The sequence below is a fragment of the [Empedobacter] haloabium genome (assembly GCA_008011715.2).
Classification (GTDB): Bacteria; Pseudomonadota; Gammaproteobacteria; order Burkholderiales; family Burkholderiaceae_D; genus Rugamonas; species Rugamonas haloabia.
Map to the genome: position 1 here is coordinate 4,536,623 of CP136508.1, position 56,387 is coordinate 4,593,009.

Below are 56,387 nucleotides of genomic sequence, written 5' to 3' on the forward strand. Positions count from 1 at the left end.
TCTTCACCCGCATCGGCGCGACCGACGACCTGGCTGGCGGCCGTTCCACCTTCATGGTGGAGATGACGGAGGCGGCCACCATCCTGAACGGCGCCACCGAGCACTCGCTGGTGCTGATGGACGAGATCGGGCGCGGCACCTCCACCTTCGACGGCCTGGCGCTGGCCTGGGCCATCGCGCGCCACCTGATCGACACCAGCCGCAGCTTCACCTTGTTCGCGACCCACTATTTCGAACTGACGCAGCTGCCGGAAAGCCATCCGACGGCGGCCAACGTGCACCTCTCGGCCGTGGAGCACAAGGACAGCATCGTGTTCCTGCACGCCGTGCAGGACGGCCCGGCCTCGCAAAGCTACGGCCTGCAAGTGGCCCAGCTGGCCGGGGTGCCGCAGCCCGTCATCAAGGCCGCGCGCAAGCACCTGGCGCGCCTGGAAGCACAGGCGCTGGATGCGACGCCTCAGCTGGACCTGTTTGCCGCCCCGGTACCGGACTGCGACGACGAGCCGGCCGCGCCAGCGGCGGCGCCGGCCACCAGCCCGGCCATGCAGGAGCTGATGGCCGCCCTGGGCGAACTCGATCCGGACGCGCTGTCGCCACGCGAGGCGCTGGACCGGCTGTACCAGTTGAAGCGCCTGGCCGCGCCCGCGCTGGCCGCCACGCCGGCATGAAGCCACTGGCCGCACGCATGCTGATGGCCGTGGCGCTGGGCGCCACGTGCGCCGGCGCGCTGGCGGCTCCGGCGGAACCGGCCAGCGATGCGGCGTTCGAGTTCATCGTGATCGGCCATACCTTTCCCGGCGAGACCGGCGACGACGACCTGAAACGCACCATCGCCCGCGCCGACAAGGCCAGGCCCGCGTTCGTCGTCGCGGCCGGCATCAAGTCAGCCAGCGAGGCCTGCAGCGACAAGCTGTACCAGCAGCGCAAGGCCCTGCTGAACAAGTCGGACCGGCCGCTGATGGTGGTGCTGGCGGCGGGCGACTGGACCGATTGCCGCAACTCGGCCGGCCGCTCCAATGCGCTGGAGCGCCTGAACCGTATTCGCGAGCTGTATTTCGACAACCGCGAGTCGCTGGGCGAGCGCAAGCTGGAGCTGAACCGGCAGTCCACCATCACGAAGTTCCGCAGCTACGCGGAAAACGCCTACTGGGAACGGGGCGGCGTGCTGTTCGCCACGATCAACCTGCCCGCCAACAACAACCACTACCTCAGCGAGGCCGGGCGCAACAGCGAGTACGAGGACCGCTTCGTTGCCAACCGGGCCTGGCTGCAGCGCCTGTTCGGCATGGCGAAGCGGCGCAAGCTCGAAGGCCTGGTGCTGTTCTCGGACGGCGACCTGCAGGCCCATGTCGAGCAGGGCTTTTCGCTGCTGGCCGGGTTCTCGGCCAGGCAGGACGGCTTTGCCGAGACACGCAAACTGGTGCGCACGCTGGCGCAAAAGTATCCGGGCAAGGTGTTGCTGGTCGATACGGCGCGGCCGGTGCCCGAGGCGGCCGGCGCGAAGGGTGCGGAGCCGGCGGGAACGTTGTCGTGGCGTGGGAACCTGGGCCACGTGACGCTGACCGGCGAGTGGAACGCAGTGCGCGTGGAGCCCGGCAATGCCGGCCTGTTCACGTTGGTGCCGGACAGCCATCCGCCGCAGGCCGGCAAGGGCGAGGCTAGGAAGGCGGAGAAAGCGGAGAAGGCGGAGAAAAGCGACAAGCCCGGCAAGGCCGAGCGCGCGCCCTGAAATGACATCGGGCCGCCAAGGCGGCCCGACCGGGAAGACGCTTAGTGGATCGGCTGCGAGCGGAACTGGTCGCCCGCTTCGCCTTCGTCCTCGTCGTCGTCGTGATGGTGGTGACCGTGGGCGCCGTGCACGTGCTCGTGGGCGATTTCCTCTTCGGTTGCTTCGCGCACGTCCGTCACCTTCAGCTCGAAGCGCAGCGCCATGCCGGCCAGCGGATGGTTACCGTCCAGCACGACCTTGTCTTCGGCGATGTCGGTCACGGTGAAGATCATCGCTTCCTCGTCGCTGTCGCCGTCCGGCATGCCTTCGAACTGCATGCCCACTTCCAGCGGTTCCGGCAGGCGCGAGCGCGGCTCGACCTTGACCAGGTTCGGGTCGTAGTCGCCAAAGGCGTCCTCAGGCTCGATCTGGATCGTGTTCTCGTAGCCCACGTCCTTGCCTTCCAGCTCTTCCTCGATCTTCGGCAGCGTGTTCTCGTACCCGCCGTGCAGGTACACCATGGGCTGGCGACCGTCTTCGATCAGATTGTTCTGAGCGTCGGACAGCTTGTACTGCACGGTCACGACGGTATTCTTGGCGATCTTCATCTTTACATCCTTTCAGGTCTGGTAGCGCGCATTATAACCGCACAGGGGTGGACACTGCCGCCGCCATGGCCGCGCCGGCGCCGCTGCCGGCACGGTGGATCAACTATAATCCCGTCCATGAAAAAAGACGCTCCCCTCCGCCTCCTGGGCGACATCACGCCGGCGCAGTTCATGCGCGACTACTGGCACAAGAAACCCCTGCTGATCCGCCAGGCCATCCCCGGCTTCAAGCCGCTGCTGCCGTTCGCGCAATTGGCCGAGCTGGCGACCAAGGACTACGTCGAGTCGCGCCTGGTCACGCTGACGGACGGCCAGTGGGACATGCAGCACGGCCCATTGCAGGAATTGCCGCCGCGCACGCAGCGCGAGTGGACGATGCTGGTGCAGGGCGTCAACCTGCAGGACGACGCGGCCGACGCGCTGCTGCGCCAGTTCCGCTTCGTGCCGGACGCGCGGCTGGACGACCTGATGGTCAGCTTCGCCACCGACGGCGGCGGCGTCGGCCCGCACTTCGATTCCTATGACGTGTTCCTGCTGCAGGCGGAAGGCCAGCGGCGCTGGCGCATCGGTCCGCAGAAGGACCTGTCGCTGGTCGAAGGCCTGCCGCTGAAGATCCTAAGCAAGTTCAAGCCGACCGAGGAATTCGTGCTGGAGCCGGGCGACATGCTGTACCTGCCGCCCCACTACGCCCACGACGGCTTGGCTATCGGCGACTGCCAGACTTACTCGATCGGCTTCCGCTCCCCTTCCTACCAGGAGCTGGGCGAGGCGTTCCTGCAGTTCATGGCCGACTCGATCGACCTGCCCGGCCGCTATGCGGACCCGGACCTGGCGCCGTCCGGCAAGCCGGCCGAGATCCCGAAGCACATGCTGGGCACGATCGCGGACGAACTGAACAAGATGCAGTTCACGGAAGACGACTTCACGATCTTCCTGGGCGAATACCTGTCCGAACCGAAGCACAATGTGTTCTTTACCGGTCCTGACAAGCCACTGCCAGCCGGCCGTTTCGCGCAGACCGCCGCGAAAAAGGGTGTCACGCTGTCGCGCAAGACGCAGATGCTGTACCGTGGCAAGCACGTCTTCATCAACGGCGAGTCGTTCGCCGTCGGCCGGGCCGACAAGGCCACGCTGGAAGCGCTGGCCAACGAGCGCAAGCTGGACGGCGCGGCCGTCGCGGCGGCTTCGGAGGACGTGATGGAAGCGCTGTTCGCGTGGTACACGGACGGCTGGCTGGAACTCAACTGATGTAATCGGGAGGCGCGATGGCGCGGCAAGCATTCGATACCCGGGCCGATTTCCAGGCCCAGCTCGCAACCGTGCTCGGCCGCGCCCGCGTCTCACTGCGCATGTTCGACCCGGACTATGCCGACTGGCAGCTGGGCAGCTCCGCCAGCGACGCACTGCTGCGCGCCTTCCTGCGCGGCGGCGGCCGCCTGCAACTGGTGGCGCACGGCAATGCCCGCCTGGAGCGCGACGCGCCGCGCTTCCTGCGTTTGCTGCAGGATTACGGCCACCTGATCGAATGCCGGGTGACCAACCGCTCGCTGCGCCACCTGACGGACTCGTTCTGCGTGGCGGACGAGCGTGACATCGTACGCCGCTTCCACTGCGATTTTTTTCGCGGCGAAGCAGATTTCGATGCGCCTTCGTCAACCCAAACGAGTCTGGAGCGTTTTGAGGGTATCTGGGCTGAGACGACGGCTGGTTTGCATGCAAATGTCACTGGATTGTGAGCTGGAAATCAGTACAATCTTGCCCGTTCGACAGCGTAGTCTGCGTTCTGTTTGGTGGCGCCGGTAAAGCTGCGTAAAAGTAGTGCAGAGTTGCGTGCCTGCTATTGCCTTTGTGCAAAATAGTTATGGATTCGTCTCGTGCTGCTATTGCGACGCTACAAGAATCGCTATAATATTCGGTTAGGAAGTTTCCGTTGTCAGGGGCACCATATGGTCCGAACGACCACGAAACGCCCTAATGAGCGATAATTACCGGTAATTATTCATCGCAACACTGTAATTTTGTGAATTAATTAAGGAAAACAAATGAAAAAATCCCTGCTGATCGCCTCCCTGCTGGCTGTTGCTCTGGCTGCTTGCTCCAAGAAAGAAGAAGCTCCTGCCGCTCCAGTCGCTACCCCAGAAGCAACCGCTCCTGCTGCTGACGCTGCTGCAACCCCAGCACCTGCTGCTGACGCTGCTGCAACCCCAGCTGCTCCTGCCGCTGCTGACGCTGCTGCTTCGGCTGCTGCTGACTCCGCTGCTGCTGCTTCGCAAGCTGCTTCGGCTGCTTCGGAAGCCGCTTCGGCTGCTGCTGCCGCTGCCAAGTAATTGGCCGCCCAAGCCATCCTTTGGGATGGCTTGAAGCAATAAAAAACCGCCTTCGGGCGGTTTTTTTATGGGTCTGTCCCTGCAGGGGACTGACCCTGAAGTTTGCGTGCATCTCGTTATCGCAAGCTGCGAATGTACCTGCTGCGGGCTTGGGGACTGTCCCCATCGGGGACTGTCCCCGGCTTTTTGTCCGGGACGGATGACCACTTCTATCCGGGAAGCCGGCGCGACCGCTGCGGAAGAAAACCGGGGTCAGTCCCCTGAGGGGACAGACCCCAAGCCGTGACGCGTCAGTAGGCTACAGCAAACCGCGCCCGCCGATGCGCCGGCCGCTCCAGCTCGTCGATCATCGCCACCGCATAGTCCTCCACCGAAATCCGGCTCTCCCCTGCCGCGTCGACCAGCAACTGGTCCGTGCCCAGGCGGAACTGCCCCGTGCGCGTGCCGGGTTCAAGGTGCGCCGCCGGGCTCAGCATCGTCCAGTCCAGCTCAGGCTCCGCGCGCAGCAGGTTCAATGCCTGGCGTGCGCCTTCCGCCGTGCCCTTCCACTGCGCCGGAAACTGCGGCGTGTCGACGAGTTGCACGCCAGGTGCCACTTCCAGGCTGCCGGCCCCGCCGACGACCAGCAGGCGCGGCACGCCAGCCGCCTTGGTGGCCGCGATCACCGACGTGATACCGCGCACGTAATAGTCATACACGTCGCTCTGCGCGTGGCCGCTGAAGGCGCTGACGACAGCGTCGTGCCCGCGCAGCCGCTCCGCCAGCCCAGCCTGGTCCAGTACGTCGGCCTGCACGGCCGTCACGCCGGTGCGACCGGCCAGCTTCTCGGGCTTCGTGACGATGGCCGTGACTTGATGGCCGCGCGCCAGTGCCTCGTCCAGCAGCCTGCTGCCCACGTAGCCGGTAGCGCCGATCAATACGATGTTCATGATGTGTCCTCTCAGGTGTGGTGTTGATGAGCACCATGATGCCCTGGACCGTTGATACGATAAACGGATGAGTCCATAATTCATTCATCCGAATTTCTTAATAATCTCATGGCCCTGCCCGGACAGATCGACTTGAACGACCTGATCGTCTTCACTGCCGTCGTCGAAACGGGTGGCTTTGCGGCCGCCGCGCAGCGCCTGGGCGTGGCGCCGGCCAAGGTCAGCGTGGAGGTGGCGCGGCTGGAGAGCCAGCTGGGCGTGGCGCTGTTTGCCCGCACCACCCGCCGGGTCGTCCCCACCGAAGCGGGCCAGGCGCTGCATGCGCGCTGCGCGCCGCTGCTGGGAGAACTGCGCGGCGCCCTCGACAGCGTGCACGCGCCCAGTGCGGCGCTGACGGGCAGCCTGCGCGTAACGGCGCCCATCGACCTCAGCAGCGGCTCGGTGGCGCCAGCGCTGAGCCGCTTCGCGCAATTGCACCCCGCCCTGGCGATCGACCTGCGCAGTGCGGACAGCATTGCCGACCTCGTCGCCGAAGGCATCGACGTGGCCATCCGCATGGGCTGGCTGCGCGACTCGTCGCTGCGCGCGGTGAAACTGGGGGAATTCGAGCAGTACATCGTGGCCGCGCCCGACTACCTGCGCCGCGCCGGCGTGCCGGCGGAGCCGGAGGAACTGGCCGCGCTGGACTGGATCGCCATGACGCGCCTGCCGACGCCGCTGACGTGGCAGCTGACCGGACCCGACGGCGCCCCCCGCACGGTGCAGATGCGCGCCCGACTTAAGGCCGACTCATCCGGCGCGCTGCGGGCGCTGCTGCTGGGCGGCGCGGGGATCAGCATCGCGCACCAATACGCGGTGCAGGACGACCTGCGCACGGGGCGGCTGGTGCGGGTACTGCCGCAGTGGTCGGCGCCCCGCGGCGGCACCTGGGCCGTGCTGCCGCCGGGCCGGCACCTGGCGCGCAATGCGCAGGCTTTTATCGAGTTCTATCGGGAACATCTGCGCCAGTGGACTTCGGCGCAGCAGGCGTAAAAAAACCGGCCGAAGCCGGTTTTTTATCGAAGCTTACTTCAACTGCTCCTGCAGCAGAGAGAGGATCTTCTCGGCCGTCGGCGAAGCATCCGCCACGCCCTTGTTGTCCTGCACGGTGACCTGGCTGGTGTTGCCGTCCGCCGCCGCCTTGACGACGATGCGGTAGCGTTGTGCTTCCTTGTCCGCTTCCGACGCGCCCCAGCTGAACAGGCGCTTGAAGAAGCCCTTCTTCTCGACCTGGTCGGCAACGTAGCGCACGAAGTAGATGCCGGACACGCGGTCGCGGTCTTCCACCGTGAAGCCGGCGCGGTCCAGCGCCAGGCCCACGCGGCGCCAGGAGCGGTCGAAGCCTTCGTCCGTCTCGACGTAGCGGTTGGCGCCCTCGCCCTTCAGGAACGCGTGCAGCGGCTGCACGATGGCATTGTCGACGGCCGTCTTCGAGGCTGCCTCATCCGTGCCACCCAGCTTCGTCATCAGGCGTGCCAGGAACAGCGCTTCCAGGTTCGGATCGGACGGACGCGTGGTCCATTGCGCGATTTCCTTCTGCGGGCCCGTCAGGACTTCCTCGGCGCCGCGATGGCTGATATAGATTTCCGTCGTGCCGTCGGCGTTACGCTCGACGCGGGTGCGGAACTTGTCGCGCTCGCCGCTGGAGTAGGCCGAATCGAATACCTTGCCGATCGTGCTGCGGATGAAGTCCTGCGGGATCTTGGCACGGTTTTCGTTCCACTCGGTTTCCATCACGCCGGCCGTGGCGTTGTCGACGGCCAGGGTGAAACCGTTGTCTTCCCAGAAGGTCTTCAGCTGCGGCCACAGTGCATCGGCCGGTTGCTTGACGACCAGCCAGCGCTGGTTGCCGGCACGCACGACACGCACGGCGTCGTTGCCCGAGCTGGCCACGGCATTGCCGGCCGGAACCTGGGCCGCCGCCGCTGGCGTGCCAGGCGTACCGCCATGCTGGGCGGCATAGCCGGAAGCGGTGGCGACGCCGCTGCTGCTGTCCGGCAGGGCGTAGCGATTGTCCTTCTGCAGTTGGGTCAGGTCCGGCGGGACGTCCAGCGTGCTGGCTTTCTTGGCCGATTTGTAGTCCACCGTGCTTTTGCCGACGACCGATTCGACCATGCCGCAGCCGGTCAGGCTGAGCATGAGCGCACCGAGCACGAGCCCGCGTTGCGGGGTAAGAGAAGCTTTCTTTGTCATGTGGTAACTAAGGTAGAAGCTGTAGTCCAGCTGGAATCTTCCTGACGGCTGCAGGCCTCGCGGCCCGCCGTCCGGGCTTTACTGCAGTACGCCCGCGCCTTGCAGGGCGGCGCGCACGGATGCGTGGAATTCCTCCGCCAGCGGCACCAGCGGCAGGCGGATGCCGGCTGGCATCTTGCCCATTTCCGCCAGCGCCCACTTGACGGGCACGGGATTCGGTTCCACGAACAGCTTCTGGTGCAGCGGGAACACGCGGTTGTTGATCTCGATGGCCTTGGCGATATCGCCTTCCATCGCGGCGGCGCACATGTCGGCCATGTCGCGCGGCGCCACGTTGGCGGTGACGGAGATATTGCCCTTGCCGCCGGCCAGCATCAGTGCCATCGCGGTGGGATCGTCGCCGGAGTAGACGGCGAAGTCGCTTGGCGCCAGGCGCAGCAGGTCGATGCCGCGGCCGATATTGCCGGTCGCATCCTTGACGCCGACGATGTTGTCGATCGCGGCCAGGCGCAGGATCGTCTCGTTCGACATGTCGGCCACGGTCCGGCCCGGCACGTTGTACAGGATCACGGGCAGGTCGACGGCCTCGGCGATCGCCTTGAAGTGGCGGTACATGCCTTCCTGGGTCGGGCGGTTGTAGTAAGGCACCACTTGCAGGGTGGCATCCGCGCCCGCTTCCTTGGCGTAGCGGGTCAGGTTGATGGCCTCCGCCGTCGAGTTGCCGCCACTGCCGGCAATGACGGGGATGCGGCCGGCTACGCGGTCCACGCACGCCTTGATCAGCGCGCAGTGCTCTTCCACGCTGACGGTCGCCGACTCGCCTGTCGTGCCGACGATGACGATGCCGTTGGTGCCCTCGGCGATGTGCCAGTCGATCAGCCCGTTCAGTGCCGCGTAGTCGAGACTGCCATCCGCCTGCATCGGGGTAACGATTGCTACAATGCTGCCCTTAATCATAGGAAAACCAATTGCTAAAAGTATAGAAACGTCGATTGTAGACGATAGCCTGTGCCAATGGTGATTTTCGGGTTGGAATCAGGTCTCCAATCGCCCGTCAACCGGCCAGCAGCGCGGCCTCCCTGGGAAACTCGGCCTTGACGGCGCAGATGCGCTGGACCATGGCTTGTTTCGGCTGGTTAACGATGCCATCCTCGAAAGCGATGACACGCAGGCCATATTGTTTCGCCATCTCCAGCAGTTCACCCGCTTTCAGCAGGAAGTCGGGATTGGATGGCTTGCCGAACGCGGCATTGCCATCAGCAAACGTCTCATAGACCAGCACGCCGTTCGGCGCGAGGCTCCCCACCATGCCCGCGAACAGCGGGCGGTGCAGGTAGTTCGTCACGACGATGCCGGCAAAGCGCTGCGTCCCGAACGGCCAGGATGCGCCTTCCTCTTCCAGGTCGATCTCGCTGGTGACGATGCCGGGACCGGCGGCCGCGGCCAGCGCGGCCGCATCGCGGTCCACCGCCACCACCGCATGGCCCAGCGCCTGCAGGTGCCGTGCGTGGCGGCCGCTGCCGCAGGCCAGGTCCAGCACTTCGCCGCCCGGGATCAGGGGCGCGAAGCGTTGCACCCAGGGAGAAATCACGTCGGTGGCCATGTGGCCAGGTGTGTTTGCTGCGTCGTTCATGTTGTACTCATCTCGTTTTGCTTCAGGTATAGCTCAGGCCCATCGCCTCGCGCACGTCGCGCATCGTTTCCTGTGCCAGCTTGCGCGCCGTCTCGTTGCCGTCGGCCACGATGGCACGCAGCAGCGACGGATCGTCCAAGTAAGGCTGGGCCCGCTCGTGCATCGGCTCCTGTTCGGCCAGCACGGCATCGATGACAGGCTGCTTGCACTCCAGGCAGCCGATGCCGGCCGAACGGCAGCCCTTCTGCGCCCATTCCTGCGTGGCGGTGTCGGAGTAGACCTGGTGCAACTGCCAGACGGGGCAGCGCGTCGGTTCGCCCGGATCGGTGCGGCGCACGCGCGCCGGGTCCGTCGGCATCGTGCGGATCTTGTGCGTGACACTCTTGGCGTCCTCGCGCAGGCCGATCGCGTTGCCGTAGCTCTTGCTCATCTTGCGCCCGTCCAGGCCGGGCAGGCGCGACGCCTCGGTCAGCCGCACCTGCGGCTCCACCAGGATCAGCTTGCGGCTGCCCTCCAGGTAGCCGAACAGGCGTTCGCGGTCGATCATCGACAGGCTGCCGGCCTCGTCCAGCATGGCCTTGGCCTGCTCCAGCGCGTCGTCGTCGCCGTTCTGCTGGTACAGGGTGCGCAGCTCCGCATACAGCCTGGCACGCTTGCTGCCCAGCTTCCTGACCGCATCCTGCGCCTTCTGCTCGAAGCCCGGTTCCTTGCCGTACAAGTGATTGAAGCGGCGCGCGATCTCGCGCATCATTTCCACGTGCGGCACCTGGTCCTCGCCCACCGGCACTTCGCTGGCGCGATAGATCAGCACATCCGCCGCCTGCAGCAGCGGATAGCCGAGGAAACCGTAGGTCGCCAGGTCGCGATTGGCCAGGTTGTCGATCTGGTCCTTGTAGGTGGGCACCCGCTCCAGCCAGCCCAGCGGCGTGGCCATCGACAGCAGCAGGTGCAGTTCCGCATGCTCCGGCACGCGCGACTGGATGAACAGCGTGGCCTGGGTGGGATCGATGCCGGCGGCCAGCCAGTCCACCAGCATGTCCCAGGTGGCCTTCTCGATGATGGCCGGGTCGTCGTAATGCGTGGTCAGCGCGTGCCAGTCGGCGACAAAAAACAGGCAGGGCTGCTCGGCCTGCAGCCTGATCCAGTTTTTCAGAGCACCGTGGTAGTGCCCCAGGTGCATGCTCCCCGTGGGACGCATGCCGGAAACGACGCGGTCGGGATACATGGTTCGGTTCAGTGGTCAAGCATGGCGGTGTCAGGTCAACAACATGGCCAGTGGCGTCACCAGCGTCATGATCAGCTCGATCATCGCCGCCACCAGTGTGGTCAGCACGGGACTGAGGGCGCCCAGGTACATCAGCACGATCAGGCCGAGGAAGATGTACGGGGTGTACAGCTCCAGCCGCGCGTAGCTGCGCGCCAGGTCCAGCGGCAACATCGCCGTGACGATGCGGCCGCCGTCCAGCGGCGGTACCGGAATCAGGTTGAATACGCACATGACGGCGTTGACGATGACCCCGCCCTGCGCCATGCCGACCAGGAACGGTTCGGTCACGTGCATGCCGGCCAGCAGGATGCCCCAGATCGCCCAGCCCAGCGCCATCAGGAAGTTGGCGCCGGGCCCGGCGGCGGCCACGAAGCCCATCTGCTTCTTCGGGTTGCGCAGGCGGCTGTAGTCCACCGGCACCGGCTTGGCATAGCCGAACGGCATTTTCAGGAAGTAGTACGTCAGCAGCGGCAGCACGATCGTCCCGAACGGGTCGATGTGCCGCATCGGGTTGGCGGTCAGCCGGCCCTGCTCGCTGGCGGTGTGGTCGCCGAAGTAGCGCGCCACGTAGCCATGCGCCGCCTCGTGCAGGGAGATCGCGAACAGCACGGGAATCGCATACAGCGCGACGTTGCGGATGACCAGGTCAAGTTCATTCATGGGGAAAATTTTACCAGACCGTCAACAATTCGCTGCCGCCGGCCGGTTTCAAGGTGGGTAAAGTCAGGAAAAGAGCTTACAGGCCCAGGGTGGCGGGATCGCCCCGGCCAACGCGCACCAGCTCGGGCTCGTCGCCGGTCAGGTCGACCACGGTCGTCATCTCCATGCTGCAGGCGCCGCCGTCGATGACGAGGTCCAGCTGCTTGCCGATGCGCTCGTTGATCAGCTCAGGGTCGTTCAGCGGCTCGTCCTCGCCCGGCAGGATCAAGGTCGAGGACAGCAGCGGCTGCTCCAGCTCGCGCATGAGCGCCTCCACGATGGGCGTCTCCGGCACGCGCAGGCCGATCGTCTTGCGCGACGGGTGCGACAGCCGGCGCGGCACCACGCGGGTCGCTTCCAGGATGAAGGTGAACGGTCCCGGCGTACCCAGCTTGAGCAGGCGGAACTGGCGGTTGTCGACGCGGGCGTACACGCCGATCTCGGACAGGTCGCGGCACAGCAGCGCCAGGTGATGCTTCTCGTCGATGCCGCGGATGCGGCGCAGCCGCTCGACGGCGCCCTTGTCGTCCAGGTGGCAGACCAGCGCGTAGCAGGAGTCGGTGGGTACGGCGACGACGCCGCCGCCGTGAATGATCTGGGCCGCCTGCTTGATCAGGCGGCCTTGGGGATTCTGGGGATGGACCTGGAAATATTGACTCATGGGTTGGCGGGTTCAGCGCAGCGCCTGCAGCGCCGCGATCCGTTGTTCGAATGGAGGATGGGTGGAAAACAGCGCGGACCAGCCGGCGCCGTTCGAAATGCCGGAAGCGGCAATGTTCTGCGGCAGCGCGCCCGGCTCCATGCCGCCCAGGCGCGCCAACGCGCGCTGCATCGGTGCCGTGCTGCCCAGCAGGCGGGCCGAGCCGGCGTCGGCGCGGAACTCGCGCTGGCGCGAGAACCAGGCCACGATGATCGAGGCCAGCAGGCCGAACACGATCTCGCAGACGAACACGGTGACCATGTAGCCGATGCCAGGGCCGCGGTCTTCATTACCGCGCAGCAGCACCTTGTCGACAAAAAAGCCGACCACGCGCGCCAGGAACACGACAAAGGTGTTGACGACGCCCTGGATCAGGGTCAGCGTGACCATGTCGCCGTTGGCGATGTGCGCCACTTCGTGCCCCAGCACGGCCTCGACTTCCTCACGGTTCATCGATTGCAGCAAACCGGTCGACACGGCTACCAGCGCCGAGTTCTTGAAGGCGCCGGTGGCAAACGCGTTCGGCTCGCCGTCATACACGGCCACTTCCGGCATGCCAATGCCGGCACGCTGGGCCAGGCCCTGCACGGTGGACAGCAACCACTGCTCGGTGGAGTTCTGTGGCGCATCGATGACGCGCGCGCCGGTCGACCATTTGGCCATCGGCTTGGACATCAAGAGCGAGATGATGGACCCGGTAAAACCCACCACCAGGGAAAACGCCAGCAGGCTGCCCAGCTGCAGCTGGCCGCCGGCGCCAGGCCGGCCGATGCCGAGCAAGGACAGCACGATGGACAGCACCAGCATTACGGCGAGGTTGGTGGCGATAAACAGGATGATGCGTTTCATTTTGCAGCTCCGGCAGTACGAACAGTAACTATATGACAAGAATGTGATGGGCCGATGACGCCAGGGCATGCGCTACCCCGCGCCCGAGCGCCAAGGTTGTGGTGACCGGACCGGATTACAAGAGCCGGTCGCCGGCGTCAGAACCAGTCGTGCCAGACCGGCGTCACATTGCCCGGCAGCGGCGGCAGCGCCGCGAAGTCCACCCGCGCCTCGCCCGGCGCATGGAAATCGGTGCCGCGCGAGGCCAGGAAACCGTAGGCGTTGGCCAGCTGCGCATAGACCGGGTATTGGTCCGGCGTGTGGCTGCCCGTGACCACCTCGATGGCGGCCCCGCCCAGTTGCTTGAACTCGTCGAACAGCACGCCCTGCTGCAGCTGCGTGAAACGGTAGCGGCCCGGATGGGCGATGACGGCGATGCCGCCGGCGCCACGGATCCAGCCGACGGCGTCCTGCAGGCTGGCCCAGCGGTGCGGCACATAGCCGGGCTTGCCTTCTGACAGATATTTGCGGAACACCTCGGCCACGTTGGCGCAATAGCCTTCCTGCACCAGGTAGCGGGCGAAGTGGGTGCGCGACATCAGCGCTGGATTGTCGACGTAGCTCATGGCGCCCTCGTAGGCCCCGGGGATGCCGGCCTTTTCCAGCTGTACGCCGATCTCGCGGCCACGCGCGTCGCGGCCCGAGCGGGTGGCGGCCAGGCCCTGCACCAGGGCGGGATCGTTCTCGTCGATCTGCAGGCCCACGATGTGCACCGTCTCGCCGCCCCAGGTGATGGAAATCTCGACGCCGGCGACGAAGCGCATGCCCTGCTCGCGCGCGGCGGCGCGGGCGGCGGCCGTGCCGCCCACCTCGTCGTGGTCCGTCAGCGCCCACACGTCGACACCGCCCTGGCGCGCGTGCGCGGCGACCAGCGCGGGCGGCAGGACGCCGTCGGAAACGTTGGAATGGCAGTGCAGGTCTACTTTCATCGGAACTCTATTGGCACGAACGCAAGATTGGCAACGGGGTTCCATTGTACGCTGCCTGCCGCCGGCGCGTCGGCGGCTAGGCCAGGAAGTCCTCGATCATTTCCGCCAGCAGCGCCGGCTGGTCGTGGTGCAGCATGTGGCCGGCGTCCGGCATCAGCTTCGGCGTGACGTTGGCGATGTGGGCGATGCGGCGGTCCACCTCGCGCCGGCCCTCGTCAGGGCCGCCCATCCACAGCCACATATTGGTGTGTTCGGCTTCCACCCAGAGCACCGGTGCCGTGATCTGGCGCCAGCAGGCCAGGATGTCCTCGACATGGTACGGCAGCGGGCTGCCCTGCTTGTGCACCGGGTCGCCCAGGATTTCCCACTCGCCCGCCGCGTTCGGCGCCGACCAGTGCTGCGCCAGGAAGGCCGCCCGTTCGTCGGTCAGCCGCGGATTGGTCTTCTGCAGCCGCGCCGCCACGGCCCGCACGTCCGGATAGGCCCGCATCGTGGGCGGTTCCAGCAGTTCATCCAGCCATTTCGCGTACTTGCGCGGCGCGTCTTCCGGCACCGAGGCCTTCAGGCCGAAACCCTCCAGGTTGATCAGGCGGCGGATGCGCTCCGGGCGCACGCCGGCATAGATGCCGACGATGTTGCCGCCCATGCTGTGCCCCAGCAGGTTGACGGCGCCCTCGGGCTGGTAGTGGCGCAGGATGGCATCGAGGTCGCCCAGGTAGTCGGGGAACCAGTAGGTGTCGGTGCCGGGCCGCTCGGACAGGCCGAAGCCGCGCCAGTCCGGCGCGATCACGTGCCAGTCGCCGCGCAGGTGGTCGACGACGAACTGGAACGATGCGCCCACGTCCATCCAGCCATGCAGCATGAAGATCTTCGGGGCGCCCTCGCGGCCCCAGTGGCGCACGTGGGTGCGCAGGCCGCGCACGGTCAGGAATTCGGAGCGGGATGGTGTCATGGCATGTCTTGAAAAAGCGCCAGGCAGCGCAATATGCGCCGCTTGGCTGAACAAAACAGCATATTAGCACGACCGTTCTAAATTCGTACGCCAGCCAGCATGCCCGTTCGAGGGCGTAAAATACGGGCACTATTTCCCGCCAAACAAGGACAGCCATGGCCATCTACCAGCTGGGCGAGCACGTGCCCGAGATCGACGACTCCGCGTTCGTGGCCGACAGCGCCACCCTGATCGGCAAGGTGACGTTGCAGCCGGACAGCTCGGTATGGTACGGCGCCACGATCCGGGGCGACAACGAACGGATCACGATCGGGGCCGGCAGCAACGTCCAGGAAGGCACCGTCATGCACACCGATATCGGCTACCCGCTCGACATCGGCGCCAACGTGACGATCGGCCACCAGGCCATGCTGCACGGCTGCACGGTGGGCGACGGCTCGCTGATCGGCATCCAGGCCGTGATCCTGAACGGCGCGAAGATCGGCCGCGGTTGCCTGGTGGGCGCGGGTGCCCTCGTCACGGAGGGGAAAGAATTCCCGGACAATATGCTGATCATCGGTTCGCCCGCGAAAGCCGTGCGCGAACTGTCGGCCGAGGATGTGGCGCGGCTGCAAGGCAGCGCCGACAGCTATGTGCAACGGGCACGGCTGTTCAAGACACAACTTAAAAAGATTGGATAAAGCATGACCCAGGATACGCTGCAAAAATTTATTTTCGACAACGCCGCCGTACGTGGCGAGCTGGTCGACATTTCCGCCACCTGGCGCGAAATCCAGGCCCGCCACACGTACCCCGTTGCCGTCAAGCGGCTGCTGGGGCAGATGGTGTCCGCCGCCGCCCTGCTGTCGGCCAACCTGAAGTTCAACGGCTCCATCATCATGCAGATCCATGGCGACGGTCCCGTGCGCCTGCTGGTCGTCGAGTGCGACTCGCAGCTGCGCATGCGCGCCACCGCCAAGCTGAACGAGGACGCGACGATTCCGGACCAGGCCAATGTCATCGACCTGTTGAACCAGCACGGCAAGGGCCGCTTCATCATCACGCTGGACCCGGCCGAGAAAGTGCCGGGCCAGCAGCCCTACCAGGGCATCGTGCCGCTGGACGGCGAGGACGTGGCCACCGTCATCGAACACTACATGCTGCGCTCCGAGCAGCTGGACACGAAGCTGTGGCTGGCGGCGGACGACGACACGGCACGCGGCCTCTTGCTGCAGAAGCTGCCGCTGCATGGCGGCAAGGCCGAAACCAATCCCGTCACGCAGGAAGAAGCGCTGGAAACGTGGAACCGTGCCAGCATGCTCGGTGCCACCTTGAAGGAAGAGGAAATGCTGACCACGACGATCGACGTGCTGCTGCAGCGCCTGTTCTGGGAAGAGACGATCCGCGTGTTCGACCCGCTGCACCCGTCGTTCCACTGCACCTGCAACCGCGAGAAGGTCGGCAACATGCTGAAGATGCTGGGCCGCGAGGAAGTCGAGGAAGCGCTGGCCGAACAGGGCAAGCTGGGCATCAACTGCGACTTCTGCGGCAAGCATTACGACTACGACGCCGTCGACTGCGCCCAGCTGTTCGCCAGCGACGCCCCGGCCGAGGCCCTGATCCACGCGACCGAGGCGAAGCACTGACACGTAAGTGCCTCGAGCGCGCCGCGCATCGCAAATCAAAACCCACGGCAAAGAGCCGGGGTCAGACCCGGCGGGTCTGACCCCAGTCCTTGGTCCCAGGTTCAGCGCAGGCCGGTGGCACGCCTGCCGATAAGTCTTCCTTTGGCGGCGTCGGGCTCGAAGCCCCGCTCTAAGTCAGAGTTTTCTCAAAACCCGGGTCTGTCCCGGGTTTTTTATGTGTAGCTCAGCGCGTTGTAGATCGTCCGGCGCGTGTCCTCGATGCGGCGCCGGCCGTGCATGACGCGGGCGTTGTCGATCACGACGATGTCGTTGTCGTGCCAGCCCACATCGACCGTGTGGCGCCGGCAGACGTCGTCCAGCGCGGCACGCATCGCTTCCGGCAGCGGCGTGCCGTCGGCGAACGTGATGCGCGGACGCTCGTAGTTGAACGACGGCCCGAAGATGCTGTTGGCGAAGGCCGGCAGGCCCGGGCTGAACGGCGAACGGTGCAGGATAGCCGGGGTGCGGAAGCTGTAGGTCACCGAATCGTCCCCGTTCAACTCGATCTGCGTGTTGACGTTGCCGTTGACGAGGGCCAGCAGGCGCTCGAAGCAGGTGCGCGTGTCGCTCGCGTCCGCGCCGGCATCGGCCGTGTGGCGCACATAGTTCTTCCACAGTTCCGCGCCGACGCTGCGGGTATAGACGATGTCCTGCGCCAGCAGCGCCGCGCGCATCTGCGGCGCCAGGTCGCGGTACACGGCGGCGCCGTCGCACACGGTGGTCTGCGACCCCACCTTTGGTGCCTGGGTGCAGAAGAACCAGCACAGGTCGGGCCAGAACGGGCTGTTGCCGTTCTCGCAGTGCAGGCCGATCGCGTCGCTGCCCGCGTCGACCTTCTGCGCCAGCACCTTGCCTTCCTTGTCGTGGAACTGGCGCGCCGGGTCCAGGCTGATGCGACTGCTGTGGGCCCGCACCAGGTCCGAGAAGCCCTGCACGTCGCAGGCAAAGCCGCGCAGTACGATATAGCCGTGGCGCCCCAGCCACTCGGCCAGTTGCGCCTTGCCGATCGAGGCCAGCGTGTCGCCGGTTTCGCCTTGTACTACCAGACCCGCCTGGCGGGTATGCGCTGCAGTTTTCAATTCGTTCTCCAATTCGATAGATGTTGATGAGACGTGGTCTTCAAGCGGCCCGGGCGCGTACGTAGCGTTCCACTTCCGGCCGGCGTGGCCGGCCCGTGACGGTGAACAGGCTGGCGCGCAGCGCCGGCGCGTCCGCTTCGAAGACGAAATCGCTGGCCCGTTCGACGCCGGACAGCCAGCGTTCGCCGTGCCGTTCCAGCGCGCCGCGCAGCACGCCGTGGTCGACGCCGGGCGCCGTCAGCACGAACGCCGACAGCGTCTCCTGCCCTTCGCCCAGCAGCACGATGTCCGCCACGCCCGGCACGCTGCGATAGGACGCCTCGGCCGGTTCCGGCGACACGTTGCGGCCGTGCGCCGTGATGATCAGGTTCTTCTTGCGGCCGATGATCGTGATGTAGCCGTCGGCGTCGATCGCGGCCAGGTCGCCGGTCCACAGCCAGCCGTCGGCATCGGTATGGCAGGCGCTGGGATCGCTGCCGCTGTAGCCGGCGAACAGCGACGCGCTGCGCACGCCCAGCTCGCCGTCCGGCCCCAGCTTGCAGGCCACGTGGGCCAGCGGCTTGCCGACGGTGCCGATGCGATTGGCGGCGCGGGTGTTCCACGACACCACCGAGCTGTTCTCGCTCAGGCCATACCCCTGCAGCACGACGATACCGCGCCGCGCCAGCCGTTCGATCGTGGCGGCGGCCACCGGTGCGCCACCGGCGGCGATCAGCGGTGCCGTCGCGCGACCGAACAGCGCCTCGCACAACGCCTCGGTGTCCAGCGCCGGCAGGCCATCGGCCGCATTGGCCAGCGCCTCCACCAGCGACGGCGGCAAGGTCACCGCGGTGGGCTGGGCACGCCGCAGCAGCGCCAGCTTGTCCGCCGCCACCGCGCCCGGATCGCCCAACGGTTTCTCGCCGGTAGGCGGCAGCACCACGGTGCCGCCGGCCATGAACGGCATGTACAGCGCCGTCACCTGCTCGATCAGGAGGCTGAACGGCACCAGGTTCAGGTAGCGCGCATAGTCCGCCACCGTGGCGTGCTGCCACAGCGATGCCAGCAGCGCATCGAGCCCATGGGCGCGGATCCGCACGCCCTTCGGCGCGCTGGTGGTGCCGGAGGTGTGGATCACCTTGCAGACACGGTCTTGCGGCCCGGGTGCCGCGCTGGCGGCCGCGTCGCCCGCGGCCAGAGCGCCGATGGACAAGCACGGCATGTCCTGGAACGCCTGCGGTGCGGCCGCACGCCATTGTTCGAAGCGGCGTTGGCCTTCGTCGTCGGTCAGCACCGCGCTGCACGCGGACAGCAGGTGGGCGGCCTGCTCGGCGCTGAACGCCAGCGGCACCGGCACCTCGACAAAGCCGCCCGCCAGCAGGGCCAGGTCGGCCTCGATCCACGCGACCGAGTTGGCCGCCACCAGCCCGACCGTGGCACCTGGCGCACAACGCTGCGTCAGTGCCGCCGCGAGTGCATCGCAGGCGCGTTCCAGCATGCCGTAGCTGACGACCCGCTCCGATGCCACGCCACCGGCCAGCTGGACGATCGCCGTGGCCCCGGCGTGCTCGCGCATCGTGGCGCGGATGGTGTCGATGAAGCGCGTCATGCCGCGACCTCCTCGATCTGCTCGAACGCGGGTGCTTCATCGGCCAGCAGGTGCTGGTTGTAGCGGCAGCTGACGGTGTCGAAGAACTCGCCCAGCGCGTCGACACGGATCACGCCCGTCATCGGCCGGGTGTCGTAATAGGTGCCCCAGTGCACGCCCGGCACTGCCGGCAGGCGCGCCGGATCGGCCGCCGCGATCGGATGGAACGACAGCTTCATCGTCTCGAAGCTGCGCTGCAGCTTGGTGGTGACGGTGCACAGCACGGCGCGCAGGCCCAGGTACCAGCAGATCAGCGGCAACGCGCGCATCAGCTCCGTGCCGATGGTGGGTTCGAGCGTGGCCAGCGCCGTCACCTCGGCGACGTCGCGGCGCGCCACCTCGCGCTGGAACACGCCGGCCAGTGCGCGTTCCAGCGGCTGGTCCAGGTAGTGTTCGGAGAACAGCGGCGCGCGGCCGCCGAAGGACAGGCCGGCACACGCGATGGGCGCACCGGTGGCCAGGTCGACGCAGACGATGAAGCGGTGCGGACGCGGCGCGATCGTCGCGCCATAGGCGCGCCGGTAGACGGTGCGCGCCAGCTCGACGGCGGCGGCGTAGAGCGGGTCGGCCGGGCCGACCGGTTTGAAGACCAGGGAGCGGTTGCCGAGTTCGAGCTGGAAGGAAAGGCCGCCGGCCGTGGCCGGGCGTTGCGATGCGGTGGCGCAATGAAGCGTGCGTACGTTGTCGTGCTTGTCATGTACTGCTGGTGTATTCATGTCGTTCCCTGGTTTCGGTTGATACTGGAAAGAGGTGGACGAATACGCCTTCGTCCTGGCCTGGTTGTCGTGCAAAGCACAACCAACGACGTGCATGGTATAGATCGATTGTTGGCCAAACTGAGGGGATTTTTCGAAGATTTGTAGCGCTTCGTACCGCATCGGTGACGATATTTCCGGCAACTGCGCCGCTTGCCAGATATCATTTCGTCATCATGCCGTCATATCGGCCCGCTACCCTGCGCGTTTTTACCTTGCATGGACTGAGATGAAAACGAACTTGAAGGTGGCGGCGACGTGCGCGGCCCTGGCCCTGACCCCGCTGGCACTGGCGGACAACGTGGCGGCGGCCGTCGCCGACATGACGCCCGCAGCCGACGCCGCCGAAGCGGCGGCCGTCGGCCCGATCGCCACGGTGGAAATCGCCACGCGCCGCACCCGCTCCTCCGTCGCGCTGAAGCAGGACGAGATCCAGAAAATCCTGCCCGGCATTAACCCGCTGAAGGCACTGCAGACACTGCCCGGCGTGAACTTCCAGACCGCCGACCCTTGGGGCAACAACGAACAGAACCTGTCGCTGACGGTGCATGGTTTCTCCGGCCAGCAGCTGGGCTACACGATGGACGGCGTGCCGCTGGGCGACCAGCAATACGGCAACTACAACGGCCTGTCGCCGCAGCGCGCGGTCATTTCCGAAAACGTGCGCGGCGTCGTGCTGTCCTCCGGTGCCGGCGACCTGGCCACCGCCTCGACCAGCAACCTCGGTGGCACCATCGAGACGTTCTCCAGCGACCCGCTGGCCAGCCGCAACGTCGCCCTGCAGCAGACCGTGGGCAGCCACCAGACCTCGCGCACGTTCCTGCGCTACGATACCGGCAAGTTCGGCGACAGCCGCGCCTACATCTCGGCGCTGCACCACGAGGCGCATGCATGGGACTTCGAGGGCCGCCAGGGTGGCAACCAGGTGAACGCCAAGTTCGTCAACGACCATGCCGCCGGCAAGCTGACGCTCTTCCTGAACTACAGCGACAAGATCGAGCCGAACGAGGACAGCACCGTGCACGTGGCCGGCGAGACCAGTGCCCCGTACACCCGCCCGTTCACCTACCCGGACTTCGCCACGGCGCTGGCCTACCTGTCGCCGACCGGCGCGACGCCGGCAGCCGACGGCAACAACTACCGCAACTATTACAGCGACGCGCAGCGCGAGGACTGGCTCGGTTACGCGCGCTACGAGTGGAACCTGTCGGATACCGTGACGTGGATGAACCAGGTCTACTACCACTACGACAATGGCGTCGGCGTCGTGGCCGGCCCGATCGGGGTGGCCGGCCTGCCGGCGCTGTTCAGCGTGTATTACCCGAACCAGAACCTGAAGCAGGTGTTCGGCAATTCCGGCTACGCCACCCGCACCACGGAGTACCAGATCAACCGCGCCGGCGTGCAGTCGATCCTGCGCGCGGAACTGGGCGAGCACAAGGTGCAGGGTGGCGTCTGGTTCGAGCATAACGAGTCGCAGGCCTACCGGCGCTGGTATGCGCTGGACGTCAACAACCCCAGCTCGCCGTACGACCGCCCGTCCAATCCGCTGATCACGCAGTACGGCAGCGAGATCAGGAACAAGGTGGTGCAACTGCACCTGCAGGACGAATGGCAGGTGCGGCCCGACGTGGTGCTGCAGGCCGGCTTCAAATCGAGCCTGCAGTTCGCCCACGGCGACTTCCCCGTGCAGCCGAAGCTGGGCGCGATCGCGGGCGGCTCGAAAGCACTGCCGGTCGGCGACATCGACACGAAGAAGTGGTTCCTGCCGCAGCTGGGTGCGCGTTGGGACCTGTCGGCGCGCGACCAGGTATTCGTCAACCTGCAGAAGAACATGCGCCAGTTCGTCACCTACGGCGGCGGTGGCGCGTCGCCATGGAGCCTGGCCAGCCAGCAGGCGTTCGACCTGTTCGCCAAGGAAGCCAAGCCGGAAACCTCCGTCACGTTCGAGGCCGGCCTGCGCGGCAGCCGCAACTTCGAGGGTGTCGTCACGGGCCTCGATGGCCAGGTCAGCGTCTACCACGTCAACTTCAAGAACCGCTTGCTGACGATCAGCCCGACCCCGGTGATCTCCTCCATCATCGGCGGCAATCCGGTGCTGGCCAACGTGGGCAGCGTCAAGACCGATGGCGTCGACCTCTCCGGCACCCTGCACTTCGGCCGCCGCTTTTCGCTGTACAACGCCTTGTCGTACAACCGCTCGCGCTACGACGACAACTACCTGAACGGCGCGACGACGGTGCCGACCAGCGGCAAGAACGTGCCCGGCAGCCCGGAATGGATGGACAAGTTCGTCGCTACGCTGAACTTCGGGCCGACCGAGGTCTCGCTGCAGGGCGAGTACGTGGGCAAGCGCTACGCCACCTATACCAACGACCTGTCCGTGCCCAGCTACTTCCTGATGAACCTGGCCGTCGGCTGCAAGCTGCCGTTCCTGGACCGCTGGGTGAAGAACCCGCGCTACCGCGCCACGGTCACGAACCTGGCCGATCGCAAGGGCAGCCTGAACGTCGTGGTGGGCGCGGCCGACAAGACGTACAACACGTTCCCGATCCCGCCGCGCCAGGTGTTCCTGACCGTGATGGCGGACCTGTGATGGCGGCGCCGATCACCCGCCACCTGTCGCGGCGCGGCTTCATCGCCACCGCGGCCGGCACCGCGGCAAGCGCCGCCGCGCTGCTGCTGCCGGGCGCGCGCGCGGCCGAGGCCCGCACCAAACCACTGGTGTTCGCGCACCGCGGCGCCTCGGCGCTGCGGCCGGAGCATACGCTGGCGGCCTATTCGAAAGCCATCGCCGACGGTGCCGACTATATCGAGCCGGACCTGGTCTGCACCAGGGATGGCGTGCTGGTGGCCCGCCACGAAGCCGACCTGACGGAAACCACCGACGTGGCCAGGCGGCCCGAATTCACGTCGCGCCGCACGAGGAAGACCTTCGACGGCGAGACCCATACCGGCTGGTTCGTCGACGACTTCACGCTGGCCGAGCTGAAGACCTTGCGCGCGCTGGAACGCATTCCGCAGTCGCGCCCGGGCAGCGCGCAGTACGACGGCATGTTCCAGGTGGTGACGTTCGAGGAGGTGATCGACTTCGTCGCCGCGCAGTCGGCCACGACCGGGCGCCTGATCGGCCTCGTGCCGGAGCTGAAAAGCTCGACGTATTTCGCCGCCGCCCGCCTGGCGCTGGAGGACCGCTTCATCGCCACCCTGGCGGCGCACGAGTACACCCGCCGCGCCCCGGTCGAGATCCAGTCGTTCGAGGTGGCCAACCTGCGCTATCTGCGCGACAAGCTGGGACGCCGCGCCAACCTGCGCCTGATGCAGCTGGTCGGCGTGGGTGCGACGCGGCCCAGCGACGTGGCGGCGACCGGCGGCAAGCTGACCTACGGCGAGATGGCGACTCCGCGCGGCCTGCGCGACGTGGCGGCCTACGCGGACACGTTCGCGCCGCCCACCCGCGCGCTGATTCCGTTGAAGAGCGATGGCAGGCTCGATGCGCCCACCGCCGTGGCGGCGCACGTGCGCGCGGCCGGCCTGCGGCTGGAGACGTGGACGTTCCGGCCCGAGAACCGCTTCCTGGCGGCGGACTTCCGCGACGGCGCCGGCGAGCATGCGCGCAACGAGGCCGGTTCGGTGGCGGAAATCCGGCGCTACCTGCAGCTTGGGCTGGATGGGTTCTTTACCGACGATCCGGCGCTGGGGCGCAAGGCGGTGGACGGCTGACGGGGCGTCCGACAGGGTTTGCCGATGCCCTGTAAAGTCACGCTTTGATCACAGTAGGAGCAAGCATGACGAACAAGGCACTCATCATCGGCAGCAGCGGCGTGGTCGGCAGCGCGCTGGCCGAGCGGCTGTTGGCGCAAGGCTGGAGCGTGGCAGGCGTCTCGCGCGGCCGTACCGCGACCGTTCCCGGCGTGCGCCAGATCAGCGCCGACCTGACCTCGCGTCAGGCGCTCGACGCGGCGCTGGCCGGCGTGGACGCCACGCACGTGTACATCACGGCGTGGTCGCGCCAGGCCAGCGAGGAGGAAAACATCAAGGTCAACGGCGCCATGGTAGCGAACGTGCTGGCCGCCGTCGGGCCGGCCGGCACCGTGCGCCACGTGGCGCTCGTCACGGGCCTGAAGCACTACCTGGGTCCGTTCGAGGCCTATGGCCAGGGCGCCGTGCCGATCACGCCGTTCCGCGAGGAGCAGGGCCGGCAGGACGTACCCAACTTCTATTACGAGCAGGAGGACCGGCTGTTCGAGGCGGCGGCGGAATATGGCTTCAGCTGGAGCGTGCACCGGCCACACACCATCGTCGGCTACGCCGTCGGCAATGCGATGAACATGGGGCAGACGCTGGCCGTCTACGCCAGCCTGTGCAAGCACACGGGCCAGCCGTTCGTCTTCCCGGGCAGCCGCCAGCAGTGGGAAGGCCTGGTGGACGTGACGGATGCGCGCCTGCTGGCGCGCCACCTGCAATGGGCTTCGACCAGCGAGGCGGGCCGCGACGAGGACTTCAACGTCGTCAACGGCGACATGTTCCGCTGGCAGTGGCTGTGGCCAAAACTGGCGGCCTACTTCGGCATCGAGGCGGCGCCGCTGCCAGCGCAAATCAGCCCGCTGGAGTCACGCATGGACGACGCGCCGCGGCTGTGGCGCGAGATTGCGCAGCAGCACGACCTAGCGCAGGACGACGTGACAAAGCTGGCCTCGTGGTGGCACACGGACGCGGACCTGGGCCGGCCGATGGAAGTCATCACGGACATGACGAAAAGCCGCAAGGCCGGCTTCCTCGACTACCAGGCCACGCCGGATGCGTTCTTCGACCTGTTCGAGCGGCTCAAGCGGGACAAGCTCATCCCCGGCTGACGCCTGGAGCGACCAGCCACTTGCGCAGCACCGTGGCGCGCAGGCGCGCGCTGTCCGGGTGACGGGGGTTGATCAGCACATTCGATTCTTCCGGCACCAGCACGGAAGGCACTTCCAGCAGCGCCGTCGCGCCGGCCCGGCACCACGCCTGCCCGGCCTGCACGCTGGGCAGGCCATATGGCTGCGCGTCCCAGCCGGGCGGTGGCGCCAGCACGGTGCGGGCGGCGTAGACGTCGTCCGGCACGTCGATGCGTACCAGGTAGCGATTCAGCGGCACGCCTTCCAGGCCCAGGCGGGCCAGCGTTTCCAGCGACGCCAGCGCGATATTCGATGACGTGTAGACGAGCGGCGTGCCGGCCGCGTTCCAGCGCCCGCCCGTGCTCTCGGCGCCCTTGCCGGACAAATCCTCGGCAGTGTACCGCGGCGTCACCGCCGCGATGCGCCACAGCGTGCGTGTCATGCATAGGCTCCGCTCTGCGCCATCGCGAGCAGGTTGGCGATGTATTTCTGGCCTTCCACGGTGTCGAGGTAGCTGGCCGGCGTGGCGCCGCCCAGCGCGGCCAGCGGCGTGGTCAGCCAGCGCGACATCCACGCGGCGGCATCGAAGTCTTCCGGTGCTTCCGCCTCCGCCACCATCGCCTGCACCTGCCCGATCAGGGCCTGCACACCCAGCACGCGCTCGGATTCGTCCGGCGCCAGCGGCAGGTTCTCGCGCACCTTGCGGCTCAGCGTGGCGCGCGCAATGCCCAGCGCATCGAGCAGGCTCTCCTTCGACATCGCCAGCAGCGCGGACAGCTCGCCGACTTCACGCGCCGGCACTCCTTCACGGATCAGTTCGATGCGGTATTGCGCGCTCTCCTGGTACAGCTGCAGGAAATCCGGCTGGCCGGGACGGGGATAGTGGCGGCGTTCCGCCCTTGCGTTGTCGGTAGCAGTCATGGCTCGCTCCTTTGAGCACTCAGGCTAACTCAAAGGAGCCATCGGCGCAAGCAGCCCGGGCTGTGATTGCCACTGGCATCGAGGAGAATCAAGCCCCCGGCAAGGCGGCCGCCAGCTCGGTCCACCCCTGCGGTTGCGGCTTGCCGCGCTCGCGCACGCCGAAGAACGACACCACCAGATCGCCTCCTTCGTCGAAGAATTCGACGGACGTGACGCCGGCGCGCTGCAGCACGTAGCCGCTGCGCAGCGCGCTGTCGCGCAGGTGCAGGTTGAAGTCCGGGTCCAGCACGTTGAACCAGCCGCCGCCCGCCGCCACCTTGCCGATCCGACCGCTGTAGATCTGCGTGACCGCGCCGTTGCCGACGAACGCCATGATGGCGACCTGCTGGCGCGCCGCCTGCTCCAGCAGTTGGCGCACGGCCTGCGGCGCGACGCGGCGCACCGCACCGGCAGGCGCGAGCCGCAAGGCCTGTTCGCGCGTCATGCCGAACTCGCTGACGATGCGGTTGAACTGGTGCACGTCCCCCATCTCCTGCCAGGCCAGCTGGAATTCCTTGACGTCGACGGCGCTGTCCGGCTTCGGCGCGGGCTTTGGCGCGGCCGGCGCGATCGCCATGCGCTCATCCTGGCGCGGATGGCGGAACTCGGCCACCAGCTTGTCGAACACGGGGATGGCCGCATCGTCCTTCAGGTAGACCTTGTGGATCGCGCCGCCGCTCGCATCGAAGAACTGCAGGCTGCGGCTGGTGGCACCGTCGCGGCCCGGCTGCACCACGGCGAACGCGTATTTCCAGCGCGGGAACTGGAAACGCAGGTCGATCGGACCGCCCAGGTAGCCGCCGGCGATGTTCAGTTCGCGGGCGGCCCGCTCGGCATCCTGCGCGCCGCCGTCGCCCTGCTTGGCCTGGGCAATGCGGCTGGCGATGCCGGTGGTCTCGATGACGGCATGTTCATTGCGGGTCAGCGCCATCACGCGGCCCAGGTCGAGCGCGCGGCGCATGATCTCGCGCGGCGCATGGTCCGTGTCGCGCAGCCGCGTCACGGTGCTGCCGAGGTTTGTCGCCAGCAGCTCGGCCTCCGATGTGCCGAGCGCACGCGCGGCGTCGCGCGCCTGCAGCGTGGGCTGCTCCTTGCGCAGCGCGGTCCAGCGCTCGGCCAGGGTGGCCGCCTGCGTGCTGCCGATGGCCAGGGTGCCGGCCAGCGCCAGCAGCAGTCGTCGTTGAGGGTTCATCATGGCTCCTTAGTAGATCAGTTTGAAGGTGACGGCGGCATAGCGGCCCGGCCGGGCCATGCGCTCGATGTCGGCGCGTGCGGCGGCCGTGGTGCCGGCGGCCAGGCCACGTGCCGCCGTGTAGTCCCAGTATTGTTTGTCGGCGACGTTGTACAGGCCCGCCGTCAGTTCCGCATTGCGGCCGACGTTCCAGTAGCCCGCCAGGTCGATCACGGTGGCGGACGGCACGGCGAAGCGCGCCGTGCTGGCACCGCCGATCACGTCCGCCCTGGCCTGCTTGGCCGCCACGTGGACCAGCGCGACGGAAGCGCCGCCGCGCTTGCCGGGATCGTCCCACGCCAGTGTGGCGCTGGTCTTGCGCGGCAGCGTCGAGGCCAGTTCGCTTTCCTCGCCCGTCGTGCCGTTGCGTGCCTTGCTGTGCTGGACGCCCGTCGCCAGCGCCAGGCTGGTGCCCTGCAGTGCCGCCGCGAGCTGGCCGACGTCGACGCGCGCGGACGCCTCCGCGCCCCAGGTGCGGGCCTCGCCCACGTTCTCGGGCCGGTACAGGCCGAACGTGATGGTGGGGTAGTTGACGGGATCGGGCGGTTGCGCGGCGTATTCGATCAGGTTGTCGTAACGGGTGTGGAACAGCGCCGCGCTGAACGTGAGGGCACGGCTGGCGCGACCCTTCAGGCCCACTTCGAACGCGTTGCTGGTTTCCTTCTTCAGGTTGGCGTTGCCCAGCACCGCATAGCCGTTGCCGGCGCCCGTGTAGCTGAACGAGTCGTAGGTACCGGTGCGCTCGGCCGCCGTCGGCAGCCGCGTGCCGCGGCTGTACTGCGCATAGGCCGTCAGCTCCGGACGCAGCGCATAGGCAAGCGCCAGGCTGGGCGTGAGGTAGCCGTCGCTTTCCTTGCGCAGTTCGGCCGCGGCGCCCGGCACCGCGCTGGCATAGGCCGACAGGTTCCTTGGCTCGAGCTGGCGGTAGTCCCAGCGCAGGCCCGGCGTGACGGTGATGGCGCCCAGCGCCAGCTCGCCGCGGGCGAAGGCGGCGAACTTGCGCGTGTCCGTATCGGCCATGCGGTTCTTGTTCGTGACCTGGTGCGCACCCGTCGCCACGACCGTACGGTCCTCGCGCCACGGGCGGCGCGTATCGACCGTCTCGGCGCTCAGCCCATAGGTCAGCTGGTGCGCACCGAAGGCCTTGACGGCCGTGCTGGCCAAGCCGGCGCTGTCGTTTTCGAAGCCGGTGGCGATGTCGCGCACGTAGGGCCGGTTGCCGGTCACGTAGCTGGCATGCGTGGCGTCGGCCACCTCGGCGCGCTGTACGTACAGGCGGCTCTCCAGCGTATCGAACCAGGGCGTGGTGCCGCTGAAGCGGTGCTCGATGCTGGCGCGATCGCGCCGGGTGCGCGAGTCCTGCGTGGCGCCGTCCGGGTAGGATGCGCCCTGCTTGTTGTCGAACTCGCGGCGGTGACGGGCGCGGTAGGCATCGATGGTGGCGACGAAGCGGTGGCCCTGCCATGGGGTCCAGGCCAGCTTGGCCAGCAGCGCGTCCGAATCCCAGTCGTCCGGGTTGACGGGCACGCTGCCATTGGCCTCCAACGCGCTGCCGTCGCGGTGCACCAGCACCGCCAGGGCTTGCACGCCGCCGCTGTGCAGCGCGCCGGTCAGCGCATGCATGCGCATATCGCTGGCGCCGTCGTGGCCGAACTTGTAGTCGGCGTAGACCGGCCGGGCCGCGCTGACATAGTCCTCCGGCGCCTTGGTCGCGAAAGCAACGGCACCGCCCAGGCCCGGCGTGCCGGCCTTGGCGGCCGTGGTGCCGGAGCTGATCTCGACGCTGCGGAAGGTTTCCGGATCGAAGTAGTCGCGGCCCACGCCGAAGCCGTTCAAGGTCATGCCATCCGGCTTCGGCGCCGCGTCGGGCAGCGCGATGCCGTCCAGGTCCAGGCTGACGCGATTGCCTTCGATTCCACGAATATTGAAGCCGGTATTGCCGGCGCCGTCCCACACGTTGCCGCTGCCGCTGGCGGCGCCCGGCACGCTGACCAGCGGCGCGTAGCGCGCCATGTTCTGCATGTCGGTGACGCCGCGCCGGACCAGTTCGGCCGGTGTCAGCACGGTGCCAGTGCCGGGCTCCTCGAGGCGGTGGCCTTGAATGACGACCGTGTCGAGTGGCTCGGCGGCGGGAGATTCGGCTTGCGCCAGGGGCGCCAGCGCGCAGGACAGCAGCGCCGCCATGCGGCACCGGCGGGGGAAGTTTGCAACCATAACGTTCCAGGGTAAGGGTCAGGACAATGCTGGCTCTGAACCCGGACGAGGCTGCCCGACAGTCACGTTGCTGGCGCTAGACTGCCATATTAATACGAATGATTCTCATTTGCAATCAGATTGTTTGACGCTCCGGCGTGGCGCTGATCTTGTGGATCGACAGTCCACCCAGCGCATGCGTGCCAAAAATGCCCGCGGCAAGGCCGCCCCAGGCGCCGCACAGGCCGTGCAGCGGCCAGACGCCCAGCACGTCGTCGATCTTCCAGCGGTCTAAACATGACGACAAAGATGGCGCCGGCGACACCGCCCGTGACGAGCGCAACCAGCGGATGCATCAGGTCGGAGCCGGCACAGACGGCGACCAGCCCCGCCAGTGGGCCGTTGTAGGCAAAGCCGGGATCGTTGCGGCCCAGTACCAGCCGTCAGCGTGCCGCCAAGTTAAGGAATGTTATTAGCCTGCCGCAGACGGCTTCGCACCCGACAGCGGAGAGCTGGGGTCAGGCCCGGCGGGTCTGACCCCGGTTTTGGGCCTGGGGTTGAGGGATCCGCCTGCGGCCCTGTGAGTCTTACATCCTTAACTTAGCGCCATTTGTGACTGTCACCGGTTTTTCCGAAGAGGATCAGTGCGGCTTGGCGTCCTTGGCCTTGTCGGGCGGGGGCGGCGGCGCCGGCGTGGCGCCATCGCCCGGCATGTCCTGGCCCTTGCGCAGGATCTGCACGTAGATCTCGTTCTGCTTGATCATCGACAGCTCGAAGCGGGCCCGTTCCTCGACGGCGCCGGTGCCGTCCTTCAGGTCGCGCACTTCGGAATCGAGCTTGGCGTTGCGGCTCTTCAGGCTGTCGTTCTTCTGGTGCGCCGCCTCGACCTGCTGTTCCAGGTCCGCCACGCGCAGCCACCCGCCCTTGCCCAGCCACAATGGATATTGAATCAACAGCAGCAGTACCGCCAGGGCAAGGGTAATCAGACGCATAAAAGGAAAACCGGCCGGTAGTTCGTACCGGCCGGAACAAGAAGTTGCGGAAAGGTTCTATTACTTCAGATTATAGAACGCTTCGCGCCCCGGGTAGCTGGCGATATCACCGAGATCTTCCTCGATACGCAGCAGCTGGTTGTATTTCGCCATGCGATCCGAGCGGGACATCGAGCCCGTCTTGATCTGCAGCGCGTTCAGGCCGACGGCGATGTCGGCGATCGTCGAGTCTTCCGTTTCGCCCGAGCGGTGCGAGATCACGGCCGTGTAGCCGGCGCGCTTGGCCATCTCGATGGCGGCGAACGTTTCCGTCAGCGTGCCGATCTGGTTGATCTTGATCAGGATGGAGTTGGCGATGCCTTTCTGGATGCCTTCCTTCAGGATCTTGGTGTTGGTGACGAACAGGTCGTCGCCCACCAGCTGCACCTTCTTGCCCAGCGCTGCCGTCAGGGTGGCCCAGCCTTCCCAATCGCCTTCGTGCATCGCGTCCTCGATCGAGATGATCGGGTACTTGTCGCACCAGGTCGACAGCAGGTTGGTGAAGTCGGCCGCCGACAGCGACAGGCCTTCGCCTTCCAGCTCGTACTTGCCGTTCTTGTAGAACTCGGACGCGGCGCAGTCCAGGCCGATGGCAACCTGCGTGCCCGGCTCGTAGCCGGCTTCCTCGATGGCCTGGATGATCAGCTTGATGGCGTCTTCGTGGTTCGCCAGCGACGGGGCGAAGCCGCCTTCGTCGCCAACGGCCGTGCTCAGGCCTTTCTTGTGCAGGATCTTCTTCAGCGTGTGGAACACTTCGGCGCCGTAGCGGATCGCTTCCTTGAACGTCGGCGCGCCGACGGGGATGATCATGAATTCCTGGATGTCCAGGTTGTTGTCGGCGTGTGCGCCGCCGTTGATGACGTTCATCATCGGCACCGGCATCTGCATCGAACCCGAACCGCCGAAATAGCGGTACAGCGGCAGGCCGGCTTCTTCCGCGGCGGCCTTGGCGACGGCCATCGACACGGCCAGCATCGCATTGGCGCCCAGGCGCGACTTGTTCTCGGTGCCGTCCAGGTCGATCAGGGTGCGATCCAGGAAGGCTTGCTCATTGGCGTCCAGGCCCATGATCGCTTCCGAGATTTCCGTGTTGATGTTCTCGCAGGCCTGCAGCACGCCCTTGCCGAAGTAGCGCTTCGGATCGCCGTCGCGCAGCTCGATGGCTTCGCGCGAACCGGTCGACGCGCCCGACGGCACCGCGGCACGGCCCATCACGCCCGATTCCAGCAGCACGTCGCATTCCACGGTCGGATTGCCGCGCGAGTCGATCACCTCGCGGCCGATAATATCAACGATAGCACTCATAACACTTCTCCAAGGTAGACAAAAACCGGTGGGGCACGCGCATGGTCGGACATGCAACGTGATGCGCATGCAAAAATTGCAGCAAGGGTAACAGAGGATGGCTTTGTAGGGAAGCGGAACGGCTTACTACAAAACGCCCGGCACTGGCCTGGCGGGCCCATGAATGCTATCGTCGCCCCATGACTACGACCCTGGACATCGATGCGCGCGCCCTGCTGCGCCGTATGCTCGACGCGGCCATCGCCGCCGCCCAACCCGCCCTGTGCATTCCCGCCGCGCTGCCTGACGTACCGAAAGGCAGACTGCTCGTCATCGGCGCCGGCAAGGCCTCGGCCGAGATGGCGCGCGCCGTCGAACGGAACTGGCCTGGCCCGCTCGAGGGCCTGGTAGTGACGCGCTACGGCTACGCGGTGCCATGCGAACGCATCGCGATCGTGGAGGCGGCACACCCGGTGCCGGACCAGGCCGGGCTGGACGCGGCGCGCCGCATGCTGGCGCTGGTGCAGGACCTGACGCCGGACGACACCGTGCTGTGCCTGATCTCCGGCGGCGGCTCGGCCCTGCTGCCGCTGCCGCAAGATGGCATCACGCTGGCCGACAAGCAGCACGTCAATGCCATGCTGCTTAAATCCGGCGCCACCATCGCCGAGATGAACTGCGTGCGCCGCCACCTGTCGGCCATCAAGGGCGGCCGGCTGGCGGCGGCCTGCCATCCGGCGCGCGTCGTCACGCTGCTCATATCAGATGTGCCGGGCGACGATCCCATGGACATCGCCTCCGGCCCGACCGTGGCCGATCCCACCACCTGCGCGGACGCGCTGGACGTCGTGCGCCGCTACGGCATCGAGCTGCCGGCACACGTGCTGGACGTGCTGACGGGCGGTCGCGGCGAATCCGTCAAGCCGGCCGACCCGCGCCTTGCGCACGCCGAGGCACACCTGATCGCCACGCCCCGGATGGCGCTGGAAGCGGCGGCGCAGGTGGCGCGCGACGCCGGCGTCACGCCATACGTCCTGGGCGACAGCATCGAAGGCGAAGCGCGCGACGTGGGCAAGGTCATGGCCGGCATCGCGCTGCAGGCGGCCGCGCGCGGGGAGCCGTTCGCGCCGCCGTGCGTGCTGCTGTCCGGCGGCGAAACCACCGTCACGGTGCGCGGCCAGGGCCGCGGCGGACGCAACGTGGAGTTCCTGCTGGCGTGCGCGCTGGCGCTGCGCGGCACGCCGGGCGTGTACGGGCTTGCCGCCGATACGGATGGCGTGGACGGGCAGGAGGAAATCGCGGGTGCGGTGATCGCGCCCGATACGCTGGCGCGCGCCTGGGCCGCGGGCATCAAGCCGCAGGACAGCCTGGCCGACAACGACGGGCATGGGTTTTTCCAGGCGCTTGGGGATAGCGTCATCACGGGTCCGACGCTGACGAACGTCAACGACTTCCGGGCGTTGCTGGTGCTGCGGTCGTGAGGTCGCGGCTTAAACCCGTGGTGACAGGCTCCGCCAGCCGGAGATAAAAAAAGCCGGCGAATCCGCCGGCTTTTTCAAGCTTACTCGAAGCCGTTCTCGAGGAACCCGGCCTGCTTGGTGATGCGGTCCAGCTGCACCAAGGTGGACAGCAGTTCCTTCATGCGGCCCAGCGGCACGGCGTTCGGGCCGTCCGACAGCGCCGTGGCCGGCGTCGGGTGCGTTTCCATGAACAGGCCGGCCACGCCGACCGCCACGGCCGCGCGCGACAGCACGGGCACCATGTCGCGCATGCCGCCCGACGAAGTGCCGTTCCCGCCCGGCAGCTGCACCGAGTGGGTCGCGTCGAAGACCACGGGCGCGCCGGTCTCGCGCATGATCGCCAGCGAGCGCATGTCCGAGACCAGGTTGTTGTAGCCGAACGAGGCGCCCCGTTCGCAGGCCAGGAAGTTGTCTTCGTTCAGACCCTTCGCCTTCGCGGCGGCGCGGGCCTTGTCGATGACGTTCTTCATGTCGTGCGGCGCCAGGAACTGGCCCTTCTTGATGTTTACCGGCAGGCCGGACTGCGCGCAGGCGGTGATGAAGTCGGTCTGGCGGCACAGGAAGGCCGGCGTCTGCAGCACGTCCACGACGGACGCCACCGCCTCGATCTCCTCGATCGTGTGCACGTCCGTCAGCACCGGCACGCCCAGCTCGCGCTTGACGTCGCCCAGGATTTCCAGGCCCTTGTCCATGCCGGGGCCGCGGTACGACGTGCCGGAGGAGCGGTTGGCCTTGTCGAACGACGACTTGTAGATGTAGGGGATGCCCAGTTCGGCCGTCATTTCCTTCATCGCGCCGGCGACGTCGAACGCCATCTGGCGCGACTCGATCACGCAGGTGCCGGCGATCAGGAAGAACGGCTGGTCCAGGCCGACATCGAATCCACACAGTTTCATGCTGCTGCTCCTTCTTCGGATGCCGACACGCCGTTGTTGGCGGCCACGCCGCTGGCGTTCTTGTGCGCCAGCGCGGCCTTGATGAACGACGTGAACAGCGGATGGCCGTCGCGTGGCGTTGACTTGAATTCGGGGTGGTACTGCACGCCCATGTACCACGGGTGGGCGTTGGCGCCTGCGCGCGGCAGTTCCATGATTTCGCACAGGTCTTCCGTCGGCGTGCGGGCCGCCACCACCAGGCCCGCCTCTTCGACGCGCGACAGGTAATGATTGTTCGCCTCGTAGCGGTGACGGTGACGCTCGGTCACGACGCTGCCGTAGATCTCGTGCGCCAGGGTGCCCGGCTTGACGGCGCAGGCCTGCGCGCCCAGGCGCATCGTGCCGCCCAGGTCGGAGTTGGCGTCGCGCTTCTCCACCTTGCCGTCCGAGTTCTGCCATTCGTCGATCAGGGCGACGACCGGCTGCTCGGTCTGCGGCTCGAACTCGGTGGAGTTGGCCTTGGACAGGCCCGCCATGTGGCGCGCGTACTCGATCAGCGCGACCTGCATGCCCAGGCAGATGCCCAGGTACGGCACCTTGTTCTCGCGGGCGAACTGGGCCGCCTTGATCTTGCCTTCCACGCCGCGCTTGCCGAAGCCGCCCGGCACCAGGATGGCGTCGTACTTGGCCAGGTCGGCCGTGCCCTTGGCCTCGATCTCTTCCGAGTCGATGTATTCGATGTTGACGCGGCTTTCGGTATGGATGCCGGCGTGGCGCAGCGCTTCGGTCAGCGACTTGTACGACTCGGTCAGCTCGACGTACTTGCCGACCATGCCGATCGAGACTTCCGCCTTCGGATGCTCCAGCGTGTAGATCAGCTTCGACCAGACCGACAGGTCGGCCGGCGGCGGATCGATGTCCAGCGCCTCGCAGATGATCGCGTCCAGGCCCTGGTCGTGCAGCATCTGCGGCACCTTGTAGATCGTGTCCACGTCCCACACGGAGATCACGCCGCGTTCCTCGATGTTCGAGAACAGCGAGATCTTGGCGCGCTCGTCTTCCGGGATGGCGCGGTCGGCGCGGCACAGCAGCGCGTTCGGCGAAATGCCGATCTCGCGCAGCTTCTGCACCGAGTGCTGGGTAGGCTTGGTCTTCAGTTCGCCGGCGGAGGCGATGTACGGCACCAGGGTCAGGTGCACGAACGCGGAGTTCTTGCGGCCCGCGCGCAGGCTCAGCTGACGTGCCGCCTCCAGGAACGGCAGCGATTCGATATCGCCCACGGTGCCGCCGATCTCGCACAGCGCCACGTCGTAGCCTTCGGCGCCACGGCGGATGTAGTCCTGGATCTCGTTGGTGATGTGCGGGATCACCTGGACGGTCTTGCCCAGGTATTCGCCGCGGCGCTCCTTGCGGATCACGGATTCGTAGATCTGGCCCGTGGTGAAGTTGTTCACCTTGCGCATGCGGGTCGAGATGAAGCGCTCGTAGTGGCCGAGATCGAGGTCGGTTTCGGCGCCGTCGTCGGTGACGAACACTTCACCGTGCTGCATCGGGCTCATCGTGCCCGGGTCCACGTTGATGTACGGGTCCAGCTTGAGCATGGTGACTTTGAGGCCGCGCGATTCGAGGATCGCGGCGAGGGAGGCGGCGGCAATCCCTTTTCCAAGGGACGACACAACGCCACCAGTGACGAAGACAAATTTGGTCATTGCGAGATCGGGCGCCGGGGAGGCGCGATGCGGGAAATTGAAATTATAGCCTAAATGGTCCGATTCTTCATCATCAGGCCAGCAAAATTGTCTTTCGGCAAGCTTACCTACTGTGCGCGAACGAACAGACCAGCGTCACCACCGGGGCGGAAAATGCCTTTATTTCAACAGGAGGCCAACATGAGCTATGAACGCGATGCAGCCGGCAATTACGTCGACCAGGGCCACCAGGGCCCGGGCCCGCGCCTGATGGGCGCCGACACCCTGATCGGCGACCACATCCACAATATGCAGAACGAACACCTGGGCACCGTCAAGGAAATCATGCTCGACATGCAGACGGGCCGCATATCCTACGTCGTGATGGCGTCCGGCGGCGTGCTGACGATCGGCGAGAAGCTGTTCGCGATTCCCTGGGAAGCGCTGGCGCTCGATACCGCCAACCACCAGCTGCGCCTGAACATCGCCAAGGAACGCATCGAGGCGGCGCCCGGCTTCGACAAGGATCACTGGCCGGACATGGCCAACGACGCGTGGACCAACGAGATCCACAGCTACTACGGAACCAGCGCATCGGCCGCGCGTCAAGGCCTGCGCTGACGGTGGGCGGCCATTGGCCGCCGCGTCCGGCGTCCCTATGCGGCACCACGGGGACGCCCTGAATGCCGGTTGTGTCCTGCGCGGGCCGCCGGCGGGCGGGGAGCGTTTCATGACCCGCCCATCTCGGCCATAACCCGGCCGCGGCGCGCCCTCTTCGGAGGGCGCGTTTTTTTTGGGGTCTGTCCCTGCGGGACTGACCCTAATGCCGCTAAGTTAAGGATGCAAGACTCACTGGGCCGCAGGCGTATCCCGCAACCCCAGGTCCAGAACCGGGGTCAGACCCGCCGGGTCTGACCCCAGCTCTCCTCTTTTGGGTGGAAAGACGTCTGCGGCTGGCTGATAATTTTCCTTAACTTATCGGCATTAGGGACTGGCCCCGGTTTCTATCGCAGGCCTGCGTGAGACCGCACGAGGTGTCACTTACCCCAGCCGCATCGGCGTCCAGGCAATCCCGCGTTGCGCCTCGCGCGGGCCGGTCGGCTCGAAGCCGAAGCGGCGGTACATCGGCAGCGCGTGGTCGGAAGCGTTGACGGTGAAAACGCCTGGGTTGCCGGCCGCCAGCGCCGCGTCGCGCGCCTGCTCCCACAGCCGCCGGCCCAGGCCCTGGCCATGCAGCGCGCGGCCGACGAACAGATGAAACAGGTGGCTGTTGTCGCGCATGGCGATGAAGCCGGCCAGCCTGCCGTGCTGCGTGGCCACGCGATAGCGGAAGTTCGGCTGGCGCAGGTAGCGCAGCTGCGCCGCGCCGTCGATATGTGTGACGAACTCCTCCGCGCCCTTGCCCTCCGGGTCGATGGTCAGGTAGGGCAGCAGGTCCAGCACCAGCGCGCCCAGCGCGGGCGCGTCGGCGATCGTGGCGGGGCGGAAGCGGAAGTCGTCCATCGCCCCATTGTGCCATAGCGCCGCGGCGTCAGTTGACCCACAGGAAGCGGCGCAGGTAGCGCATCGCCGCGCTGTCGGTCTGCCCCGGCTTGTCCGCATACGACTGCACGAAGGCGTTCAGGCCGGATGCCGGATGACTGGCGTCGATCTTGCGGCAGTACTTCGACCACGCTTCGCGCTTGAGCGACGCCAGCGGATACATCGGCGGATCGGCAAACAGCGCCGGCACCGAGAAGCCCTGCCCTTCCGGGCATACGCGTGCCACCACCGCCAGCGAGCCGCTCATTTTCTCGCCCAGCGGCAGCACGGTGCGGCCGCGCACCAGCGGCACCAGGTGGCGCATCAGCTCACCCCAGACGCGGAAATCGTCGTCGTCCAGCGGCACCGGGAACGCGGTGTTGACCTGGCGCGGATTGGCCAGCCATTCCAGGTCGTCGTCGCGCTCCGCCAGCACCGACAGGCGCATCCGTTCGGACGTTTCGATGCCGCGCACCAGCAACTGATGGGCACGCCGCATGCCCTCCGGGTGGGCCAGGAAGATCGCCTGGTCCGCCTTGGCGCCGTCGCGGTACTGGTACGACAGCGCCATCTCGACCAGCGCCTCGGCGAAATAGTGGTAGCTGAGCGACCACAGGATGTCGGACTGGTCGGTGCGAACCGCCGCCTTCAGGTTGTATTCCCGTTCGTAGTAGTCGCGGTCGTTCGATGGCGGCTGCACCGTCAGCGGGCTGTCGCGCCGGCTCGGGATGGCAAAGAAATAGCGTTCCGCATGGCTGATTTCGCCATCGCCGTCCAGGTCGCGCACCCACGTCGCGGGCATCAGCAGCAATCCGTCGGCCTGCGAGCGGATGCGGATCTTCTCCAGCATCTGCCGGCTCTGGCGCAGCTGGTCGCGCGCATGCGTCAGCTCGGCCCGTACGGCCAGCGCGATCTCGGCATGGGGAATGTGGCGCCCGCTCATGTCGCGCGAACCTTGCTCGATGAACGTCCAGATACGCTGCACCAGCGCCACGTCCTTGCAGATCACAAAGGCCTGCTGCTCCTGCACCGTCATGCGCACGCTGCGCTTGACGGCGGTGCAGGTGCGATCGAACGCGGCGGTATTGGTGAGGTCGGGCTGGGCCGCCGCCGCCGGGCCGGCAAGCAGGCATGACGACAGTACGGCGACCGGAAAGCTGGAACGCAAGAAGGCGGCAAGGCGCATGGAATCCTCGATGGCGATAAACGAATGGTCGGTACGCAGGCCACTGGACGATGGCAATAGCAACGCACCCGGGCCGGGATTATACTGTCGACCCACGATAAATTGCCAATTTTATAATGATGAGAGCCGTTGGAAAACGTCCTGCCGTGCTGTGCCTGGCCACCCTTTCCATCCTGCTGGCCGGTCCGCCCGCCATTGCGGCGGCCCACTGCCCCAAGGGCGGCGACGACTGGCCCGACGCATGCTTCGTCGAGCAGGCGGGCGAACGCTACGTCAAGCGCCAGTACCTGGACCGGCTGAAGTGGAACCGCCAGGGCTACGCGCTGGTGTCGCGCGCCGATGCCTTCGAGCTGATGGCCGTGAACCGCCAGGGCAAGGTGGTGGTGCCCGGCATTTATCACACGGGCGACTTCGACTATCCCGATGCCGAGCGCGGCGTCGGCCGTTTCGCCACGCTGGACGGCAAGTGCGGCTACTTCCAGGCCCGCGGCTTCAAGGTCGTGGTCCCGGCCCGCTACGATGTGTGCCGGGCCTTCCATGACGGCTGGGCCACCGCCTGCACCGGCTGCACCCGCTACTGCGACGATGAGGACTGCCATATGGATCATCTGGTCGGCGGGCAGGCCGACCAGCTGGGGCTGGACGGCACGGTGCGCCAGAGCTACCCGCTGGCCACGCTCGACACCGTCTGCGGCTCGCCGGAACGGCGCAAGCTCACCCAGCGCGCCGGTACCACGCTGCTGCAGTGCGTGCGCGACCCAGGCCCGTTCGACCACCTGCGCTAGCGTTCGGCAGCCCGCGTCCGTTACAGCGCGCGGCCGAGAAACAGCACCCCTTCCAATGGGTTGTACACGTAGGGCTCGATGGGTCCGAAGCCCAGCTCGCGATACAGCCGCACGGCCGGCGTCATCGTCACCAGCGTGTCCAGGCAGATGGCCCGATAGCCGGCCTCCTTTGCCTCGGCGCAGATGCGCTCGGCCAGTTGCCGGCCCAGGCCGCGCGCCCGCGCCGCCGGCCGCACGTACAGCCGCTTCATCTCGGCGCGCGTGGCATCGACGGGGCGCAGGGCGACGCAGCCGGCCGGCACGTCGCCATCCCACGCCAGCAGCAGCCGTCCGCGCGGCGAGGCATACTTGCCGGGCAAGCTGTCCAGCTCCGCCTCGAAATCCTGGAAGCACAGGTCGACACCCAGCCCCGCGGCATATTCACGGAACAGCGCGCGCACGTGCGGCAGGTCGTCCGGCAACGCGGCCAAGCGGATCGCGAGCGGTACCAACGTGTCGTTCAAGCGCTCACCGCCCAGTCCAGCGTACCCTCACCGGCACTGGCAAGCTGCCCGACTTGCGCCACCAACCGGTCCAGGGCGGCATCGGACACCGGCGCGGCAAACGCGACCGCGGGCGAAGCACCTTCGCCACGGGCGACCGTGACGACGAACTGGTACTGGCCGCCGTCGTAGCCCTTGGAGTCGAACACGACGCGGTCCTGGTCGCGCCCGATCGCGAAGCCGCCGCCGGCAGCGGATTTTTCGGTGGCAAGCGCGGTCAGCTTGCCATGAAAGGCGGCCAGCTCACCCTCCGGCGCAAACACGGTTGCGGACTCGCTGCCGCCGCTGCCGCTGACCGTGAAGGTGATTTCATTGTCGCCCGCACCGACCGTGCTGGCGGCGATGCGCAGCGATCCCAAGGTACGCTGGCCCTGCAATTGCTGGTTCATGGTGGTCCTCCTGTCGGTCGTTATCGGACATGCAATGCTACCTCATTCGGCGCGGCCGTGCGCCGTCAGCAAAAATCGCGGCTGGCCGTGGGCAGCTTGCCCAGCATCGAAGACAGGTCGACCAGGCGTTTGGCCACCAGGTGGCGCACGATGCCTTCCTGCTGCCACACGCCATACACGCCCAGCAGCGAGGCACCCAGCACCTCGCGCCGGTACTGGTCGACCAGGTCGGGCCAGACGATGACGTTGACGTTGCCCGTCTCGTCCTCGATCGTGATGAACAGTACGCCCTTGGCCGTGCCGGGGCGCTGGCGCACCGTGACGATGCCGGCACCGCGCGCCAGCTGGCCGTCCGCGAACGTGTTCAGCACCTCGGCCGGCAGGAAGCGCTTGGCCAGCAGCTGCGATCGCAGCAGCGCCAGCGGATGGCGCCCCAGGGTCAGGCCCTGCGCACGGTAGTCGCCGATGATGTCGTCGCCTTCGCTCGGTGCGCGCAACCGCGGCGCTTCCTCCACCGGCGTGGTGGGGCGCAGCAGGTCCTTGTCCGGCACCGCGCCCACCGCTTCCCACAGCGCCTGGCGGCGGTTGCCCGCCAGGCTGCGCAGCGCATTGCCGCCGGCCAGCACCTGCAGGTCGTGCCGATCGAGCCGGGCGCGCCGGGCCAGGTCGGCCACGTCCGCGAACGGGCGCAGCGCGCGGGCCTGCTCGATCCGTTCGGCCGACTCGGCGCGCATGCCGCGCAGCAGCGCCATGCCGAGGCGCACGGCCGGCTGTCCGCCCTCGTCCCTTTCCTCCAGCGTGGACTCCCAGCCGCTGACGGCGATATCGATCGGGCGCACCTCGATGCCGTGGCGCCTGGCATCCTGCACCAACTGCGACGGACCGTAGAAGCCCATCGGCTGGCTGTTCAGCAGCGCGCACAGGAACGCGGCCGGCTCGTGGCACTTGATCCATGAACTCACGTACGTCAAGAGCGCGAAGCTGGCCGCGTGCGACTCGGGGAAGCCGTATTCGCCGAAGCCCTGGATCTGCTCGCAGATGCGCTCGGCGAACTCGATGTCGTAGCCGCGCTCCGTCATGCCGGCGATGATGCGGCCGCGGTACTTGTCCATGCCGCCCTTGCGCTTCCATGCCGCCATCGCGCGGCGCAGCTGGTCGGCCTCCCCTTCCGAGAAACCGGCCGCGATCATCGCCACCTGCATCACCTGCTCCTGGAAGATCGGCACGCCCAGGGTACGCTCCAGCGCCTCGTGCAGCCCTTCGGGATAATCGATCAGGCTGGGGTCGAGGCGGCGCTGCAGGTAGGGATGCACCATGCCGCCCTGGATCGGGCCGGGCCGCACCAGCGCCACCTCGATGACGAGATCGTAGAAACGGCGCGGGCGCAGGCGCGGCAGCATCGTCATCTGCGCGCGCGACTCGATCTGGAACACGCCGATCGTATCGGCCTCGCACATCATGTCGTAGGTCGCCGCGTCGTCGCGCGGGATGTCCTGCATGCGGAATTCCTCGCCGCGGCGCTGGCCGATCAGGTGCAGCGCGCGCCGCAGCGCCGACAGCATGCCCAGCGCCAGCACGTCCACCTTCAACAGGCCCAGCTCCTCCAGGTCGTCCTTGTCCCACTGGATCACGCTGCGGTCCTTCATCGTCGCGTTCTCGATCGGCACCAGGCGCGACAATTTATCCTGGGCGATGACGAAGCCGCCCACGTGCTGCGACAGGTGGCGCGGAAAACCCAGCAGCCGCTGCGCCAGGCTGGCCCACTGGTGCGCCATCGGCGAGTGCGGGTCCAGGCCGCATTCGGCGAAGCGGTTCAGGAGCTCGTGCTTGCTGTCGAACCAGTGGTGCGACTTGGCCACCTTCTCGACGATCGCCAGGTCCACGCCGAGCGCCTTGCCGGCGTCGCGCAGCGCGCTCTTGGGGCGGTAGCAGATCACGGTGGCGGCCAGCGCCGCGCGGTGCCGGCCATATTTCGCGTAGATGTACTGGATTACCTCTTCGCGGCGCTGGTGCTCGAAGTCGACGTCGATATCGGGCGGCTCGTCGCGCTCGCGCGAGATGAAGCGGCCCATCAGCATGCTGCTTTCGGCCGGATTGACTTCCGTGATGCCCAGGCAGTAGCAGACGGTGGAGTTGGCGGCCGAGCCGCGCCCCTGGCACAGGATCTCCTGGCCGCGGGCAAAGCGCACGATGTCGTATACCGTCAGGAAGAAGAACTCGTATTCCAGCTCCTGGATCAGTGCCAACTCTTTCTCGATCTGCTCCTGCACCTTGCCCGGCACGCCTTGCGGGAAGCGCACGTGGGCGCCGATATAGGTCTCCTGGCGCAGGTAGGAGGACGGCGTGTGACCCGGCGGGATCAGCTCATGGGGATATTCGTAGCGCAGTTCCTTCAGCGAGAAGCTGCACTGGGCGGCGATGCGCACCGTCTCGGCCAGCGCCTGCGGCGGATAGACGTTGGCCAGGCGCAGGCGCGAGCGCAGGTGCTGCTCCGCGTTCTGCGCCAGGTCGTAGCCGCATTCGTACACCGGCTTGCCCAGGCGCACCGCCGTCAGGGTGTCGTGCAAGGGCTTGCGCGAACGCACGTGCATGCACACCTGCCCCGCCGCCACGACGGGCAGGCCGTGCTGCAGCGCCACCTCGTCGATGCTGAGGCGGTGGCCTTCGTCGAACGCACGCTGCAGCAGCACGAGGCCCAGCCACGCCCGCCCCGCGAACGTGGCCGCCATCCAGGCGGCCTGGCGGTGCAGGCGGTCCACCTCCGCCACGTCCCAGGCCGGATAGTCGGGCAGCAGGATCAGCAGGCAGTCCGGCATGCCGCGCAGGTGTGAGCGCTCCGGCGGCGGCGCCGCGAAATCCTCCGGATGCAGCAGGTAGCTGCCCTTCTGCGCGCGCGTGCGCCCCAGCGTGATCATCTCGGACAGGTTGCCGTAGCCATTGCGGTTCCGCGCCAGCGCCAGCAGCGACAGCGCATGGCTGCCGTCCGGATGGGTCAGCCGGAACCAGCTGCCGATCAGCAGGTTCTGGTCCCACCCCGCCGCCTTGGCTTCGCCAAAGGCGCGCACCACGCCGGCCAGCGAGCATTCATCCGTGATCGCCAGCGCCGTGTAGTCGAGCTGGATCGCGCGCGCCACCAGCTCCTCGGCATGCGAGGCGCCGTGCAGGAACGAAAAATTCGTCATGCAAAACAGCTCCGCGTAGGCGGGCAAGGTGGTGAACTGGGCCATGGCTGGGAATCCGCGTGCGATACTGTATAAACGTACAGTATTATAACGCGCAGCCCGGCCTTGTCGCGCGCGACGGTATGATTGTGGCCATGACCCCACATCGAACTGAACTGCTCTGCTTTGGCACCCGTCCCGGCCAGGGCAATGCCGCCCTCGTGCTGCGCGGCGATCGCAGCAGCGTGGACGAGCGCCAGGTCCTCGCTCGCTCCAGCGGCGTCGGCGCTTGCGTCTTCCTCGACACGGACGACGGCGTGACACTGGACTTTTACTATCCGCACGCGCGCAGCCCGCTGTGCCTGCATGCCACGCTGGCGGCGGCACGCGTGCTGCTCGAGACGGCGCCGGGCCCGCTGTCCGTGCGCACGGCGCTGGGCGGCCAGCGCCTGGTGCTGCAGCGCCAGGACGACGACGTCTACGTCGAGCTGGTGCCGCTGCCCACGGCACCGCTGCCATTGCCGGACGACCTGCCGGCCCACCTGGTTCCCGGCATCGCGCTGGTGGCGCCGCCCGCCGTCGCCTCGGTCGGCAGTCCGAAGCTGCTGCTGCAGGTTGCCGATCCCGCACGCTTGCAGGCGCTCCAACCCGACCTGGCCACGATCCAGGCCTGGGGCAAGGCGCATGGCATCAACGGCGTCTATGCGTGGTGCGAACGGCCGGATGGCGCGCTGGAAGGCCGCAATTTCAATCATCCGCCGGGCGGCAAGGAAGACAGCGCGACGGGCGTCGCGGCCGGGGCGCTGACTGTATTGCTGGGGAAGTCGCTGCGGATTTTCCAGGGCGCCAGCCTGGGCCAGCCCTGCCTGATAAGGACGGTATGGCATGGCGACCGACTGCTGGTCGGCGGCGCGGCGGAATATGTCCAGGAGGCCGCTTCAAGGCTGAGCGCACAACGGCGGTAATCTATACTAGCTTCGGGCCGGCACGGTTGTAAATAAGTACTTTGTGCAAAATTGTCACAATCGGAAAATTGGTCGTAGTGCAACGACGGGGCTGACGATTAGAATCGTTTTTTTCCCTCGGAGAGCGACCTCGTGTTTTCGACCAACGCCAAGATCCGTCCTGCCCTGCGCCCGGTTTGCCAGGCAGTCCTGTTGAGTTTGTATGGCAGCGCCCTGCTCGCCGCCGCTGGCGCGCACGCGCAGACCACCGACACCGCCCCGACCGCGGTCCAGCCCGCGCAGTCCGCGATCCAGGTCGTCAACGTGGTGGGCTCGCGCCGCGCCACCAGCTCCGCCACCGATACCGTTTCGCCCGTCGACGTGATTCCGCTGTCGGCCGCGGCCGAGCGGGGCGGCCAGTTCGACCTGTCGCAGACGCTGACCAATATCTCGCCGTCCTTCAACTCGACCCGCCAGACCGGCGCGGACGGCGCCGACCTGGTCGACTCCGCCGCGCTGCGCGGCCTCGGCTCGGACCAGACGCTGGTACTGGTGAACGGCAAGCGCCGCCACACCTCGTCGCTGGTCAACCTGTTCGGCGCGCGCAACCGCGGCAACACGGGCACGGACATGAACGCGATCCCGATGCTGGCCATCAAGGACGTGCAGGTGCTGCGCGACGGCGCCGCCGCCCAATACGGCTCGGACGCCATCGCCGGCGTGATGGACATCGGCCTGAAACGCAGCATCGGCTGCGAAGCGGTGGCCGGCTACGGCCAGTACTCGGCCGGCGACGGCAAGAACTACCTGGCCTCGGCCTACTGCGGCTTCGCGCTGGCCGGCGGTGTCGTCGGCGTCACCGGTGAATACCTGGACCGCGGCCGCTCCGACCGCTCCGAGCCGGACAACCCGCGCATCATCGGCGACTCGAAGACCAAGAACAAGACCCTGTACGTGAACGGCGACATCCCGACCGGCGTGTCCGGCAACTCGGGCCGCTTCTACTTCACCGGCGGCGTGCAGACGCGCGACGCCTCGTCGGCCGCCTTCGGCCGCGGCGGCGTCGGCACGGACGACATCCCGTCGCGCAATTCCGCCGCGATGTACCCGGACGGCTTCGTTCCCTTCATCAACGGCGACCTGGACGACCGCTACGTGATCCTGGGCCACCGCGCCAAGCTGGGCGAGTGGAACAGCGACCTGTCGCAGACCTACGGCTACAACCGCCTGCGCTACGACATCGCCAACACGCTGAACGCCTCCATCGCCAACGCCGACCTGCTGGCCGGCGGTCGCGGCATCAGCCCGTCCTCGTTCGACGCGGGCGGCTTCTCGTTCGCCCAGTACACCACCAACCTGGACTTCAACCGCTACTTCGAAGGCATGGTCGGCAATGGCCTGAACGTGGCGTTCGGCGCCGAGTACCGCGTCGAGAAGTACAAGATCTTCGCCGGCGAGCCAGGTTCCTACATCGACGCCGATGGCGTGGGCACCGGCGGCAATGCGGGCAGCCAGGGCTTCCCGGGCTTCCAGCCGGGCGACATCACCAACGCGCGCCGCCACAGCACCGCCGCCTACCTGGACCTGGAAGCGGACCTGAACGCCGACACCAAGCTGCAGGGCGCCGTGCGCTGGGAAAAATACAGCGACTTCGGCTCCACCGTCACCGGCAAGCTGGCCGGCAGCTACCGCCTGGCGCCGTCCACGCTGCTGCGCGGCTCGGCCAGCACGGGCTTCCGCGCGCCGTCGCTGCAGCAGGCCTACTTCTCGTCGACGTTCACGGACTTCATCGGCGGCGTGCCGACCGACGTGGTGCTGGCGCCGAACGGCGGCGCCGTCGCCCGGCTGGCCGGCATTCCGGACCTGAAGGAAGAGAAGTCGCGCAGCTTCACCTTGGGTACCACGTGGACGCCGACGGATGCACTGTCCGTCACGGCCGACCTGTACCACATCAAGATCAAGGACCGCATCGTGCTGTCCGGCCGCTTCGATGCCGACAACTATCCTGAGCTGGCGGCGCGCCTGTCCACCTTGGGCGTGGGCCAGGCCCAGTTCTTCGTCAACTCGGTGGACACCAAGACGCAGGGCCTGGACCTGACGGTCTCGCACAAGAGCACCGTCCTGGGCAACCGCCTGACCACCTTCCTGGCGGCAAACTTCAGCAAGACGGAAGTGGACGGCATCCACGCTCCCGCTTCGCTGGCCGGCTACGAGGACGTGCTGCTGTCCGAGCGCGAGCGCCTGTTCATCGAACAGGGCGGCCCGCGCCGCAAGGCCACGCTGGGCTTCGACTACATCACCGGCCCGGTCGAGACGGACTTCCGCATCGTCCACTTCGGCCCGCAGACCCTGGGCACCTTCAGCGGCACCGCGGCCGGCGTGCCGAACCTGAAGTACGAGGCGAAGACGTCGGCCGACCTGTCGGTCACGTACACGATCAGCCAGAACGCCAAGATCACCGTGGGCGGCAACAATATCTTCAACGTCAAGCCGACCTCGCAGAACCCCGACGAGACGGACAACGGCTTCAAGTACGACAGCGTGCAGTTCGGCCTGAACGGCGCTTCCTACTTCGCGCGCTTGCACGTCAAGTTCTGATCGTTGCCGGGAAAATGGGGACAGACCCCATTTTTCCAGCAACTTTTTACCGAGCCCCGCCCGCCACCCCGGCAGCGCGGGGCTTCTTGTTTTGTCATGGCCGTGTCATACCGGCCCGGTACATTCGCCGTTTAATTTTTCCCCGACAGGAGTTATATGAAGACGAATCAGGTAATGGTGGCGGCATTGATGGCGGCCGGGCTGGTCGGTTGCGGCAGCAACGACAGCAACTGGGCCGAGCCGACGCCGCAGCCGCCGGCGGCCGCGAAGATCCCGGATGGCACAACGGTCACCTTCGCACTGCTGGAAACCACCGACCTGCATTCGAATGTCCTCAGCTACAACTACTACTCCCTGGCCGAGGATACGAGCCTGGGCATGGAGCGCACCTCGACCCTGATCCAGGCCGCGCGCGCGGAAAACCCGAACAACGTGCTGCTGGACGATGGCGACGTCATCCAGGGCACCCTGCTGGCCGACCTGCAGGCCGTGACCAATCCCGTGCCCTGCTCCGGCACGTTGGCCGTGCACAAGGCGATGAACGCGCTGAAGTACGACGGCGGCGGCATGGGCAACCACGAATTCAACTACGGCCTGCCGTTCCTGGCGCAAGTCACCAATACCGACTTCAATATCCCAGGCGTCGCCAAGCCGGCCGGCACCTGCGGCGCGCCGGCCTTCCCGCTGGTGCTCAGCAATGTAACCGGCGTCGCCAGCGGCAAGCCGATCTTCCAGCCGTATGCCGTGCTGCCCCGTACCTTCAAGGCGACCGCGCCGGACGGCAGCAGCCTGGAGGTACAGTTCAAGCTCGGCATCATGAGCTTCGTGCCGCCGCAGATCCTGGAGTGGGACCAGAAGAACCTGGCCGGCAAGGTGGCCGTCAGCGGGGCGAAGGAAGTGGCGCAGCAGTACGTTCCGGAGCTGCGCGCGAAAGGCGCGGACGTGATCGTGGCACTGTCGCATGGCGGCCTCGATCCCAGCCCGTACAGCCCGAAGATGGAAAACCAGAGCTACCACCTGGCCGGCACGGGCATCGACGCGCTGATGATCGGCCACTCGCACCTGGTCTTCCCGAAAGGGAAGGAGACGGGCGCGCCCGCGCTCGACCCGTCGCTGGTGGCCCTGCCGGCCAGCGCGAACGTCGATGCCGTCAACGGCTTCGTCAACGGCGTGCCTACGGTAATGGCGCAGAGCTGGGGACGGCGCCTCGGCATCATCAAGATGACGATGGTCTACCAGGGCGGCAAGTGGGTCACGCAGCCGGCCAAGACGAGCGTGGAATCGCGCGGCTTCAAGTACACCGACGGCACGACGCTGGTGAAGGCCGATCCGGCCATCGCCACGCTGGTCGCCAAGGAACATGCGGACACCATCGCCTACGCCAAGCAGCCGCTGGGCGTGACGACGGACTTCGAAATGTCGTCCTACTTCGCACTCGTCGGCGACGTCTCGGCCATCCAGCTGGTGAACCAGGCGCAGATCGACTATGTAAAGAACTTCATCGCCACGTCGACCGATCCGCTGCTGTCCACTTACAAGAACATCCCCGTGATCTCGTGCAGCGCGCCGTTCAAGGCCGGCCGCAACGGGCCATCGGACTTTACCGACGTGGCGCCGGGCGCCAGCGCGGCCGCCCCGGTCGGCCTGCAGGTGCGCAACCCCGGCGACCTTTATCTGTACAGCAACAACAACCTGCAGGCCGTGAAGATCAAGGGCACCGACCTGAAGGCGTGGCTGGAGGCTTCCGCCAAGCAGTTCGGCCAGATCGACCCGGCCAGGACGGCGGAGCAGGACCTGGTGCCGAGCTACGGCACGATCTACAACTATGACGTGTTCTATGCCGAGAACAACGCGCTGACGTACCAGATCGACGTGACGAAGCCGGCCGGCAGCCGCATCGTCAACCTGGTCTACCAGGGCAAGCCGGTGGCGGACACGGACGACTTCATCGTCGCCACCAACGACTACCGCGCCGGCGGCGGCGGCAACGTGCCCGGCATCGACGGCAGCAAGACCATCATCAAGTCGCCGGACGCCAACCAGGCGGTGGTCAGCAACTACCTGCAGAAGCTCGGCAAGGCAACCGGCAAGGTCACACTGGCCGCCAACGGCAGCGCGCGCAGCTGGTCGTTCGCCAAGGTGGCGACGGCCGGGCCGGTGATCCTGCGCTCGGCGCCGGGCCACCTGGCGCTGGCGCGGGCCAGCGGCATCGCCGCCGTCACGGCCGAGGGCGGGCTCGATGCCAATGGCTTCGCCAAGTACAGCATCGACCTGTCCAAGTGATGCGCCTGCGCCAAGCGCTGCCGGCGCTGCTTGCGGCATTCGTACTGACCGGCTGCCGGCATGAGCCGCCGCCCTCCTCTGCCCAGATCGAGGCGCTGGCGATGACGGCGGCACAGCGTGCCGACGCGGCGGCCGAACAGCAGCTGCAACGGCTGGCGGCGCAGGGCTTGCCCGTGGCGCAGCGCGAGTTGGGCATCCTGTACCGCGCCCGCCCGGCCGCACGGGGTGATGCCGAACGCCTGCTGCGCCAGGCCGCGCAGGCGGGCGATGCCCAGGCGGCCTATCATCTGGGCGAGCTGTATCGGACTCCAGCGCCGGGTGTCGCCACCGACGTTGCGGCCGCGTGGCCGTGGTACCAGCAAGCGGCCGAAGGTGGTCAGGCGAAAGCCGCGCTACGGCTCGGCTTGATGGCGAAGAACGGCGACGGCGTGCCGCGCGACGCGGCCGTGGCGGCACGCTGGCTGCAACTGGCCAGCGACCTGGGCAATGCGCATGCGATGTTCCTGCTGTCGTACGCCTATCGCGAGGGCGACGGCGTGCCGCGCGATGCAGCCCGGGGCATGGCCCTGCTGGAGGAAGCGGCGGAGCACGAGTATCCGCCGGCGTTGCAGGAGCTGGCGCTGACGGTGGGCGATCCGACGCGGGCCGGGCACCTGATGAAGGAGGCTACCGAGCATCGGCGCAATAACTGGAACCGGTTCTAGTACCGGGTCTGTCCCCGCATGGGGACTGTCCCCGCATGGGGACTGACCCTGAAGTCGATCGGACGCTTTGGCGCAACACGAGCGAACTTCGGGGTCAGTCCCGTGCCGGGACAGACCCTCGCCATCGTGAATCCCGGTGCTGCTAGCTGCCCAGCATGGCCAGCTCGCGTGTCATGTTGACGATGGCCAGTTCGTTGTACTGGTCGGCGAACCAGCGGTCGACGTACAACTGGCGCTGCTCGGCCTTGCTGCGCAGGTGCGCCAGGACCTGGCCGCGCTGGCTGTTGTAATGCTCGTCCGGGAAGTGGCCGTACTCGGCGCGGATGCCGCGCGCGTAGTGGCCATACACCTCCTCGTCCTGGCCCAGGATCGCCAGGTCCACGCCCAGCATGATGTCCTTCAGCGGGTGGCTGACCGCGCCGCCCTGGAAATGATCGGTGGCGCGGATCAGCTGCGCCACCTCGTCGGCCATCGCCGCGTCCGCCGCCAAGCCGCTGCCCAGCCACAGGCGCGCGCTGGCTTCCTCGTTCGAGACGCCGTCGGCCGCGCCATGCGCATACACGGCATCGTGGAACCAGAAGGCGGCGCGCACGATGTCGATGTCGCGCTTGTCCGGCCGCGTGTTGGCGCTCCAGGCCCGGATCTCGGCCAGGCCGTGAACCAGGTGATCGAGGTTGTGATAATGGCGTTCGGCGCCGCCGTAGGCATCCGCGCCCGTCATGCGCGCGAACCAGGCCTGCGCGTTGGCGGCCGCCGCGTCGTCGCCGGCCGGCCACAGCGACAACCACTCCTTGTGCAGCCAGTCCAGGATCCAGGAGCGGTAGGCGGGACCGGGCACGAACTTCTTCATCGTCCAGTTCCAGCCGACGGGGCCTTCGAGCGCCTTGACGAAGCTGGAGCTGACCGAGCCGAGGTCGCGCGGCGGCATCACGAACAGCGTCTTGGCGCCGCCGATCACTTCCACGTTGGTCTGCTGGATCAGGTTCTCGTAGTCGAAATCGGCCGTCGTGCGGATGCCGCGGATCAGGTAATCGATGCCGTGCTTGCGCGCCACCCGCGCCGTGTAGTCGCTCTTGACGATGACGACCTGCACGTTGTCCCACTGGCGCTCGGCGCAGCTTTCCAGCACGATCGCGCGGCGTTCCTCGGCGGAGAACCTGGGCTGCTTGGTCGAATTCTCCGACAAGAACACGACCACTTCCTGCGCGATCGAGCGGGCCTCGCCGATCACCCACATATGGCCGTTCGTGATCGGGTCCAGAGTGCCCGAGAAACCGATTTTCTTCATGCGCTGCCCTGTTGGCTGAATGTCAATGACGACATTCTAGCCGACCTGGGGTTCACGCTGCAGGGGCCTTGGCGCCGGCGCCAGGCTTGCCGGTGCTTGCCGGCGCGGCGGGAAACGCCACCTGCACCAGCAAGCCGCCGAGCCGGGCGGACTGGTCCAGGGTCAGGGTGGCGCCATGGCGTTCGGCAATGGCCTTGATGATGGCCAGGCCCAGTCCGCTGCCCGTGGCCGTGCTGCCCGGCACCCGGTAGAAGCGGTTGAACACGCGCTCGCGCTCTTCCGGCGAGATGCCGGGACCGCTGTCCTCGACCACCAGCGCGGCGCCCGCGCCGTTGGTGCCGGCTCGCACCGATACGTCCACCGTGCCGCCGGCCGGCGTGTATTTCAGCGCATTGTCGACCAGGTTACGCAGCAGGACCAGCAGCGCGTCGCCCTGCCCCCGCACCTCGGCCTCGTCGGCCTCGTGCAGGCCCAGGTCGATCTCGCGCGTGGCGGCCGCGTTGGCCATGTCGCCCAAGGTGCGGCGCGCCAGGTCGGTCAGGTTGACGGGCTCCAGCTTCGCCTCGGCCGCTTCCTGGCGGGCCAGTACCAGCAGCTGTTCGACCAGGCGCGTGGCACGCTCGATGCCGGCGGTGAGACGGCCGATGGCGACGGCGCGCGCGCCGGCGTCCTCCGCCCGCTCCAGGCTCAACACCTGCAGCTTGAGCGCCGCCAGCGGCGAGCGCAGCTCGTGGGCGGCGTCGGCCACGAAGTGCTGTTGCGCGTCGAATGCCGTGCGCACGCGGCCGAACAGCAGGTTCAGTTCATGCACCAAGGGCTTGACCTCGTCCGGCAGGTCCGATTCCGACACGGGCGACAGGTCGTCCGCCTGGCGCGACGCGACCTGGCGCCGCACCCGCGCCACCGGCGCCAGCGAACCGCTGACGACCCACCAGACCACGAGCATCAGCACCGGCGCCATCATCGCGATGGGGCCGACGGTGCGCAGTGCCAGCGCCCCGGCCATGCGCTTGCGCACGGCCATGTCCTGGGCGATCTGCACCGTCTGGTTGCTGGTCTGGACGGAAAACACGCGATACGTCGTGCCCTTGGCCTTGACGTTGGAGAAGCCCAGCACGGCGCGCTGCGGCAGCTCGGCGCGCGAGATCGAGCGAAATACCTGGATGCCGTCCGGCGTCCAGACCTGCACCACCATGTCGTCGTTGCCCGGATCGGCGCTGGGGCCGTGCACGGAGTTGGCCAGCGGCGCGCCGGAACGCAGCGCCAGCGCCATCTGCTGCATGTGGTAGTCGAAGATCTGGTCGGCGTCGTGCAGCGCGCTGCGGTAGGCGATCATCGCCTGCGCCAGCGCGGCCATCGTGATGGCTGCCAGCAGGAACCATAGCAGCCGGCCGCGCAACGAGTGCGAGACGCTGACCTTCGGCATCATACTTTCGGCACCATGTAGCCCAGCCCGCGCACGTTCTGGATCAGTTCACTGCCCAGCTTCTTGCGCAGGCCGTGGATGTAGACCTCGACCGCGTTGCTGTTGACTTCATCCTTCCAGCTGTACAGCTTTTCCTCCAGCTGGGCACGCGACAGCACGATGCCGGGCCGCGCGATCAGCGCCTCCAGCACCGCCCATTCGCGCGCGGACAGGTTGACGGGCTGGCCGCCCGCCAGCACCTCGCGCGTTTGCGGATTGATCGAGACGCCCTTGTGTTCGAACACGGGTTCGGCCCGGCCGGCCGAGCGGCGCAGCAGCGCGCGGATGCGCGCCAGCAGTTCGTCCAGGTCGTAGGGCTTGAGCACGTAATCGTCGGCGCCCGCATCCAGGCCGGCGATGCGCTGTTCGACGGCGTCGCGTGCCGTGGCCACCAGAACCGGCGTCAGTTCCTTGCGCGCCCGCATCGAGCGCAGCACTTCCAGGCCGTCCTTGCGCGGCAGGCCCAGGTCCAGCAGCACCAGGTCGTAGGTCTGCGTCTGCAGCGCCGTATCGGCCATCGCGCCGTCCTTGACCCAATCGACGGCGTAATGCTCGGCCCGGAGCAGGTCCAGTACCACTTCACCGATCATCACATCGTCTTCCACCAGCAACAGCCGCATACCATTCCTTTCTGTACTCATTGGCCGCCGCCCGTTGCGCCGGACGGCGGCATTGCACCGCAGTGTAGCCGAACGGCGGTCAACCCAGGCGGACCGGGATGAAAATGCGTTCCTCGCCGCGCTGGATCAGGAGCGCCACCGAACGGTCGGCACGGGCCACCACGTCGCGCACCTGCTCCACCGACGTCACCGTGCGGCCATTCACGGACAGCAGCACGTCGCCCGGCTGCACGCCGGCGCTGGCGGCCGCGCCGCCGGCATCCTCGATCACCAGGCCGGCAGGCAGGCCGGTCTGGCGCCGCTCCAGCGGATCGAGCGGCCGCAGGGCCAGGCCCAGGCGCAGCTTGTCGGCCGGGGCCCGCTCGTCGGTGCTGGCCACCGCACGCGCGTTGGCGTTGCCCAGCTTGCCCGTCAAGCTGACGGCCTTGCCCTGGCGCCAGACGTCGAGCGTCACCTGGTCGCCCGGCTTGGCCAGCGCCACCAGTGCGGGCAGGTCGCCCGAGGCCACGATCTTCTGGCCGTTGACGGTGCGGATCACGTCGCCCGGCTTCAGGCCGGCCTGGTCGCCCGGGCTGCCCGGCTCGACGTTCGCCACCAGCGCGCCTTCGGGCGTGGCCAGGCCGAACGAGTCGGCAAAGCTCTGGTTCACTTCCTGCACCGTCACGCCCAGGCGCGCATGCACCACCTTGCCGGTCGCGACGATCTGGTCCTTGATGCGGTTTGCGAGATCGATCGGGATCGCGAACGACAGGCCCTGGTAGCCGCCGGTCTGGCTGTAGATCTGCGAGTTGATGCCGACCACTTCGCCCTTGGTATTGAACAGCGGGCCGCCGGAGTTGCCGGGATTGACGGCCACGTCGGTCTGGATGAACGGCACACTGCCCTCGTCCAGCGAGCGGCCCTTGGCGCTGACGACGCCGGCCGTGACGGTGCTCTCCAGGCCGAACGGCGAACCGATCGCCAGCACCCATTCGCCCACCTTCAGCTCCGTGGAGCGGCCCAGCGGCACGACCGGCAGGTTTTTCGCATCGATCTTCAGCACCGCCACGTCCGTCTTCGGATCGGAACCGAGCACCTTGGCGCGGAACTCGCGCCGGTCGGCCAGCTTGACGGACACCTCGCTGGCATCGCGCACCACGTGGGCATTGGTCAGGATGATGCCGTCGGCGCTGACGATGAAGCCGGAGCCGACGCCATGGCTGGGCACCTCGCGGCCCCCACCGCCGCGTTGCGGGCCCTGGAAGCGGCGGAAGAATTCGAAGAACGGGTCGTCGGCGAACGGCTCGGCGCGGTTCTCGTAGCCGGTGCGGACCCGCCCGGTCGTGCTGATGTTGACGACGGCGGGACCGTTGCGCGACGCGATGACGCTAAAGTCGGGCAAGGCGATCATCGGCGCCGGTGTGGGCGCCGGGGCGCCCGCGGCCGCGTTGGCCGGCACGGCAGCCGTCGGCGCCGCGTTGCTCGCCACCGGCGCGGCGGCGGGCGCGGCTTGCGCCTTGCTGTTGTGCTGTACTGCTATCGCTGCGCCGGCACCCAGCACGCCGACCGCGCACAGCGTCAGCACCAGGCGCTTCATCGTCATCGAGACAACAGTATTCTTGCTCATCGCTGTACTCCACTTGAATCAGGTTATCGATGTCAACAATATGAGGCTTCAAGCTTAGCGGCCCCTTAATCGCGCCAGCGACGTGGCGGCGGCGCCGCACGCCGGCCTGCGCGTTGCCAGCGTCCAGACGCACAAAGGCCGGGTCGCCCCGGCCTGGTACTGCGGTTACCGCCTGGTCAGCGGACCGGGGCCCGCTGTCGTCACATTATGCCGCGACGCGCTTCTCGTCGAGCGCCGTGACATTGGCGCCGACGCCGTCGATGGCAATCTTGCGCGGCTTGAACGCTTCCGGCACCTCCCGCACCAGGTCGATGGTCAGCATGCCGTTGTTGAAGGACGCGCCCGACACCTTGACGTGGTTGGCCAGCTGGAAGCGCTGTTCGAAGTCGCGTGCCGCGATACCGCGGTGCAGGAAGGTGCGCTCGACGGCCTCCTTCTGCTTGCGGCCCACCACGACGAGCGAATCGCGCTCGCTGGTGATGTCGATCTCGGAACGGTCGAAGCCGGCCAGCGCCATCACGATGCGGTACTGGTCTTCGCCGACCAGTTCGACGTTGTACGGCGGATAGCTGGGCTGCGAGTCGTTGTTCAGCAGCTGGGCCAGGCGATCGAAGCCGATGGCGGTACGGTACAGAGGAGCAAGGTCAAAGGTACGCATTTTCAATATCCTTTCATTAAGCGATATGGGTGCGGCCCCCATGCGGGCGACCGCGGGTGCATAAAACGAGTCGATCAGAGAATCACTGCAGCCGAACGGATCGGCTGGCGGTGGACGCGGCCGCTACCCCATGCGGGGGGCAGAACGCCGCGTCCGCGTGGCCCGGGCCTTGCCGGCCCCGGGCTCATCGCCTGTCAGGCCGCGCGCTGCTCTTCGATGGCGGGAACGTCGGAGTTCATGACGCCGTCGATGGCGATCTTGCGCGGCTTGAGCGCTTCGGGCACTTCACGCACCAGGTCGATGGTGAGCATGCCGTTGGTGAAGGAGGCGCCCGTTACCTTGACATGGTTCGCCAGCTGGAAGCGCTGCTCGAAATCGCGGGCCGCGATACCGCGGTGCAGATAGGTGCGTTCGTTGCCATCCTTCTGCTTGCGGCCGACGATGTGCAGCGTGTCGCGTTCGCTGGTGATGTCGATTTCCGAACGGTCGAAGCCGGCCAGTGCCATCACGATGCGATACTGGTCTTCGGACACGAGTTCGATGTTATACGGGGGATAGCTGGGCTGAGCCTCGGCATTGTTCAGCATCTGTGCCAGGCGGTCGAAGCCGATAGCGGTACGGTACAGCGGAGTCAGGTCAAAAGTACGCATGATGGATATCCTTTCAAAGTTAAGCGATACCGGAAGGCAGTTGGCAATCACAGCGGCATCGCTGCGATCACGGCCACCTTCTGAACCGCGGTCCCCGTCTGGGCAACCGCTGGATCCGATATACGGTCGCCCGAAACACGTTTCAAGAGATTTTTTTCGAAAAATTTGGGTGTTACTTTTTGAAACATTTCAGATTTCCCACGTGCTACACTCGCCGCCTCGGACACTCTGAAACCACGTCTCATGCCCCTGTCTTCCGTTCCGCGCGCAGCGATCCTGCCGCTGTTGCTGGCCGGCGCTTTCTGCGCCAAGGCCGACCCGTTGCCGCCTTCGC

Annotated in this window: 52 protein-coding genes and 1 pseudogene (2 of these 53 running past the window's edge); 19 read left to right on the forward strand and 34 right to left on the reverse strand. The window is 67.0% G+C overall.

Translation table 11 applies throughout. From position 1 onward, the window contains the following. On the forward strand, window positions 1-668 hold the final stretch of the coding sequence (mutS, locus tag E7V67_019845) for a DNA mismatch repair protein MutS (GenBank protein ID WUR11935.1). 1,963 nt of this gene lie to the left of the window's left edge; the window shows 668 of its 2,631 coding nt (coding positions 1,964-2,631); its start codon lies beyond the left edge, outside the window; its stop codon occupies window positions 666-668. Then, window positions 665-1,729 (forward strand): hypothetical protein, encoded by a 1,065-nt coding sequence (locus E7V67_019850; GenBank protein ID WUR11936.1) that lies wholly within the window; start codon window positions 665-667, stop codon window positions 1,727-1,729. The genes mutS and E7V67_019850 overlap by 4 nt, the downstream gene beginning before the upstream one ends. A gap of 41 nt (window positions 1,730-1,770) precedes the next feature. On the opposite strand, the gene E7V67_019855 is transcribed toward E7V67_019850, so the two are convergent. Further along, window positions 1,771-2,316 (reverse strand): peptidylprolyl isomerase, encoded by a 546-nt coding sequence (locus tag E7V67_019855; protein WUR11937.1) that lies wholly within the window; start codon window positions 2,314-2,316, stop codon window positions 1,771-1,773. Window positions 2,317-2,433: 117 nt separating this feature from the next. On the opposite strand from E7V67_019855, the gene E7V67_019860 reads away from it, so the two are divergent. From E7V67_019860 to E7V67_019870, 3 genes are all read left to right on the forward strand, one after another. Then, window positions 2,434-3,564 carry a cupin domain-containing protein gene (locus E7V67_019860; protein ID WUR11938.1) on the forward strand — a complete coding sequence of 377 codons (1,131 nt, stop codon included), beginning with the start codon at window positions 2,434-2,436 and terminating at the stop codon, window positions 3,562-3,564. Between the two features lie 17 nt (window positions 3,565-3,581). After that, a complete protein-coding gene (locus E7V67_019865) occupies window positions 3,582-4,052 on the forward strand; it encodes a hypothetical protein (GenBank protein WUR11939.1) in 471 nt (156 codons plus the stop codon). Between the two features lie 343 nt (window positions 4,053-4,395). Further along, a complete protein-coding gene (locus tag E7V67_019870) occupies window positions 4,396-4,677 on the forward strand; it encodes a hypothetical protein (protein ID WUR11940.1) in 282 nt (93 codons plus the stop codon). A gap of 256 nt (window positions 4,678-4,933) precedes the next feature. Here the strand turns inward: E7V67_019870 and E7V67_019875 are convergent, their stop codons facing one another. Next, a complete protein-coding gene (locus tag E7V67_019875) occupies window positions 4,934-5,572 on the reverse strand; it encodes an NAD(P)-dependent oxidoreductase (GenBank protein ID WUR11941.1) in 639 nt (212 codons plus the stop codon). Between the two features lie 108 nt (window positions 5,573-5,680). Here E7V67_019875 and E7V67_019880 point away from each other — a divergent pair, with 108 nt between their 5' ends. Beyond that, window positions 5,681-6,604, forward strand: a complete 924-nt coding sequence (locus E7V67_019880) for a LysR family transcriptional regulator (GenBank protein ID WUR11942.1) — start codon at window positions 5,681-5,683, stop codon at window positions 6,602-6,604. Window positions 6,605-6,637: 33 nt separating this feature from the next. On the opposite strand, the gene bamC is transcribed toward E7V67_019880, so the two are convergent. From bamC to E7V67_019925, 9 genes are all read right to left on the reverse strand, one after another. Then, window positions 6,638-7,750, reverse strand: coding sequence for an outer membrane protein assembly factor BamC (gene bamC, locus E7V67_019885; protein ID WUR11943.1), 1,113 nt, complete (start codon window positions 7,748-7,750; stop codon window positions 6,638-6,640). 132 nt (window positions 7,751-7,882) lie between these two features. Further along, window positions 7,883-8,761 carry a 4-hydroxy-tetrahydrodipicolinate synthase gene (dapA, locus tag E7V67_019890; GenBank protein ID WUR11944.1) on the reverse strand — a complete coding sequence of 293 codons (879 nt, stop codon included), beginning with the start codon at window positions 8,759-8,761 and terminating at the stop codon, window positions 7,883-7,885. 97 nt (window positions 8,762-8,858) lie between these two features. Next, entirely contained in the window at window positions 8,859-9,437 is a 579-nt protein-coding gene (locus tag E7V67_019895) for a methyltransferase domain-containing protein (GenBank protein WUR11945.1), read from the reverse strand. A 22-nt stretch (window positions 9,438-9,459) separates the two neighbouring features. Then, window positions 9,460-10,662, reverse strand: coding sequence for a tryptophan--tRNA ligase (locus E7V67_019900; protein WUR11946.1), 1,203 nt, complete (start codon window positions 10,660-10,662; stop codon window positions 9,460-9,462). Between the two features lie 30 nt (window positions 10,663-10,692). Further along, window positions 10,693-11,364: a site-2 protease family protein gene (locus E7V67_019905; protein ID WUR11947.1), complete on the reverse strand. Its 672-nt coding sequence runs from the start codon at window positions 11,362-11,364 to the stop codon at window positions 10,693-10,695. Between the two features lie 76 nt (window positions 11,365-11,440). Then, the gene (locus tag E7V67_019910) at window positions 11,441-12,064 is read right to left on the reverse strand and encodes an L-threonylcarbamoyladenylate synthase (GenBank protein ID WUR11948.1); all 624 of its coding nucleotides are present in this window, start codon (window positions 12,062-12,064) and stop codon (window positions 11,441-11,443) included. 12 nt (window positions 12,065-12,076) lie between these two features. Beyond that, window positions 12,077-12,952: a protease HtpX gene (htpX, locus tag E7V67_019915; protein ID WUR11949.1), complete on the reverse strand. Its 876-nt coding sequence runs from the start codon at window positions 12,950-12,952 to the stop codon at window positions 12,077-12,079. Between the two features lie 137 nt (window positions 12,953-13,089). Beyond that, window positions 13,090-13,920: a 3',5'-nucleoside bisphosphate phosphatase gene (locus E7V67_019920; GenBank protein ID WUR11950.1), complete on the reverse strand. Its 831-nt coding sequence runs from the start codon at window positions 13,918-13,920 to the stop codon at window positions 13,090-13,092. A 76-nt stretch (window positions 13,921-13,996) separates the two neighbouring features. Further along, a complete protein-coding gene (locus tag E7V67_019925; GenBank protein WUR11951.1) occupies window positions 13,997-14,872 on the reverse strand; it encodes an alpha/beta hydrolase in 876 nt (291 codons plus the stop codon). 155 nt (window positions 14,873-15,027) lie between these two features. Between E7V67_019925 and E7V67_019930 the strand changes: the two genes are divergently transcribed. Next, window positions 15,028-15,552: a gamma carbonic anhydrase family protein gene (locus E7V67_019930; GenBank protein WUR11952.1), complete on the forward strand. Its 525-nt coding sequence runs from the start codon at window positions 15,028-15,030 to the stop codon at window positions 15,550-15,552. A gap of 3 nt (window positions 15,553-15,555) precedes the next feature. Continuing rightward, window positions 15,556-16,497 (forward strand): Hsp33 family molecular chaperone HslO, encoded by a 942-nt coding sequence (gene hslO / locus E7V67_019935; protein WUR11953.1) that lies wholly within the window; start codon window positions 15,556-15,558, stop codon window positions 16,495-16,497. A 212-nt stretch (window positions 16,498-16,709) separates the two neighbouring features. On the opposite strand, the gene E7V67_019940 is transcribed toward hslO, so the two are convergent. From E7V67_019940 to E7V67_019950, 3 genes are read right to left on the reverse strand one after another with little or no spacing between them, the layout of a single operon-like run. Then, window positions 16,710-17,615: a TauD/TfdA family dioxygenase gene (locus E7V67_019940; GenBank protein ID WUR11954.1), complete on the reverse strand. Its 906-nt coding sequence runs from the start codon at window positions 17,613-17,615 to the stop codon at window positions 16,710-16,712. A gap of 40 nt (window positions 17,616-17,655) precedes the next feature. After that, window positions 17,656-19,203, reverse strand: a complete 1,548-nt coding sequence (locus E7V67_019945) for an AMP-binding protein (protein ID WUR11955.1) — start codon at window positions 19,201-19,203, stop codon at window positions 17,656-17,658. Next, window positions 19,200-19,958: a thermostable hemolysin gene (locus E7V67_019950; protein WUR11956.1), complete on the reverse strand. Its 759-nt coding sequence runs from the start codon at window positions 19,956-19,958 to the stop codon at window positions 19,200-19,202. The genes E7V67_019945 and E7V67_019950 overlap by 4 nt, the downstream gene beginning before the upstream one ends. A gap of 268 nt (window positions 19,959-20,226) precedes the next feature. Between E7V67_019950 and E7V67_019955 the strand changes: the two genes are divergently transcribed. From E7V67_019955 to E7V67_019965, 3 genes are all read left to right on the forward strand, one after another. After that, window positions 20,227-22,593, forward strand: coding sequence for a TonB-dependent receptor plug domain-containing protein (locus E7V67_019955; GenBank protein WUR11957.1), 2,367 nt, complete (start codon window positions 20,227-20,229; stop codon window positions 22,591-22,593). Next, window positions 22,593-23,720, forward strand: a complete 1,128-nt coding sequence (locus E7V67_019960) for a glycerophosphodiester phosphodiesterase family protein (GenBank protein ID WUR11958.1) — start codon at window positions 22,593-22,595, stop codon at window positions 23,718-23,720. The genes E7V67_019955 and E7V67_019960 overlap by 1 nt, the downstream gene beginning before the upstream one ends. A gap of 65 nt (window positions 23,721-23,785) precedes the next feature. Next, window positions 23,786-24,853, forward strand: coding sequence for an SDR family oxidoreductase (locus E7V67_019965; GenBank protein WUR11959.1), 1,068 nt, complete (start codon window positions 23,786-23,788; stop codon window positions 24,851-24,853). Here E7V67_019965 and E7V67_019970 read toward each other — a convergent pair. The 7 genes and pseudogenes from E7V67_019970 to eno form a co-directional block, all read right to left on the reverse strand. Next, the gene (locus E7V67_019970; GenBank protein WUR11960.1) at window positions 24,840-25,313 is read right to left on the reverse strand and encodes an RES family NAD+ phosphorylase; all 474 of its coding nucleotides are present in this window, start codon (window positions 25,311-25,313) and stop codon (window positions 24,840-24,842) included. The two genes, E7V67_019965 and E7V67_019970, sit on opposite strands and share 14 nt — an antisense overlap. Beyond that, window positions 25,310-25,792: an antitoxin Xre-like helix-turn-helix domain-containing protein gene (locus E7V67_019975; GenBank protein WUR11961.1), complete on the reverse strand. Its 483-nt coding sequence runs from the start codon at window positions 25,790-25,792 to the stop codon at window positions 25,310-25,312. The genes E7V67_019970 and E7V67_019975 overlap by 4 nt, the downstream gene beginning before the upstream one ends. A gap of 88 nt (window positions 25,793-25,880) precedes the next feature. Then, entirely contained in the window at window positions 25,881-27,026 is a 1,146-nt protein-coding gene (locus E7V67_019980) for a ChuX/HutX family heme-like substrate-binding protein (GenBank protein ID WUR11962.1), read from the reverse strand. 6 nt (window positions 27,027-27,032) lie between these two features. Next, window positions 27,033-29,246 (reverse strand): TonB-dependent receptor, encoded by a 2,214-nt coding sequence (locus E7V67_019985; GenBank protein ID WUR11963.1) that lies wholly within the window; start codon window positions 29,244-29,246, stop codon window positions 27,033-27,035. Between the two features lie 145 nt (window positions 29,247-29,391). Next, window positions 29,392-29,695, reverse strand: a pseudogene (locus E7V67_019990) (hypothetical protein). 201 nt (window positions 29,696-29,896) lie between these two features. Beyond that, window positions 29,897-30,247 carry a cell division protein FtsB gene (gene ftsB, locus E7V67_019995; GenBank protein WUR11964.1) on the reverse strand — a complete coding sequence of 117 codons (351 nt, stop codon included), beginning with the start codon at window positions 30,245-30,247 and terminating at the stop codon, window positions 29,897-29,899. Between the two features lie 60 nt (window positions 30,248-30,307). Continuing rightward, window positions 30,308-31,591 carry a phosphopyruvate hydratase gene (eno, locus tag E7V67_020000; GenBank protein WUR11965.1) on the reverse strand — a complete coding sequence of 428 codons (1,284 nt, stop codon included), beginning with the start codon at window positions 31,589-31,591 and terminating at the stop codon, window positions 30,308-30,310. Between the two features lie 179 nt (window positions 31,592-31,770). Here eno and E7V67_020005 point away from each other — a divergent pair, with 179 nt between their 5' ends. Continuing rightward, window positions 31,771-33,051 carry a glycerate kinase gene (locus E7V67_020005; protein WUR11966.1) on the forward strand — a complete coding sequence of 427 codons (1,281 nt, stop codon included), beginning with the start codon at window positions 31,771-31,773 and terminating at the stop codon, window positions 33,049-33,051. Window positions 33,052-33,131: 80 nt separating this feature from the next. Here E7V67_020005 and kdsA read toward each other — a convergent pair whose 3' ends face one another. After that, the gene (gene kdsA / locus E7V67_020010) at window positions 33,132-33,986 is read right to left on the reverse strand and encodes a 3-deoxy-8-phosphooctulonate synthase (GenBank protein ID WUR11967.1); all 855 of its coding nucleotides are present in this window, start codon (window positions 33,984-33,986) and stop codon (window positions 33,132-33,134) included. Next, on the reverse strand, window positions 33,983-35,674 hold the full coding sequence (locus E7V67_020015) for a CTP synthase (GenBank protein WUR11968.1): 1,692 nt from the start codon (window positions 35,672-35,674) through the stop codon (window positions 33,983-33,985). Before E7V67_020015 ends, kdsA begins: the two co-directional genes overlap by 4 nt. A gap of 180 nt (window positions 35,675-35,854) precedes the next feature. On the opposite strand from E7V67_020015, the gene E7V67_020020 reads away from it, so the two are divergent. Further along, window positions 35,855-36,274 (forward strand): PRC-barrel domain-containing protein, encoded by a 420-nt coding sequence (locus tag E7V67_020020; protein WUR11969.1) that lies wholly within the window; start codon window positions 35,855-35,857, stop codon window positions 36,272-36,274. Between the two features lie 420 nt (window positions 36,275-36,694). Here E7V67_020020 and E7V67_020025 read toward each other — a convergent pair whose 3' ends face one another. Together E7V67_020025 and E7V67_020030 are read right to left on the reverse strand one after the other, a co-directional pair. Next, the gene (locus E7V67_020025; GenBank protein ID WUR11970.1) at window positions 36,695-37,156 is read right to left on the reverse strand and encodes a GNAT family N-acetyltransferase; all 462 of its coding nucleotides are present in this window, start codon (window positions 37,154-37,156) and stop codon (window positions 36,695-36,697) included. Between the two features lie 28 nt (window positions 37,157-37,184). Continuing rightward, window positions 37,185-38,360, reverse strand: coding sequence for a hypothetical protein (locus E7V67_020030; protein WUR11971.1), 1,176 nt, complete (start codon window positions 38,358-38,360; stop codon window positions 37,185-37,187). Between the two features lie 116 nt (window positions 38,361-38,476). Between E7V67_020030 and E7V67_020035 the strand changes: the two genes are divergently transcribed. After that, window positions 38,477-39,145 (forward strand): WG repeat-containing protein, encoded by a 669-nt coding sequence (locus E7V67_020035; protein WUR11972.1) that lies wholly within the window; start codon window positions 38,477-38,479, stop codon window positions 39,143-39,145. A gap of 20 nt (window positions 39,146-39,165) precedes the next feature. Here E7V67_020035 and E7V67_020040 read toward each other — a convergent pair whose 3' ends face one another. From E7V67_020040 to E7V67_020050, 3 genes are all read right to left on the reverse strand, one after another. After that, on the reverse strand, window positions 39,166-39,648 hold the full coding sequence (locus E7V67_020040; protein WUR11973.1) for a GNAT family N-acetyltransferase: 483 nt from the start codon (window positions 39,646-39,648) through the stop codon (window positions 39,166-39,168). After that, window positions 39,645-40,076 (reverse strand): hypothetical protein, encoded by a 432-nt coding sequence (locus E7V67_020045; GenBank protein WUR11974.1) that lies wholly within the window; start codon window positions 40,074-40,076, stop codon window positions 39,645-39,647. The genes E7V67_020040 and E7V67_020045 overlap by 4 nt, the downstream gene beginning before the upstream one ends. A gap of 65 nt (window positions 40,077-40,141) precedes the next feature. Continuing rightward, the gene (locus E7V67_020050) at window positions 40,142-43,303 is read right to left on the reverse strand and encodes an error-prone DNA polymerase (GenBank protein WUR11975.1); all 3,162 of its coding nucleotides are present in this window, start codon (window positions 43,301-43,303) and stop codon (window positions 40,142-40,144) included. A gap of 89 nt (window positions 43,304-43,392) precedes the next feature. On the opposite strand from E7V67_020050, the gene E7V67_020055 reads away from it, so the two are divergent. The 4 genes from E7V67_020055 to E7V67_020070 all read left to right on the forward strand — a co-directional run bounded on the left by E7V67_020055 (window position 43,393) and on the right by E7V67_020070 (window position 49,766). Continuing rightward, window positions 43,393-44,202 (forward strand): PhzF family phenazine biosynthesis protein, encoded by an 810-nt coding sequence (locus tag E7V67_020055; protein WUR11976.1) that lies wholly within the window; start codon window positions 43,393-43,395, stop codon window positions 44,200-44,202. Window positions 44,203-44,334: 132 nt separating this feature from the next. After that, on the forward strand, window positions 44,335-46,779 hold the full coding sequence (locus E7V67_020060; protein WUR11977.1) for a TonB-dependent receptor: 2,445 nt from the start codon (window positions 44,335-44,337) through the stop codon (window positions 46,777-46,779). Window positions 46,780-46,935: 156 nt separating this feature from the next. After that, window positions 46,936-49,062: a bifunctional 2',3'-cyclic-nucleotide 2'-phosphodiesterase/3'-nucleotidase gene (locus E7V67_020065; GenBank protein ID WUR11978.1), complete on the forward strand. Its 2,127-nt coding sequence runs from the start codon at window positions 46,936-46,938 to the stop codon at window positions 49,060-49,062. Beyond that, window positions 49,062-49,766 (forward strand): tetratricopeptide repeat protein, encoded by a 705-nt coding sequence (locus E7V67_020070; GenBank protein ID WUR11979.1) that lies wholly within the window; start codon window positions 49,062-49,064, stop codon window positions 49,764-49,766. Before E7V67_020065 ends, E7V67_020070 begins: the two co-directional genes overlap by 1 nt. Window positions 49,767-49,908: 142 nt before the next feature. Here the strand turns inward: E7V67_020070 and coaD are convergent, their stop codons facing one another. The 6 genes from coaD to E7V67_020100 all read right to left on the reverse strand — a co-directional run bounded on the left by coaD (window position 49,909) and on the right by E7V67_020100 (window position 56,053). Continuing rightward, window positions 49,909-51,054 (reverse strand): pantetheine-phosphate adenylyltransferase, encoded by a 1,146-nt coding sequence (gene coaD, locus E7V67_020075; GenBank protein WUR11980.1) that lies wholly within the window; start codon window positions 51,052-51,054, stop codon window positions 49,909-49,911. Window positions 51,055-51,106: 52 nt separating this feature from the next. Further along, window positions 51,107-52,480 (reverse strand): ATP-binding protein, encoded by a 1,374-nt coding sequence (locus E7V67_020080; protein ID WUR16318.1) that lies wholly within the window; start codon window positions 52,478-52,480, stop codon window positions 51,107-51,109. Then, window positions 52,480-53,139 (reverse strand): response regulator transcription factor, encoded by a 660-nt coding sequence (locus E7V67_020085; GenBank protein WUR11981.1) that lies wholly within the window; start codon window positions 53,137-53,139, stop codon window positions 52,480-52,482. The genes E7V67_020080 and E7V67_020085 overlap by 1 nt, the downstream gene beginning before the upstream one ends. Window positions 53,140-53,218: 79 nt before the next feature. Then, window positions 53,219-54,745, reverse strand: a complete 1,527-nt coding sequence (locus E7V67_020090; GenBank protein ID WUR11982.1) for a DegQ family serine endoprotease — start codon at window positions 54,743-54,745, stop codon at window positions 53,219-53,221. Window positions 54,746-54,950: 205 nt separating this feature from the next. Next, on the reverse strand, window positions 54,951-55,403 hold the full coding sequence (locus E7V67_020095; GenBank protein ID WUR11983.1) for an Hsp20 family protein: 453 nt from the start codon (window positions 55,401-55,403) through the stop codon (window positions 54,951-54,953). A 194-nt stretch (window positions 55,404-55,597) separates the two neighbouring features. Continuing rightward, window positions 55,598-56,053, reverse strand: a complete 456-nt coding sequence (locus E7V67_020100) for an Hsp20 family protein (GenBank protein WUR11984.1) — start codon at window positions 56,051-56,053, stop codon at window positions 55,598-55,600. A 243-nt stretch (window positions 56,054-56,296) separates the two neighbouring features. Here E7V67_020100 and E7V67_020105 point away from each other — a divergent pair, with 243 nt between their 5' ends. Next, window positions 56,297-56,387, forward strand: partial view of a M61 family metallopeptidase gene (locus E7V67_020105; protein ID WUR11985.1) — the start only. Its footprint extends 1,808 nt past the window's final position; only the first 91 of its 1,899 coding nucleotides appear in the window; it begins with the start codon at window positions 56,297-56,299; the stop codon falls past the right edge of the window.

Bases quoted from the DNA above. Each gene is read 5' to 3' on its own strand.
- E7V67_020090 (WUR11982.1), bottom strand. From the start codon at position 54,745: ATGAGCAAGAATACTGTTGTCTCGATGACGATGAAGCGCCTGGTGCTG.
- E7V67_020030 (WUR11971.1), bottom strand. From the start codon at position 38,360: ATGCGCCTTGCCGCCTTCTTGCGTTCCAGCTTTCCGGTCGCCGTACTG.
- bamC (WUR11943.1), bottom strand. From the start codon at position 7,750: ATGCTCAGCCTGACCGGCTGCGGCATGGTCGAATCGGTCGTCGGCAAA.
- E7V67_019950 (WUR11956.1), bottom strand. From the start codon at position 19,958: ATGAATACACCAGCAGTACATGACAAGCACGACAACGTACGCACGCTT.
- E7V67_020020 (WUR11969.1), top strand. From the start codon at position 35,855: ATGAGCTATGAACGCGATGCAGCCGGCAATTACGTCGACCAGGGCCAC.
- E7V67_019965 (WUR11959.1), top strand. From the start codon at position 23,786: ATGACGAACAAGGCACTCATCATCGGCAGCAGCGGCGTGGTCGGCAGC.
- E7V67_020065 (WUR11978.1), top strand. From the start codon at position 46,936: ATGAAGACGAATCAGGTAATGGTGGCGGCATTGATGGCGGCCGGGCTG.
- E7V67_019955 (WUR11957.1), top strand. From the start codon at position 20,227: ATGAAAACGAACTTGAAGGTGGCGGCGACGTGCGCGGCCCTGGCCCTG.
- hslO (WUR11953.1), top strand. From the start codon at position 15,556: ATGACCCAGGATACGCTGCAAAAATTTATTTTCGACAACGCCGCCGTA.
- E7V67_019880 (WUR11942.1), top strand. From the start codon at position 5,681: ATGGCCCTGCCCGGACAGATCGACTTGAACGACCTGATCGTCTTCACT.
- E7V67_020035 (WUR11972.1), top strand. From the start codon at position 38,477: ATGATGAGAGCCGTTGGAAAACGTCCTGCCGTGCTGTGCCTGGCCACC.
- E7V67_020100 (WUR11984.1), bottom strand. From the start codon at position 56,053: ATGCGTACTTTTGACCTGACTCCGCTGTACCGTACCGCTATCGGCTTC.
- E7V67_020095 (WUR11983.1), bottom strand. From the start codon at position 55,403: ATGCGTACCTTTGACCTTGCTCCTCTGTACCGTACCGCCATCGGCTTC.
- dapA (WUR11944.1), bottom strand. From the start codon at position 8,761: ATGATTAAGGGCAGCATTGTAGCAATCGTTACCCCGATGCAGGCGGAT.
- E7V67_019925 (WUR11951.1), bottom strand. From the start codon at position 14,872: ATGACACCATCCCGCTCCGAATTCCTGACCGTGCGCGGCCTGCGCACC.
- E7V67_020015 (WUR11968.1), bottom strand. From the start codon at position 35,674: ATGACCAAATTTGTCTTCGTCACTGGTGGCGTTGTGTCGTCCCTTGGA.
- E7V67_020080 (WUR16318.1), bottom strand. From the start codon at position 52,480: ATGCCGAAGGTCAGCGTCTCGCACTCGTTGCGCGGCCGGCTGCTATGG.
- htpX (WUR11949.1), bottom strand. From the start codon at position 12,952: ATGAAACGCATCATCCTGTTTATCGCCACCAACCTCGCCGTAATGCTG.
- E7V67_019930 (WUR11952.1), top strand. From the start codon at position 15,028: ATGGCCATCTACCAGCTGGGCGAGCACGTGCCCGAGATCGACGACTCC.
- E7V67_019905 (WUR11947.1), bottom strand. From the start codon at position 11,364: ATGAATGAACTTGACCTGGTCATCCGCAACGTCGCGCTGTATGCGATT.
- E7V67_019850 (WUR11936.1), top strand. From the start codon at position 665: ATGAAGCCACTGGCCGCACGCATGCTGATGGCCGTGGCGCTGGGCGCC.
- E7V67_020050 (WUR11975.1), bottom strand. From the start codon at position 43,303: ATGGCCCAGTTCACCACCTTGCCCGCCTACGCGGAGCTGTTTTGCATG.
- E7V67_019860 (WUR11938.1), top strand. From the start codon at position 2,434: ATGAAAAAAGACGCTCCCCTCCGCCTCCTGGGCGACATCACGCCGGCG.
- E7V67_020045 (WUR11974.1), bottom strand. From the start codon at position 40,076: ATGAACCAGCAATTGCAGGGCCAGCGTACCTTGGGATCGCTGCGCATC.
- E7V67_020085 (WUR11981.1), bottom strand. From the start codon at position 53,139: ATGCGGCTGTTGCTGGTGGAAGACGATGTGATGATCGGTGAAGTGGTA.
- kdsA (WUR11967.1), bottom strand. From the start codon at position 33,986: ATGAAACTGTGTGGATTCGATGTCGGCCTGGACCAGCCGTTCTTCCTG.
- E7V67_019865 (WUR11939.1), top strand. From the start codon at position 3,582: ATGGCGCGGCAAGCATTCGATACCCGGGCCGATTTCCAGGCCCAGCTC.
- E7V67_019920 (WUR11950.1), bottom strand. From the start codon at position 13,920: ATGAAAGTAGACCTGCACTGCCATTCCAACGTTTCCGACGGCGTCCTG.
- coaD (WUR11980.1), bottom strand. From the start codon at position 51,054: ATGAAGAAAATCGGTTTCTCGGGCACTCTGGACCCGATCACGAACGGC.
- E7V67_019975 (WUR11961.1), bottom strand. From the start codon at position 25,792: ATGACTGCTACCGACAACGCAAGGGCGGAACGCCGCCACTATCCCCGT.
- E7V67_020005 (WUR11966.1), top strand. From the start codon at position 31,771: ATGACTACGACCCTGGACATCGATGCGCGCGCCCTGCTGCGCCGTATG.
- E7V67_019945 (WUR11955.1), bottom strand. From the start codon at position 19,203: ATGACGCGCTTCATCGACACCATCCGCGCCACGATGCGCGAGCACGCC.
- E7V67_019895 (WUR11945.1), bottom strand. From the start codon at position 9,437: ATGAACGACGCAGCAAACACACCTGGCCACATGGCCACCGACGTGATT.
- E7V67_020025 (WUR11970.1), bottom strand. From the start codon at position 37,156: ATGGACGACTTCCGCTTCCGCCCCGCCACGATCGCCGACGCGCCCGCG.
- eno (WUR11965.1), bottom strand. From the start codon at position 31,591: ATGAGTGCTATCGTTGATATTATCGGCCGCGAGGTGATCGACTCGCGC.
- ftsB (WUR11964.1), bottom strand. From the start codon at position 30,247: ATGCGTCTGATTACCCTTGCCCTGGCGGTACTGCTGCTGTTGATTCAA.
- E7V67_019875 (WUR11941.1), bottom strand. From the start codon at position 5,572: ATGAACATCGTATTGATCGGCGCTACCGGCTACGTGGGCAGCAGGCTG.
- E7V67_019980 (WUR11962.1), bottom strand. From the start codon at position 27,026: ATGATGAACCCTCAACGACGACTGCTGCTGGCGCTGGCCGGCACCCTG.
- E7V67_020055 (WUR11976.1), top strand. From the start codon at position 43,393: ATGACCCCACATCGAACTGAACTGCTCTGCTTTGGCACCCGTCCCGGC.
- E7V67_019855 (WUR11937.1), bottom strand. From the start codon at position 2,316: ATGAAGATCGCCAAGAATACCGTCGTGACCGTGCAGTACAAGCTGTCC.
- E7V67_019985 (WUR11963.1), bottom strand. From the start codon at position 29,246: ATGGCGGCGCTGCTGTCCTGCGCGCTGGCGCCCCTGGCGCAAGCCGAA.
- E7V67_020070 (WUR11979.1), top strand. From the start codon at position 49,062: ATGCGCCTGCGCCAAGCGCTGCCGGCGCTGCTTGCGGCATTCGTACTG.
- E7V67_019970 (WUR11960.1), bottom strand. From the start codon at position 25,313: ATGACACGCACGCTGTGGCGCATCGCGGCGGTGACGCCGCGGTACACT.
- E7V67_019910 (WUR11948.1), bottom strand. From the start codon at position 12,064: ATGAGTCAATATTTCCAGGTCCATCCCCAGAATCCCCAAGGCCGCCTG.
- E7V67_019960 (WUR11958.1), top strand. From the start codon at position 22,593: ATGGCGGCGCCGATCACCCGCCACCTGTCGCGGCGCGGCTTCATCGCC.
- E7V67_019900 (WUR11946.1), bottom strand. From the start codon at position 10,662: ATGTATCCCGACCGCGTCGTTTCCGGCATGCGTCCCACGGGGAGCATG.